Origin of the sequence: Isoptericola sp. NPDC019482 (assembly GCF_040632295.1) — a bacterium.
GTDB lineage: Bacteria > Actinomycetota > Actinomycetes > Actinomycetales > Cellulomonadaceae > Isoptericola.
On sequence record NZ_JBEYBQ010000005.1, the window covers coordinates 113,928 to 169,786 of the forward strand.

Sequence of the window (55,859 nt, forward strand, 5' to 3'; positions counted from 1 at the left end):
GGTCCTGGGCGACTCCGACGCCGTCGTGGTCGGCGACCCGGTGCTCGCCGTCGGCGCCCCGCTGGGCCTGGACTCCACGGTGACGACCGGGATCGTCAGCGCGCTGCACCGGCCGGTGCAGGCGGGGGACGAGACCGGGGGAGGGGCGGCGACGGCCTTCATCGACGCGATCCAGACGGACGCCGCGATCAACCCCGGGAACTCCGGCGGCCCGCTGATCGACTCGGGCGGCGAGGTGGTCGGCATCAACTCGGCGATCGCGCAGCCGCCGGGCGCCATGTCGGCCACCGGCAGCATCGGGCTCGGTTTCGCGATCCCCGCGTCCCAGGCGCGGCACACCGCGGAGCAGCTCATCGAGTCCGGGCACGCGACGTACCCGGTCATCGGGGCCCTGCTCGACACCACGTACGCGGGTGAGGGGGTGCAGGTCTCCGCCGCGCCGCAGCAGGGGCAGCCGGCCGTGACCCCGGACGGCCCCGCCGACCGGGCGGGCATCCGTCCCGGCGACGTCATCCTGGCGATCGACGGCAGGCCGGTGACGGTGAGCGACGCGCTGATCGTGGCGATCCGTGCCCGCCAGCCCGGCGACGCGGTGACGCTGCGCGTGCGCACCGACGGCGAGGAGCGTGACGTCCGGGTGGTGCTGCAGGAGCACCAGAGCGAATAGGCTGTCCGCGTGATCGACATCAACGGCGGTGAGCTCCTCATCATCGTGGTGCTCGCCGTCCTGCTGATCGGGCCCGAGCGCCTGCCCGGTTACGCCGCCCAGCTGGCGTCGCTCGTGAAGCGCGGCAAGCGCCTCCTGCAGGACACCAAGTCGCGCGTGGACACCGAGCTGGGGCCGGAGTTCAAGGACGTCGACTGGTCCAAGCTCGACCCGCGCCAGTACGACCCGCGCCGCATCGTGCGCGAGGCGCTGATGGACGACGACGACGCTCCCGCCCCTGCAGCCCGCGCGGCCGCGGGTGGCGCGGCGGCGGGTAGCGCGGCGGCCACCGCCACGTCCGACGAACGTCGTGCCGCGGTGCCGGCCCCGTACGACGACGAGGCCACCTGAGCCGTCGCGACGGCGCGCCGTGACGGCCCGGCGGGCCGGCCGCGGACGGGTTTCCGAGCGGTCCGGGCGACCTGCCACAATGGACGCCATGTCCGACGTCGCCACCTCACCGTCCCTCCAGCGCGGAGCGTCCGCGCCGGGACTGCCCCGCATCTTCTCCGGCATGCAGCCGACCGACGGGTCGCTGCACCTCGGGAACTACCTGGGCGCCCTGGCCCAGTGGGTGGCGCTCCAGGACGGCCACGAGGCGCTGTACTGCGTCGTCGACCTGCACGCCCTGACGGTGAACCCGGACCCGGCGGCCCTGCGCGAGCGCACCCGCCGCACCGCCGCCCAGTACCTGGCCGGCGGCATCGACCCCGAGCGGTCCATCCTCTTCGTGCAGTCGCACGTGGCCGAGCACGCGGAGCTCGCGTGGCTGCTCAGCTGTCAGACCGGCTTCGGCGAGGCCGGCCGCATGACCCAGTTCAAGGACAAGTCCGCCAAGCAGGGCTCCGAGGGCACCACGGTGGGCCTGTTCACCTACCCGGTGCTCATGGCCGCGGACATCCTGCTGTACGACACGGCGCTCGTGCCGGTCGGCGAGGACCAGCGCCAGCACCTGGAGCTCACCCGCGACCTGGCGGAGCGGCTGAACGCCCGCTTCGGCGAGGGCACCGCCGTCGTCCCCGAGGCGCACATCGTCAAGGCCGTGGCGAAGATCCAGGACCTCCAGGAGCCGACGGCGAAGATGAGCAAGTCCAACGCGGGCGGCAAGGGCGTCGTCTGGCTGCTCGAGGACCCGAAGAAGGCCGTCAAGGCGATCAAGTCGGCCGTCACGGACGCGGACGAGAGCTGCGGCGTGCGCTACGACCCGGCCTCCAAGCCGGGCATCTCCAACCTGCTCACGATCTTCTCCGCGGTGACCGGGCGCGGGGTCGACGAGATCGCGGCCGAGTACGACGGACGCGGCTACGGCTACCTCAAGGTGGACCTGGCCGACGCCGTCGTCGCGTTCCTCGAGCCGTTCCAGGCGCGGGCGCAGACCTACCTGTCCGACCCGGCGCAGCTCGACAAGGTGCTCGCCGACGGCGCCGAGCGCGCGCGCGACATCGCGCGCCCGGTGCTCGACCGGGTCTACGACAGGTTCGGTCTGCTGCCCCGGGGCGCCCGGTGAACCTCCCCGACCGCGGCCCGGCCCAGGTGCGGATCGGCGTCGCCATCGCGGTGCCCGAGCCGTTCGGCTCCCGGCTCCAGGAGGCCCGTGCGTCGCTCGGCGACCCGCTGGCCCACGCCATCCCGCCGCACATCACCGTGATCGGCCCCACCGTGGTCGACGAGTCCGTGCTGGACGCGGTGGTCGAGCACCTGGAGAAGGTCGCGTCGGAGACAGCCCCGTTCCGGGTGCACCTGCGCGGGGCCGGCACGTTCCGCCCGATCTCGCCCGTGGTGTTCGTGTCCCTCGCCGAGGGCATCGCGGAGTGCGAGCAGCTCGAGACCGCCGCCCGCTCGGGCGTGCTGGCCCAGGAGCTGCGGTTCAACTACCACCCGCACGTCACCGTCGCGCACGAGGTCTCCGAGGCCGATCTGGACCGCGCCTTCGTCGAGATGGCGGACTTCGACGGCGTGTTCGAGGTGGACCGGCTGTGGCAGTACGAGCACGGCGACGACGGGGTGTGGCGCCCGCAACGGTCGTTCCGGCTCGCGGGGGAGCACCCCGCTCCCTAGGGTCGCGGTGTGAACGACCGACTCGAGCGCGCCAGGGAGCGTTCCCTGACCGTCTACGAGTGGTTCAAGAGCCTGCGCCCCGTGCGCTCGTGGTACTGGTACGTCGACCGCCGCGGGGCGCTCCTGTGCGGCGGCATCGCCTACACGGCGATCTTCTCGCTCTTCGCGGCGCTGACCATCGGGTTCACCGTGTTCTCGCGGGTGCTGGCGGGGCGGCAGGAGCTGCAGGACGAGGTCTTCGAGCAGATCAACGACTGGCTCCCGGGCCTCATCAAGACCGCCGACAGCCCGGCCGGCGTCCTCGTCCCGAGCGAGCTCGTGCTCGACTCCGCGCTGACCTGGACGAGCGTGATCGCCTCGGTCGTCTTCCTCTGGACCGCGATCGGCTTCATGCGCGCCCTGCGCATCTCGGTGCGATCGATGTTCGACCAGCCGGTGGTGGGCGTCAGCCCCGTGCTGTCGAAGATCTGGGAGCTGCTCGGGTTCGTCATCCTCGGGGCGATGATCGTGGCCTCCGCGGGGGCGAGCATCCTCGCGCAGACGTTCAGCCGGCAGATGCAGGCGTGGTTCGGCAGCTCCTACCTGCTCGCTCAGCTGACCGCGCTCGGCACCGCCGTGGTGGGCGTGCTGCTCGACGCGCTGCTCGTCTACCTCATCGTCCGGGTCGTCGCCCGCGTGCGTCCGCGCCGGAGGCGGGACTTCGTGCTGGGCTGCCTCGGCGCCGGCGTCGTGGCCGGCGTGCTGCGCTGGCTGGGCACGTCGGTCGTGGCCGCCGGCGCGGAGCGGAACGCCCTGCTCGCGGCGTTCGCGGGCCTCGTGACGGTGCTGGTGCTGGTGAACTTCGTCGCCCGGGTGCTGCTGCTGATGTGCGCGTGGGTCTACGACCCGCCCCGGCTGGACGAGATCGCCCACGCGGAGGCGGAGGTCGCCGCGATGCGCGACGCCGCGGAGATCGAGCGCGTGGTGCGCCGCGGCCAGGGGTCTGGAAAGCCGTGGAGCCCCGTCGTCCGCGGGGTACGACGGGGCTCCTACGCCATGCGGATGTCCAGCGTGCGCCGGGTCGGCCGCGGCGGCCGGGGGGTCAGAACGCGCGCGTGATCATCGCGCGCTTGACCTCCTGGATCGCCTTGGTGACCTCGATGCCACGCGGGCAGGCCTCGGTGCAGTTGAAGGTCGTGCGGCAGCGCCACACGCCCTCCTTGTCGTTGAGGATCTCCAGGCGCTGCGTGGCGCCCTCGTCGCGGCTGTCGAAGATGAACCGGTGCGCGTTGACGATCGCGGCCGGGCCGAAGTACTGCCCGTCGGTCCAGAACACGGGGCACGACGACGTGCACGCGGCGCACAGGATGCACTTGGTGGTGTCGTCGAAGCGCTCGCGGTCCTCGGCGGACTGCAGACGCTCGCGCGTCGGCTCGTTCCCCGACGTGATGAGGAACGGCATGATCTCGCGGTAGGAGGCGAAGAACGGCTCCATGTCCACGACGAGGTCCTTGACCACGGGAAGGCCCTTGATGGGCTCGACCGTGATCGGCTTGTCCGGGTTGACGTCCTTGAGGAGCGTCTTGCAGGCGAGCCGGTTGCGGCCGTTGATCCGCATGGCGTCGGAGCCGCAGACCCCGTGCGCGCAGGAGCGGCGGAAGGTCAGCGACCCGTCCTGCTCCCACTTGATCATGTGCAGCGCGTCGAGGACGCGGTCGGTGCCGTGCACCTGGACCGTGAAGTCGTCCCAGGTCGACTCCTCGCCGTGCTCCGACTCGGGGTTGTACCGCCGGATGCGGAGCGTGACCTCGAAGCTGGGGACGGCACCGGCCTTCGGCTCGGTGGCGGGGTTCTCGAGTACAGCAGTCATCAGTACTTCCGCTCCATGGGCTCGTACCGGGTCTGGATGACGGGCTTGGACCCCAGGACGACCTTGTAGTCCCCGAAGTCCTCGACGTGGTCGAAGTAGCCCGGGACGTGGCCGTCGCCGGCGTCGGGGGCCGACGTCGGGCGGCGGTACGCCATCGTGTGCAGCATGTAGTTCGCGTCGTCGCGGTCCGGGAAGTCCTCCCGGTAGTGCCCGCCGCGCGACTCCTTGCGGTTGAGGGCGGCGACGACGGTCACCTCGGCGATGTCCAGCAGGAAGCCGAGCTCGATAGCCTCGAGCAGGTCCGTGTTGAACAGCTTGCCCTTGTCCTGGACGGAGACGTTCCGGTACCGCTTCTGCAGCTCCCGGATCTCCGCCAGCGCCTCGTTGAGGGAGTCGCCGGTGCGGAACACCTGGGCGTTCGCGTCCATGGTCTCCTGGAGGGCCTTGCGGACGTCCGCGACGCGCTCGCCGTCCGGGCGGTCGCGCATCTCGGCGAGCTGCGCCTCGACGCGGGCGGTCGGGTTCTCCGGGAGCTCCCGGTGCGGGCCCGCCGTCTTCGCGTACGCGGCGGCGGAGCGGCCGGCGCGCTTGCCGAAGACGTTGATGTCGAGCAGCGAGTTGGTGCCGAGGCGGTTGGAGCCGTGCACCGACACGCACGCGACCTCGCCGGCCGCGTAGAGGCCCTTGACGACGTTGTGGCTGTCGCGCAGCACCTCGCCCAGGATGTTGGTCGGCACGCCGCCCATCGCGTAGTGCGCCGTCGGGTAGACGGGCACCGGCTCGGTGTACGGCTCGATGCCGAGGTAGGTGCGGGCGAACTCGGTGATGTCCGGCAGCTTCGCGTCGATGTGCGCGGGCTCCAGGTGCGTCAGGTCGAGCAGCACGTAGTCCTTGTTCGGGCCGGCGCCGCGACCCTCGCGCACCTCGTTGGCCATCGACCGGGCGACGATGTCGCGCGGCGCGAGGTCCTTGATGGTGGGGGCGTAGCGCTCCATGAAGCGCTCGCCGTCGGAGTTGCGCAGGATGCCGCCCTCGCCGCGCGCCGCCTCCGACAGGAGGATGCCGAGGCCCGCGAGGCCCGTCGGGTGGAACTGGAAGAACTCCATGTCCTCCAGCGGCAGGCCGCGGCGGTACGCCAGCGCCATGCCGTCGCCCGTGAGGGTGTGCGCGTTCGACGTGGTCTTGAAGATCTTGCCCGCGCCGCCGGTGGCGAAGATGATCGCCTTCGCCTGGAAGACGTGGATCTCGCCGCTGGCCAGGTCGTAGGCGACGACGCCGGTCGCGTTGACCTCGGCCCCGTCCTCGATCTGCTCGGTGGTGAGGTCGTGGTCCGTCAGCAGGTCCAGCACGTAGAACTCGTTGTAGAACTCGACGTTCTGCTTCACGCAGTTCTGGTACAGGGTCTGCAGGATCATGTGGCCGGTGCGGTCCGCGGCGTAGCAGGCGCGGCGCACCGCGGCCTGACCGTGCTCGCGGGTGTGGCCGCCGAACCGGCGCTGGTCGATCCGGCCCTCGGGCGTGCGGTTGAACGGCAGGCCCATCTTCTCCAGGTCGAGGACCGAGTCGATGGCCTCCTTCGCGAGGATCTCCGCCGCGTCCTGGTCGACCAGGTAGTCACCGCCCTTGACGGTGTCGAACGTGTGCCACTCCCAGTTGTCCTCCTCGACGTTCGCGAGGGCCGCCGCCATGCCGCCCTGGGCGGCACCGGTGTGGGAGCGGGTGGGGTAGAGCTTCGAGATGACCGCGGTGCGGGCCTCGCCGGAGGCCTCGAGCGCCGCGCGCATGCCGGCGCCGCCTGCGCCGACGATGACGACGTCGTACTGGTGTGTCTGCATCGGGGGAGCCAGTCCTTAGTTCGCGGAGCAGAAGGAGGCGAGGAGTTCGGCCGGGGCATCCGGCGGGCAGGGGTTGAACGTGAAGATCACGAGGGTGCCCAGCACCACCACGACGGTGAACGCGAGGTAGAGCAGGCCCTTGAGCACCATGCGCGTGGTGTCGCGCTGGGCGTAGTCGTTGATGATCGTCCGCACGCCGTTGGTCCCGTGGATCATCGCGAGCCACAGCATCAGCAGGTCCCAGACCTGCCAGAACGGGCTGGCCCACTTGCCGCCGACGAAGGCGAAGTCGATCGCGTGCACGCCCTCGCCCACCATGAGGTTGACGAAGAGGTGGCCGAAGATCAGCACGACCAGCACGACGCCGGACGCCCGCATGAAGACCCAGCTGTACAGCTCGTAGTTGCCGCGGGTCGTCTTGCGGCGGGCGTAGGGGGACCGCGGGGCCGCGATGGCGGACGGGGTCTGGGTCTGAGCCATCAGTGCCCACCTCCGAAGACGTTCATCAGGTGCCGCGGCAGGAAGCCGGCCATGGTCACGACGAACAGGCCGACGACCACCCAGAGCATCGTCCTCTGGTACTTCGGGCCCTTGGCCCAGAAGTCGACGAGGATCACGCGGATGCCGTTGAACGCGTGGAAGACGATCGCGGCGACGAGGCCGGCCTCCCCGAGTCCCATGATCGGCGTCTGGTACGTCCCGATGACGGCGTTGTAGGCCTCGGGCGACACCCGGACGAGAGCCGTGTCCAGGATGTGCACGAGGAGGAAGAAGAAGATGAGCACGCCGGTCACGCGATGCGCGACCCAGGACCACATGCCTTCACGGCCGCGGTAGAGCGTGCCAGCAGGTGCTGTAGGCACGGGGGGAGCCTCCGTTGGCGGATTCTGTGGGGATTCCGTTCACGGTCACTGTAGTGACATCCGGTCGTCTCACGGCACACGAGGTCCGGCAAACCGGGACGCCTCGGGGTGTTTCGTGACCTATTCCACAGGGTTGACGTCGCCGACGGGCCGGGCGTCAGCACGCTTATGCTGCGGGGATGAGCACTGCGGCGCCCCCCTCCCGTCCGTCGGTCCCCGGGTTCTACGCCGTGGTCCCCGCCGGGGGCGCCGGCACCCGCCTGTGGCCGCTGTCCCGCGCGGGCGCGCCGAAGTTCCTGCACGACCTCACGGGTGCGGGCCGCACCCTGCTGCAGGGCACGGTCGACCGGCTGCGGCCGCTGGCCGGGGGCGGGGTCGTGCTCGTCACCGGCGAGCCGCACGTCGCGGCGGCGCGCGAGCAGCTGCCCGAGCTGGCCGACGACGCCGTGCTCGCGGAGCCGTCCCCGCGCGACTCCATGGCCGCCATCGGGCTGGCCGCGGCGGTGCTCGAGCACCGGCACGGGGACGTCGTCGTGGGATCGTTCGCCGCCGACCAGGTGGTGTCCGGCGCCGCGTCGTTCGACGCCGCGGTGCGTGAGGCGGTCGAGGCCGCGCGCGCCGGCTACGTGGCGACGATCGGCATCGCCGCCTCGCGCCCGTCGGTGGCCTTCGGCTACGTGCGCAGCGGCGACCCGCTCGGCGTCGAGGGCGCGCCGAGCGCCTTGCACGCGCGGGGTTTCACGGAGAAGCCCGACGCCGCGACGGCGCGGGAGTACGTCGCGTCCGGCGAGTACCGCTGGAACGCCGGCATCTTCGTCGCCCGCTCGTCGGTCCTGCTGGGTCACCTGGCGACGCACCGCCCCGCCCTGCACGACGGGCTGCGGGAGATCGCGGCTGCCTGGGACACGCCGGACCGCGCGGACGTCGTCGCCCGGGTCTGGCCCGGCCTCGAGAAGATCGCGATCGACCACGCCGTCGCGGAGCCCGTCGCGGCGGAGGGCGGCGTCGCCGTCGTGCCCGGCACGTTCGGGTGGGACGACGTCGGCGACTTCAACTCGCTCGCCGCGCTCCTGCCGTCGGACGACGAGGGCGGCTCCAAGGTGCTGGGCGACGTGGCCGACGTCGTGCGGGTGCAGTCCGCCGGCTCCGTCGTCGTTCCCGGCGGGAACCGGGTGATCGCCCTGCTCGGCATCGACGACGTCGTCGTGGTGGACACCCCCGACGCGCTCCTGGTGACCACCCGCGCCCGCGCGCAGCAGGTCAAGGACATGGTCGACGCGATGCGCGCCCACGGCCGAGAGGACGTCCTGTGAGCGCGCGCGACGCCGCCGGGGCTCGGCTGGACGAGATCGTCGCCGCACTCGAGGACGAGCTCGTGGCGATCCGGCGCGACGTGCACGCCCATCCCGAGCTGGGTCGGCAGGAGGTCCGCACCACCGCGCTCGTGGCCGACCGCCTGCGCGCCGCCGGCCTCGCGCCCAGGCTGCTCGAGGGCACGGGCCTCGTCTGCGACGTCGGCCCGGACCGGTCGCCCGACGGGCTCGGCCGGGTGGCGCTGCGCGCGGACATCGACGCGCTGCCCCTCGACGACTCGTGCGGCCTGCCCTTCCGCTCCGTGGTGCCGGGTGTGGCGCACGCCTGCGGCCACGACGTGCACACCACCGTCGTGCTCGGCGCGGGCCTGGCCCTCGCCGCGCTGCACGACGAGGGACTGCTCGAGCGCGGGGTGCGCCTGGTCTTCCAGCCGGCCGAGGAGATCATGCCCGGCGGCGCGCACGACGTGGTCGCGCAGGGCGCGCTCGACGGCGTGGACCGCATCGCCGCGGTGCACTGCGAGCCCAAGCTGGACGTCGGGCAGATCGGCACCCGCATCGGGCCGATCACGTCGGCCTCCGACAGCGTCACGGTCACCCTGTCCTCCTCGGGCGGGCACACCTCCCGCCCGCACCTCACGGGCGACGTCGTGTACGCGCTGGGCCAGGTGATCACGCAGGTGCCGGCCGTGCTGGGCCGCCGGCTGGACCCGCGCTCCGGCGTGAACCTCACCTGGGGCGCCGTGCACGCCGGCAACGTGCACAACGCGATCCCCGCCACGGGCACGGTGGGCGGCACGCTGCGCTGCCTCGACGTGCGGGCGTGGGAGCGGGCCGGGCAGGTGCTGCACGACGCCGTGGAGCAGGTCGTGGCCCCGTACGAGGTGGACGTGACGGTGCGGCACGCGCGCGGCGTCCCGCCGGTCGACAACGACGCGGCCGTGACCGGCGCGCTCGAGGCGGCGGGGACGGCGGTGCTCGGGCCCGAGGGCGTGGTGCTCACCGAGCAGTCGCTCGGGGGCGAGGACTTCGCGTGGTACCTCACCAAGGTGCCCGGGGCGATGGCCCGGCTCGGCACCGGGACCCCCGGCGAGCGGCGCTACGACATCCACCAGGGCGACCTCGTCGTGGACGAGCGGTCGATCGCCGTCGGTGCCCGGTTGCTGGGACGTTTCGCGCTCCAGCCGTGAGACGCCGGAAAGTGTCCGGCGTGTTGCCGCGCTCGGGCGTCGATACCGCTTCGGTAACGACTCCTGCGGGTTCGTCGCCTGCGGTTCTCGGCGGGGGCGGCGATGGCTAGGCTGCACGTCGGTGACGGGCCGGACGATCCTGGCCCGACGAACGATCGACAGGAGCGACAGGTGAAGAGAGCGATCAAGCTCACTGCCCTCGCCGGCGTCGCGGCGCTTGCGCTGGCGGCCTGTGCGGAGGCCCCCGAGGAATCCGGCAGCGACAGCAGCGCCGCCACCGCGGTGGAGGGCTTCAAGCCGTGCATCGTCTCGGACCAGGGCGGGTTCGACGACAAGAGCTTCAACCAGCTGAGCTTCGAGGGGGCGACCAAGGCCGCCGACGAGTTCGGCGTCGAGCTCACCTCCGTCCAGTCGCAGACCGAGACGGACTACCAGCCCAACATGGAGTCGCTGGTCGGGCAGAGCTGCTCGCCGATCGTCTCGGTGGGCTTCAACCTGTCGGCCGCGACCGAGGAGGCCGCCACGGCCAACCCGGACACGGAGTTCATCCTCGTCGACAACTCGGCGACGGCCGAGAACATCAAGCCGCTGCTGTACGACACCGCGCAGGCGGCCTTCCTCGCCGGCTACCTGTCTGCGGGCTACTCCGAGGCCGGCAAGGTCGGGACGTTCGGTGGCCAGGCGATCGCGACCGTGACCATCTTCATGGACGGCTTCAAGCAGGGCGTCGAGTACTACAACGAGGTCAAGGGCGAGGACGTCCAGGTCATCGGGTACTCGGGGGGCAACAAGGGCGCCTTCACGGGCAAGTTCGCGGCCGACGAGACGGCGAAGACCACCGCGCAGAACATCCTCGACCAGGGCGTCGACGTGATCCTGCCCGTGGGCGGTCCGATCTACCAGTCCGCGATCGCCGCGATCCAGGACTCGGGCAAGGACGTCGCCCTCATCGGTGTCGACGCCGACATGTTCGAGTCGGACCCGTCCACGCAGGACTACGTGCTGACGTCGATCCTCAAGAAGATGGACCTGTCCACCTACGAGGCGGTCACCGCGGCGGCCAAGGGCGAGTTCGACGCTTCGGACTACGTCGGCACCCTCGAGAACGAGGGCGTGGGCATCGCGCCGCTGCACAACTTCGAGGACAAGGTCGACCCCGCCCTCATGGACGAGGTCACCGCGCTCCAGGAGCAGATCATCTCCGGCGAGGTCGAGGTCGACACGAACATCGACGACCAGATGTGACCCTGGTCCGCTGACGGTCACCCGTCCCGGACCCACTGACGGTGGCGCGGCCCCAGGGCCGCGCCACCGTCTGCACTCTGCGGGGTGACCTGGGTCGGCACCTCCCGCGGGCGGCGACGAGGCCGCCCCGGTGAGAGGCTGGCCGCGGCGGCCCCCGAGAAGACCCGACGACGCGCGACGGACGGAAGGCAGAGCATGCGGCTCGAGCTGCGCGGCATCACGAAACGCTTCGGCGCCCTCGTGGCGAACGACCACATCGACCTGGTGGTGGAGCCGGGCGAGATCCACTGCTTGCTGGGCGAGAACGGCGCCGGCAAGTCCACCCTGATGAACGTGCTCTACGGCCTGTACCGGGCCGAGGAGGGCGAGATCCTGCTGGACGACGAGGTCCAGGCGTTCGAGGGCCCGGGCGACGCGATGGCCGCCGGTATCGGCATGGTGCACCAGCACTTCATGCTCGTGCCGGTGTTCACGGTCGCCGAGAACGTCATGCTCGGCCATGAGACCACCGGCCCCGCGGGCGTGCTGGACCTGGACAGCGCTCGGACCAAGGTCACCGAGATCGCCGACCGGTTCGGGTTCCAGGTGGACCCGGACGCCCTGGTCGAGGACCTGCCCGTGGGCGTGCAGCAGCGGGTCGAGATCATCAAGGCGCTCTCGCGCGACGCCGACGTGCTGGTCTTCGACGAGCCCACGGCCGTGCTGACCCCCCAGGAGACCGACGAGCTCATGGGCATCATGCGGCAGCTGCGCGACGAGGGCGCCGCGATCGTCTTCATCACGCACAAGCTGCGCGAGGTCCGCGCCGTCGCCGACCGGATCACCGTGGTGCGGCACGGCAAGGTCGTCGGTGAGGCCAGCCCGACGGCGACCGACGCCGAGCTGGCGTCGCTCATGGTGGGCCGCGCCGTCGAGCTCACCGTCGGCAAGGACGCGGCCCGGGTCACCGACAACGAGCTCTCCGTCACGGGTCTGCGCGTCACCGGCCCCACGGGGCAGGTGCTCGTCGACGACGTGAGCTTCACCGTGCGCGGCGGCGAGGTGCTCGTCGTGGCCGGGGTCCAGGGCAACGGCCAGACCGAGCTGACCGAGGCGCTCGTGGGCCTGCAGGAGACGGTGACCGGCAGCGTGCGGCTCGACGGCAAGGAGCTGGTGGGCCGGTCGGTGCGCAAGATCCTGCAGGCGGGGGTCGGGTTCGTGCCCGAGGACCGCAACGAGGACGGCCTGGTCGGCGAGTTCACGATCGCCGAGAACCTCGTGCTCGACCGGACGGACGGCCCGCCGTTCGTGCGGCGCGGCGCCCTCCAGCTCGCCACCCGCGACGAGTTCGCACGCGAGAAGGTCGCGGAGTACGACGTCCGCACGCAGGGCATCGAGACCCGGGTGGGCCGGCTGTCCGGCGGCAACCAGCAGAAGGTCGTCCTCGCGCGCGAGCTGTCCCGCGAGCTGCGCCTGCTGGTGGCGGCCCAGCCCACCCGCGGCGTCGACGTCGGGTCGATCGAGTTCATCCACAAGCGGATCGTCGAGACCCGCGACTCCGGGATCCCGGTGGTCGTCGTGTCGACGGAGCTCGACGAGGCCGTGGCCCTGGCCGACCGGATCATGGTGATGTACCGCGGCCGCGTCGTCGGCATCGTCCCGGCGGACACCCCGCGCGACGTCCTCGGCCTCATGATGGCCGGCGTCGCCCCCGAGCATGAAGGAGACGCGGCGTGAGCGGCGAGACGCCCCAGGACCGGGCGCAGGACCCGGCACAGGACCCGGCGCCCGACGTCGACTCCGGCTCGCGGCTGGGCGAGGCGCTCGAGCAGGTCGACGCGGCGGCGGAGCCCGGGCTGGCGGAGGAGTTGGAGCAGGAGGCGGCGCGCGAGCAGGAGGCCGTCGTCGAGGAGTCCGGCCAGCGCTGGCGCGACGCCGTGCGGCGCGCGACGTCGGGCGGCTGGGCGGTCGCCCTGGGCGCGATCGTGCTGGCCGTGCTGGCCGGGTCGATCCTCATCGTCGTCACGGACGAGAAGGTCCAGGCGGCGGCGCCGTACTTCTTCGCGCGGCCCGCGGACACGCTCGCCGCGGTCGGGCAGGCCGTGGGCGGGGCGTACTCCGCCCTGTTCCAGGGCTCGGTGTACAACTTCGGCGCGGACTCGTTCGCGCAGGGGATCAAGCCGCTGACGCAGACGCTCGCCAACGCGACGCCGCTCATCGCGGCGGGACTGGGCGTCGCCCTGGCGTTCCGCGCGGGACTGTTCAACATCGGTGGTCAGGGGCAGATGCTCATGGCGGCCACCGCGGCCGGGTGGATCGGCTTCGGCGTCACGGGGCTCCCGTTCCCGCTGCACCTGCTGGTGTGCCTGGTCGCGGGCGTCGCCGCCGGCGCCCTGTGGGCCGGCATCGCGGGCCTGCTCAAGGCCCGCACCGGGGCGCACGAGGTGATCGTCACGATCATGCTCAACTACGTGGCGTTCTACCTCCTGTCGTACCTGCTCTCGACGCCGGGGCTCATGCAGGCGCCCGGCTCCGCGTACCCGAAGACGCCGCCGATGCAGGACTCGGCCGTGCTGCCGTCGCTGCTCGGCAGCGAGTACAACCTCGACTGGGGCTTCGTGCTCGCGCTCCTCGCGGTCGTCGGGGTGTGGTGGCTGCTCAACCGCTCGAGCACCGGTTTCGCCTTCCGGGCCGTCGGTGAGAACCCCAAGGCCGCCCGGGTGGCCGGCATCGACGTGTCCCGCACCACGGTGCTCGTCATGCTCGTGGCGGGCGGTCTGGTGGGCCTCGCGGGGGCGCAGCAGGTGCTGGGCACCGTGACCTCCGGCTTCAGCACCGACATCGACGCCGGCATCGGCTTCGACGCCATCACGGTGGCGCTGCTCGGCGGGTCCTCGCCGTGGGGCGTGCTCGGCGCCGGCATCCTGTTCGGCGGCTTCAAGGCCGGCGGCTCGGCGATGCAGGCGGCCGAGGGCATCCCGATCGAGATCGTGCTGGTCGTGCAGTCGCTGATCGTGCTGTTCATCGCGGCGCCGCCGCTCGTGCGGGCGGTCTTCCGCCTGCCGCAGCCGGAGCGCGCGCCGCGCCGGCGAGATCGACGAGAAGGCCGGCGCGACCGTCGTCGTGCGGCGGGCGCGCAGGGCGCCGGGGAGGGACAGGCATGACCGCCACGACCGTCGACCAGTCGGGGGCCGCGGCCCCCTCCGCCCCGCCGCGCGTCGTCGCCCCGGTGACGTGGAAGGCCGTCATCGGCCTCGGCGTGGTCCTGGCCCTGTTCGTGCTGCTGCTGCTCCTGGCGCCGCACGAGGGCTCCGCCCGGTTCGCGCTGTCGACCAGCACGGACTTCGTCGTGCTCTCCACCCTCGTCGTCCCCGCGATGGCGACGGCGTGGACGTGCGCGGCCGTGGCGCTGGTCCTCGTGGCCTTCGCCGTGGTCCGTACCCGGTCCGGTCGCCGCGTCCCCCTGTGGGCCGTGGCCGTCTTCGCCGCCGCGCTGCTCGTCGGCTTCCTCGCCTGGGCGGGCGCGGGCAGCCCCCGCGACATCTCGGTGGTGGGCCTCCTCGGCGGCGCCATCGGCCTCTCGGTGCCGCTCATCTTCGGCGCCCTCGGCGGCGTCATCGGCGAGCGGGCGGGCGTGGTCAACATCGCCATCGAGGGGCAGCTGCTGGCCGGCGCGTTCGTGGCGGCGATCGTCGCGTCCCTCACCAAGAGCCCGTGGGCCGGTCTGGTCGCCGCCATCCTGGCGAGCGCGCTGGTGGCGCTGGTGCTCGCGCTCTTCACCATCACCTACCGGGTGAACCAGGTGATCGTCGGCGTGGTGCTCAACGTGCTGGTGATCGGCCTGACGAGCTTCTTCTACTCGGAGGTGCTGGTCCCGAACGCGGAGAGGCTCAACTCGACCGTGCGCTTCCCCCGGCTGCCGATCCCCGGGCTCGAGAGCATCCCCGTGATCGGGCCGGTGCTGTTCAACCAGACCATCGTGGTGTACCTCATGTACCTCGCGGTGCCGGCCGTGTCGTACGCCCTGTTCCGCACCAAGTGGGGCCTGCGGGTGCGCGCCGTGGGCGAGCACCCCAAGGCGGCCGACACGGTGGGCATCGACGTGCTGCGCACGCGCTACCGTGCCGTGCTGATCGGCGGCGCGGTGGTCGGGTTCGGCGGCGCCTTCTACACGGTCGTGTCCATCAACCAGTTCGGGCGCGAGATGACGGCCGGCGCGGGCTTCATCGCCCTCGCCGCGGTGATCTTCGGCAAGTGGGACCCGCTCCGCGCGGCCCTGGCGGGACTGCTGTTCGGCTTCGCGACCAACCTGCAGAACGTGCTGTCGGTGGTGGGCTCGCCGGTGCCGAGCCAGTTCATGCTCATGCTCCCGTACGTGGTGACGCTGCTGGCGGTGGCCGGGCTGGTCGGCAAGTCCAGGGCGCCGGCCGCGTCGGGGACGCCCTACACCAAGGAGTAGCCATGCCGAGCACGGAGGGCCTCACCGTCGACTGGGACGCGCTGCGCGCCGCGGCACGCGACGTCGTCGACCGGGCGTACGCGCCGTACTCCGGCTTCCCGGTGGGCGCCGCCGCGCTCGTGGACGACGGCCGCGTGGTGGTGGGCTGCAACGTGGAGAACGCCGCCTACGGGGTGACGCTCTGCGCGGAGTGCTCGCTCGTGTCCGCCCTGGTCACGGGTGGCGGCGGCCGACTCGTCGCGTTCACGTGCGTGGACGGCGCGGGGCGGACGCTCATGCCGTGCGGGCGCTGCCGCCAGCTGCTGTGGGAGCACGGCGGCCCCGGCCTGCTGGTGGAGTCCGTGCGGGGCGTCGTCCCCATGACCGAGGTGCTGCCCGACGCGTTCGGCGCACCGGACCTGGACCGCTACCACGAGGGGAGCGAGGCATGACCGTGCCGGGCAGCACGTCGGGCAACGAGTCCGGCAACGATTCGGGCAACGAGCCGTTCGACGCCGTCGACGTCATCCGGACCAAGCGGGACGGGCACCCGCTCGAGGCGGCGCAGATCGACTGGGTGGTGGACGCCTACACGCGCGGGGCCGTCGCCGAGGAGCAGATGTCGGCCCTCGCGATGGCGATCCTGCTGCGGGGGATGACCCGCCCGGAGGTCGCGCGCTGGACGGGCGCGATGATCGCGTCCGGCGAGCGGATGGACTTCTCCGGGCTGTCGCGCCCCACCGCGGACAAGCACTCGACCGGCGGCGTGGGGGACAAGATCACCCTGCCGCTCGCGCCGCTCGTCGCGTCGTTCGGGGTGGCTGTGCCGCAGCTGTCCGGGCGCGGCCTCGGGCACACGGGCGGCACGCTCGACAAGCTCGAGGCGATCCCGGGCTGGCGCGCCGCGCTGAGCAACGCCGAGCTCATGACGCAGCTCGAGGACGTGGGCGCGGTCGTGTGCGCCGCCGGGGCGGGGCTGGCCCCCGCCGACAAGAAGCTCTACGCGCTGCGGGACGTGACCGGCACGGTCGAGTCGGTGCCGCTCATCGCGAGCTCGATCATGAGCAAGAAGATCGCGGAGGGCACCGGCGCCCTGGTGCTGGACGTCAAGGTGGGCTCCGGCGCCTTCATGAAGGACCTGGACTCCGCGCGGGAGCTCGCCCGCACCATGGTCGACCTCGGCACCGACGCGGGGGTGCGCACGGTCGCGCTGCTCACCGACATGGCCGTGCCGCTCGGCCGCACCGCGGGCAACGCGCTCGAGGTGCGCGAGTCGGTCGAGGTGCTCGACGGCGGCGGCCCGGCCGACGTCGTCGACCTCACCGTGGCGCTGGCCGTCGAGATGCTCGCGGGCGCGGGGCGGCCCGTGCCCGAGGCCGACGTGCGTGCGGCGCTGGCCGACGGCCGCGCCAAGGAGGTCTGGCGCCGGATGATCGCCGCGCAGGGCGGCGACCCCGACGCGGAGCTGCCCCTCGCGCGGGAGCGGCAGGACGTGCTCGCGGACCGGTCCGGGGTGCTCACCCGGCTCGACGCGTACGCCGTGGGCATCGCGGCCTGGCGGCTCGGCGCGGGGCGCTCCCGCCGTGAGGACCCGGTGCAGGCCGGGGCGGGTGTCGAGCTGCACGCGAAGCCGGGGGACGAGGTCGTCGCCGGCCAGCCGCTGCTCACCCTGCACACCGACACCCCGGAACGGTTCGACCGCGCCCGGGCGGCGCTCGAGGGGCGGTGGGCGGTCGACGACGCGGTGAGCGGCGACGCGGCCCGACCGCTCCTGCTGGACCGGATCGGCTGACCGGGCCGGGCGATCGGGAGGTTCCGGCGATGGCGGTGCGGGCGCTGCGGGCGACGGACGTCCTCGCGCTGCTGGGCGCGTTCGGCGGGCGGCCGCCGGAGCCGCCGCCCTCCGGACGGTTCGCCCGCCCGGAGGTGCCCGACGACCTCGTCCCGGCGCTCGGTGCGCTCGCCCCGACGGTGCGGGCACGGGTGCTCGACCCGCTCGGCCGGCTCGGTCCCCAGCCCGCCCCGGGTCGCCCGCGCACGCTGACGCTCCCCGCGGCGGACGGCGTGGTCGCCCCGGCCGTGCAGGTCGACGAGCGCACGTGTGGCGCGGCGGTGCTGGCCCTGCTCGCGCTCGCGGGCGACCCGCGCCGGGCGCTCGAGCTGAGTCGCCGGCCGCCGGGCGCCGCCGAGATCTTCGCCGGGTTCCAGCGAACGTTGCACGCCCGCGCCACGCGGGGGCCGGGCGGCCTGCCGGCGTGGCCCGTCGCGCTCGGCACGCCGCCGTGGGGAGCGGCCCGCGTGGCCCGGTACGGGCCGGTCCGCTACACCCATCGCGTGGTCGGCGGACGGTCGGGCGCGCGCGTGCTGGCCGCCGCGGTGGAGGCTGCGGCCGCGGGCGTGCCCGTCCCGCTCTACACCGGCGGCGACCTCGCCGGTGGCGTGTCGGCGGCCGTGCCGCGGCACGTCGTCCTGCTGACGACGGTGCGCGACGGCGTCGCGACGCTCTACGAGCCGTCGTCGGGCCGCCTGCACGCGGTGCCGAGCGCCTCGCTCGTGGCAGGGCGGAGAACCGGGGACCGGTCGCTCGCGCCGGCGCTCGGCGGCTGGCAGCACGTGGTGTGGGCGCTGCTGCCGCGGGACGCGCGGGGCTGACGTTCCCCTGGCGCGCCGCGGGGGCCGGGGCCACCATGGGGAGCGCACCGCCGTCGAGCGAAGGGACAGTCCCATGAGCACAGCCCCGGACGACGCCTGGCGGGACGCCGGGCTGGAGAACCCCGACGACACCACGAGCCTGGTCGAGGACGCCCTGACGGACGACGCGGAAACGGGCGACGTCGCGGAGGCGGGTGACCGCGTCGAGGAGTACAAGCCGCGCCACGCCCGGCCCGACCTGGACGGCGAGGCCGCGGAGGCGGACGTCGTCGAGCAGAGCCAGGAGGTCCCCGGGCTCGACGATCCCGAGGCCTCCGCCGGCGCGTGATCGCCGGTAGGTTGGCCCCATGACGCAAGCCCTCGTCGACCTGATCCCTGCCCTGCCCAAGGTGCTGCTGCACGACCATCTCGACGGAGGCCTGCGACCGCAGACCGTCCTCGAGCTCGCCGCCGAGGTGGGCCACGAGCTCCCGGCGTCGGACGCCGAGTCGCTCGGCACGTGGTTCGTCGAGGCCGCCGACTCCGGCTCGCTGGTGCGGTACCTGGAGACGTTCGACCACACCATCGCCGTCATGCAGACGGCCGACGCCCTGGCGCGCGTGGCGCGCGAGGCCGTGCTGGACCTTGCCGCCGACGGCGTCGTGTACGCCGAGCAGCGTTGGGCGCCGGAGCAGCACCTGGCCCGCGGGCTGACGCTGCCGGAGACGGTCGAGGCCGTGCAGGCGGGCATCGACGAGGGCATCCGGGAGGCGGCGTCGCGCGGGCAGATCATCCGCGTCGGGCAGCTCGTGACCGCGATGCGGCACACCGACCGCTGGCAGGAGATCGCGGAGCTCGCCGTGGCGTACCGCGACCGCGGCGTCGTGGGCTTCGACATCGCCGGACCGGAGGACGGGTTCCCGCCGTCGCGGCACGCGGAGATCTGGCGCTACCTGGCCGAGCAGGACTTCCCGACCACGATCCACGCGGGGGAGGCGGCCGGCCCCGCGTCGATCGCCGAGGCCGTGCACCTCGGCCAGGCGGACCGCATCGGCCACGGCGTGCGGATCGTCGAGGACATCACGTTCCACGAGGGCTTCGACGACGACGGCGAGCGGCGCGCCGAGCTCGGGCGCCTCGCGCACTGGGTGCGCGACCACCAGATCGCGCTCGAGGTGGCACCCGTGTCGAACCTGCAGACGGGCGCCACGTCGGCGACGTCGGTGGCCGACCACCCGATCACGCGGCTCAAGGAGCTGGACTTCGCGGTCACGCTCAACACGGACAACCGGCTCATGTCCCGCACGTCCATGTCGAACGAGATGACGCGGCTGGTCACCGAGGCCGGCTGGACGATCGACGACCTGGCCGACGTGACGCTGACCGCCGCGTGGAGCGCCTTCATGCACCACGACGAGCGCCGCGCGCTGGTCGACGACGTCATCCTGCCGGGGTACCAGCGGCTCGAGGGAGCGCAGCGATGAACGACGCGGCCCAGCCCGGGCAGGCCGGCCTGCCCACCGACGCCCTCGCGCTCGCGCGGTTCGTCGACCACACGCTCCTGAAGCCGGAGGCGACCACGGCGGACGTCACCGCGCTGGTCGAGGAGGGCGTCCGCCTGGGCGTGTTCTCGGTCTGCATCTCGCCGACGTTCGTCGCGCACGCCGCGCGCGTCGCGGCCGGCCGGATCGCGGTGGCGACCGTGTGCGGCTTCCCGTCGGGCAAGCACGTCAGCGCGGTGAAGGCGGCCGAGGCCGCCCGGTCCGTGGCCGACGGCGCCGACGAGGTGGACATGGTGATCGACGTCGGCGCGGCGAAGGAGGGCGCGTTCGACGCCGTCCGGGCCGACATCGCCGCGGTGCGCGCCGCGGTGCCCGCCGAGCACCTGCTGAAGGTGATCATCGAGGCGGCCGCGCTCACGGACGACGAGATCGTCGCCGTGTGCCGGGCCGCGCAGGACGCGGGGGCCGACTTCGTGAAGACCTCGACGGGCTTCCACCCCGCCGGCGGCGCGTCCGTGCACGCCGTGTCGCTCATGGCGCAGACCGTCGGAGGCGCCCTGGGGGTCAAGGCCTCGGGCGGGGTCCGGACCCTGGACGACGCGCTCGCCATGATCGGCGCCGGTGCCACGCGCCTCGGGCTGTCCGGCACCGCGGGCGTGGTCGCGGGCTTCGCGGGCCAGGCGGCGCCCGCCGACGGCAGCGGCTACTGAGGACCGCCGGGTGGCCGCTGAGCCGCTCGAGCCGCTCGTCGACGTCCGGGCCGCGACGCGCACGCACGGCACCGTCCAGGTCCTGGCGCCGACGTCGCTGATGCTGGGCCCGGGCGAGGCGGCGGCCGTCGTCGGGCCCAACGGCAGCGGCAAGTCGACGCTGCTGCGCCTGGTGGCGGGCAAGGACGAGCCCACCTCGGGAGAGGTCCGCGTGCTGGGCCTCCCCGCGGGGCGGGCCCGGCTGCGGCGGCGCGAGGATGTCGCGCTGCTGCTGGGCGGGCTGTCCGCGTACCCCGACCTCACGGTCGCCGAGCACCTGCGGCTCGTCGCGTCGGCGTGGGCGGGCCGGCACCCGGGCCCCGACGTCGAGACGGCGCTCGCGGCGGCCGAGCTCGACCGGGTGCGCGACCAGCTCCCCGGCGAGCTGTCGTCGGGGGAGGGGCAGATGTTCGCCCTCGCCACGACGCTCTACCGACCCGCCCGCCTCGTCCTGCTCGACGAGCCCGAGCAGCGCCTCGACGCGCGCTGGCGGGCGGTCGCGCGCCGCCTCGTCGCCACCGCGCTGGACGCCGGCGCCGCGATGCTCGTCGCGACCCACGACCCCGACCTGCGTGCCGACCTGGCCCGCCGCGGCCGGGAGGTCGAGCTCGCGGCCCCGGGTCCTCGATGAGGGCACGGTGAGCGTGACGGCGCACGTCGACGACGGCGCCCGCGTCCCGTACCCGCGCTGGCGGCGGTGGGCCGCGTCGCTGCGGCGCCGGACGCTGGTCGTGCGGGCGGCGGAGTCCGGCGGGGACCCGCACGACCGCGTCTACCTCGGGTACGGCGTGGTGCTGCTCGCGCTGGTGTACGGGCCGATCCTGTGGAGCGCCCTCGCCCAGGCGGCCGCGGCCGTGCCGGTGCCCGACGAGGCCGACGGGCGGGCGGCGCTGCTCGTCGCCGGGTCGGCGCTGGCGCTCGGCCTCGCCGGTCTCGCCGGGTTGGCCGCGTCCCGTGCGGGCGGCCCGCTGTGGACGAGCCCGGCGGAGGCGACCTTCGCGCTGTCCGGCCAGTTCCGCCCCCGCGACGTCCTCCGTCGCCGCGCGCTGCTGCTCACCCTCGGCGCCGCGGCCGTCGGCGCCTTCGCCGCGACCGCGGGCGCCGCGGGCCTCGCGGGCGGGCCGGGGTTCGCCGAGCCCGGGGTGCTCCTCGGCGCGGGGGTGGGGGCCGCGCTGCTGGCGCAGATCCCGCTGGCGGTCGGCGCGGCGGCGCAGGCGCCGGGACGACGACGCGCCGCCGTCGGGGTCACCCTCCTCCTGCTGGTGCTCGGGCTGGTCGCGGCTTTGGGGGCGGCGACGCTCCTGGCGCCGCCTGCCCTCGCCCCGGCACCGTCGCCCGCGACCCGGGCCGGCGTCCTCGTGGGCGGCGCGCTGGTCGTCGCCGTCGGGCTGGCGTCGGCGTGGCTGGTGGTGCGGGTGCTGCCGGACGAGCTCGACGTCGACCGCGCGGCCGCCGCGCAGTCCCGCGCCGTGACCGCCGCGCGCGGCCTGGTCGGCGGCGAGTCGGGCGCGGTGGGGGACGTGCTCGGCCCCCGTGCGTACGCGGGGCGCGCGGCTAGCCTGCCACGGTGGCTGCTGGCCAGGGTGCCGCTGCCGGCGCGCGACCTGCTCGGCCTGCGCCGTCGTCCCGGTGCGCTCGCGCTGTCGCTCGTGGCGGGGTGCGCGGGGGCGCTCCTCGTGCGGCTCGGCGCCGCCGACGGCCCGGCGCTCGTGGCGGTGGCGGGCGCGCTGCTGCTCTACGGTGCGGCGCGGACGTGGGCGGACGGGCTGCACGCGTTCGCCGCCCAGCCGCAGCCGGGCGCGCTCCTGCCCGGGACGACGACGAGCGCCGTCGCCGGGCACACGGTCGTCCCGGCCGCCGCGGGCGTGCTCGCCGTGGTCGTGGGCGCCGCGGGGGCGCCGTGGCCGGTCGCCGCGGCGACGGCGGGCATCGTCGTCCTGGTGCTGGGGGTGCGGGTCTGGGTGGCTGGCGCGACGGCGGCACCGCCCGGGCTCTTCACACCGATGATGACGCCGAACGGCGACATGTCGATGCTGGTGCTGGGCGCCTGGTACCTGCGCGGGTGGCTCGTGGTGGCGGGCGCGGCCTGGCTGCTCCAGCGGGCCGGTCCCGGCGCGACGACGACGGTGCTCGCCCTGGCCCTCGCCGCCGGCCTCGCGGCGGCCGGGGTGCACCGGTTCGCGCGGGCGTGAGCCGTCCTGAGCCGCCGTGGGCCGACGTGGTGAGCGACGTCACACGCGGAGTGGCGACCCGGAGAAGTTAGGCTCGCCTCACCATGTCTGACACGCAGCCCCAGGCCCTCGCCGGCCCGCCCGCCCGCAAGCGCACCCCTCGGCACGCGACGGTCACGGCCGTCCGCCGGGTGACCCCGCACCTGGTGCGGGTCACGATCGCGGGCCCCGAGCTCGCGGCCGTCGAGGCGACCGGCCACACGGACACGTACGTCAAGCTCGTGCTGGGCGAGCTGACGGACGGCCGTCCCCTGCTGCGCGCGTACACGGTGCGGTCCCGGCGCGACGCGGACGTCGCCGCGTCGGGCGAGGCCGAGTGGGACCTCGACCTCGTGGTGCACGGGGACGAGGGCGTGGGTGGCCCGTGGGCGGTGCGGGCGCAGCCGGGGGAGGCGGTGACGTTCCTCGGCCCGGGCGCCGGGTACGCGCCCGACCCGGAGGCGCCGTGGCACCTGCTCGTCGGGGACGACGCCGCGCTGCCCGCCATCGCCGCGGCGCTCGAGGCGCTCCCCGCCGGCGCCGTCGCGCACGCCGTCGTCGAGGTCCCCGGGCCCGAGGACGAGCAGGAGCTGGTCAGCGCCGCCGACCTCACGCTCACCTGGGTGCACCGCGGCTCCCGCGACCTCGCCGGCACCGTGCGCGCCGCGCACGCGGCCGGAGACCTCCCCGCGGGCGCGCCGCACGTCTTCCTGCACGGCGAGGCGGGCATGGTGCGCGACCTGCGCCGCTGGGTCCGCACCGAGCTCGGCGTGCCGCGCGAGCTGCTGTCGGCGTCGGGCTACTGGCGTCGTGGCAGCGACGACGAGGACTGGCGGGCCCGCAAGGGCGAGTGGAAGGCCGCCGTCGACCAGGACGACGCCGCCATGGTCGGGCCGGTCGGCTGAACCGGTCGGCTGAACCGGTCGGCTGAACCGGTCGGCTGAACCGGTCGGCTGGGGGCGAGAGTCAGAGGCCGAGCGCCGTCCGGAGGTCGGCCTTGATCCGGTCGAGCTTCTTGTGCGCCGCGACGCGCAGGCGGCCGACGTCGATCGCCGACGCGTCCGGGGCCACGGGCTCCACGACCTCCAGGTAGCACTTCACCTTCGGCTCGGTGCCGCTGGGCCGCACCACGACGCGCGTGTCGTCGGCCCCGAGCAGCACGATGCCGTCCGTGGGCGGCAGGCCGTCGATGCCGTCGGAGAGGTCGAGCACCTCGGCGACGCCCGCCCCGGCGAGCGTGCGCGGCGGCGAGGTGCGCAGCCGCGCCATCGTGTCGGGGATGCGGGACAGGTCGTCGAACCGGACGGAGAGCTGGTCGGTGACGAAGAGTCCGTTCTCGCGGGCGACGTCGTCCAGCGCGTCCACGAGCGTACGGCCGGCGGCCTTCTCCCGGGCGGCGAGCAGCGCCACGAGCACGGCGGTGCTGAGCCCGTCCTTGTCGCGCACGTGGGCCGGGTCCACGCAGTAGCCCAGCGCCTCCTCGTACCCGAAGACCAGCCCGGGGGTGCGCGCGATCCACTTGAAGCCCGTGAGGGTCGTCGCGTGCCCGACCCCGTAGCGGACGGCGATCGAGGACAGCACCCGCGACGACACGACAGAGGAGGCCACGACCGGGCCCACGTCGGAGCCGTCCGGCGCGGGCACGTCGCCGCGGGCGATGCGGCGCACCGCCTCCCGCCCGAGCAGGGCGCCCACCTCGTCGCCGTGCAGCATCCGCCAGCCGTGCGAACGGGCCGTCTCGGCGCCCTGGTGCGTGCCGTGGCTCGGGTCGTACACGGCGACCGCGCACCGGTCGGCGTCGGGGTCGTTGGCGATGACCACGTCGGCGTGCGCCTCCGCGAGCGCGACCGCCATGTCGATGGCGCCGGGCTCCTCCGGGTTGGGGAATCGCACCGTGGGGAACGCCGGGTCCGGGTCGAGCTGCTCCTCGACCGGCAGCACGCGCGTGAAGCCCGCGTCGGCCAGCACCCGCCCGAGGATGCGGCCGCCGACGCCGTGCAGCGACGTCGTGACGACGCGCAGCGCCGCCCGCTCCGTCGGGCCGGTGGACGTGCCGGCGCGCTCGGCCAGGTCGTGCACGGACGCGACGTACGCGTCGACCACCTCGCGGCCGAGGACGTGCCAGCCCGACTCCACCCGGGGGACGCCCGACGGCGGCCCCGCGGCGGCGATGGCCTCGGCGATGCGGACGTCGTGGGGCGGCACGATCTGCGCCCCCTGCCCGGCGTCCGTGACGACGCGGCCGCCCAGGTACACCTTGTAGCCGTTGTCCTGGGCCGGGTTGTGGCTCGCGGTGACCATGACGCCCGCGTCGGCGTCGAGGTGGCGCACGGCGAAGGCCAGCACCGGCGTGGGCAGGGCGGAGGGAAGCAGCAGCACCTCGTGGCCGGCGGCGGTGAGCACCGCGGCGGTGTCCGTGGCGAACGTCGACGACCGGTCGCGGGCGTCGTAGCCGACCACCACGCGCGCGGCCACGCCCCGGCCCAGCACCGAGGTGAGGTACGTGCCGAGGCCCGACGCGGCGGTCGTGACGACCGCGCGGTTCATCCGGTTCGGGCCGGGTGCCATCGCGCCGCGCAGCCCCGCCGTGCCGAACTGGAGCGAGCCCGCGAACCGGTCGCGCAGCAGCGCGACGGCGTGCTCGCGGGTGCTCGGCCGCTCGGACGACGTCTGCTGGGCGAGCCGGGACAGCTCGGCCTTGTCGTCGTCGTCGACGTCGTAGCGGATCCAGCGCTCCACCGCGTCGAGCAGGGTGGGCAGGTCGGTCGCCGTCGCGGCCGGCTCGAAGGCCGGGTCGTCGGTGTCGAGGCTCATGGCGGGGTCCCCTCCGTCGGGTGCTCGGCTCGGTGCGCGCTTACAGGGCGGTGACGATGCGGGCGAGGAGCTCGCTGATGCGCGGGCCGGCGGCCTGGCCGGCCTCCAGCACCTCCTCGTGCGACAGCGGCTGGGGGCTGATGCCCGCGGCGAGGTTGGTCACGAGAGAGATGCCGAGCACCTCCATGCCGGCGTGGCGGGCCGCGATGGCCTCGAGCGTGGTCGACATGCCGACGAGGTCCGCGCCCATGAGGCCGGCCATCTTGACCTCCGCGGGCGTCTCGTAGTGCGGCCCGCGGAACTGCGCGTAGACGCCCTCCGGCAGGTCGGCGTCGACGGTCCGGGCGATCTCGCGGAGGCGGGGCGAGTACAGGTCGGTGAGGTCGACGAACGTCGCCCCCTCGAGCGGGGAGGCCGCCGTGAGGTTGATGTGGTCGCGGATGAGCACCGGCTGGCCCGGCCGCCACGCGATGTGCAGGCCGCCGCAGCCGTTGGTGAGCACGACCGTCTCGCAGCCCGTGGCGGCCGCGGTGCGCACCCCGTGGGCGACGCGGCGCACGCCCTTGCCCTCGTACAGGTGCGTGCGCCCGCCGATGACGAGCGCGTGGCGCACCGAGCCGTCCGGCCGCTCGACGCGGACCGACCGCGTGGTCGCGACGTGACCGACGACCGACGGCTTCGCGAACCCCGGGATCTCGTGGGTCGGGATCTCCGCGACGACGTCGCCGACCAGCTCGGCGGCACCGCCCCAGCCGGAGCCCAGCACGAGGGCGACGTCGTGACCGGGCACCCCGGTCGCCTCGGCGATGTGGTCGGCCGCGGCGCGGGCGACGTCGAACGGGTCGGTGGTCGGGTCGTCGAGGTCCCCGACGCTGCGGCTCGTGGTGCTCATGGTCCCGAGGGTAGTCCGGGCGGGGGACCGCCGCCGCGTCGGCGCAGGCACCCGCCCGGGCTGACACAATGGCCCCCGTGCCCTCCGTGAACACCCCTTCCCCGGACACCTCGCCGGCGCCCACCCCCGACAGCCCGGCCTCCACCGTCGCCGCCACCCCCGGCGTCCCCGAGGCCGACCCGCGCCTGCCGCACGTCGTCGTCGTCGGCGGCGGCCCGGGCGGCTACGAGGCCGCCCTCGTGGCCCGCCGGCTCGGCGCCCGCGTCACCGTCGTCGAGCGCCACGGCCTCGGCGGCGCGGCGGTGCTCACCGACGTCGTGCCCTCCAAGACCCTCATCGCCACGGCCGAGTGGTTCACCACGGCCGAGCAGGGGCCCGAGCTCGGCGTCCGCGGGGAGGCACCCGCGGGCGAGCGTCGCGACCTGGTCGACCTCGAGGCCGTGAACGCCCGGGTGCTCGCGCTCGCCGACGCGCAGTCGCGCGACATCCACTCCAGGCTCGAGCGCGAGGGCGTGGACATCGTCGTCGGCGCGGGCCGGCTCGACGGCCCGTCGCGGGTCGTCGTGGACACCGCGTCGGGCACGACGACGCTCGACGCCGACACCGTGCTGGTCGCCGTGGGCGCCACGCCGCGCACGCTGCCCACCGCAGTCCCGGACGGCGAGCGCATCCTCACGTGGACGCAGCTGTACGGCCTCGACAAGCTGCCGGAGAAGCTGATCGTCGTCGGGTCGGGCGTCACCGGCGCGGAGTTCGCCGGCGCCTACCAGGCCCTCGGGTCGCAGGTCGTGCTCGTCTCCTCCCGCGACCGGGTGCTGCCCGGCGAGGACATGGACGCGGCCGAGCTGCTGGAGGGCGTCTTCCGTGCCCGCGGCATGACCGTCATGTCCCGCTCGCGCGCCGCGTCCGCCGTGCGTACCGAGGACGGCGTCGCCGTCACGCTGACCGACGGCCGCGTCGTCGAGGGCTCGCACGTGCTCATCGCCGTCGGCGGGGTGCCCTCCACGGCGGGCATCGGCCTCGAGGAGGCGGGCGTGCGCCTCTCGGCGAGCGGCCACGTCGAGGTGGATCGCGTGTCGCGCACCTCCGTGCCCGGGGTGTACGCCGCGGGCGACTGCACCGGCGTGCTGCCGCTCGCGTCCGTCGCGGCCATGCAGGGCCGCATCGCGATGTCGCACGCCCTGGGCGACGCCGTCGCGCCGCTCAAGCCGGGCCGCGTCGCCGCCAACATCTTCACCGCGCCGGAGATCGCCACGGTCGGCCTCAGCGAGTCGACGCTCCGCGAGCGCGGCTACCGGTACGTCACCACGACGCTGCCGCTGGCGCGCAACCCGCGCGCCAAGATGCTGGGCATGCGCGACGGCTTCGTGAAGCTCTTCGCGCACCCGGACGCCGGCGTCGTGCTCGGCGGCGTCGTCGTCGCGCCGCGCGCCAGCGAGCTGATCTTCCCGATCACCCTCGCCGTCGCGCACCGCCTCACCGTGGACGACGTCGCCGACTCCTTCACGGTCTACCCGTCGCTGTCCGGGTCGATCGCCGAGGCCGCCCGCGTGCTGCACGGGCAGTCGGGCGAGGGCCTCAGCGCCTGACGTCGTCCAACCGGGCGCGCAGCACCGGCCAGGCGGCCGCGAACGCGGGCAGCAGCGGGAGGGTCTGCACCTCGTCGACCGCGACCCATCGCACCTCGAGGCTCTCGGGGTCGGCCGCCCCGGGCGTCACGCGGGCGCCCGGCATCACGTCCGCCAGCACCGTCGTGTAGGCCCACGGACCGTGGTCGAGGACGTGCGTGCCGAGCACGTGCACCGTCCGGGGCTCCACGGCCGCCTCCTCGAGGCTCTCCCGGAGGGCGCCCTCCACGGGCGTCTCGTCCGGGGCCAGCGCGCCGCCCGGCACGCCCCACGTGCCGCCCTGGTCCGACCAGACCGCGCGGTGCTGCAGCACGACGTCGGTCACCGGGCCGATCGGGCCTCGGATGCCCGGTCCGCGCCGAGCGAGCAGCAGGCCTGCCGCGCCGTAGAGGCCCCAGTGCCGGTGGTCGCCGCAGGCCACCCAGCCGTCCCCGGGGTGCCGGTGGAGGGTCTCGCGCGGGGGAAATCGGCTGGGCACGCGGTCAGGCTACAGGCGACGATGGGACGGTGAGCGCGCACGGCACCGATGAGTTCCCCGACCCCGCACCGTCCTTCAGCACCATGAACGTCGAGACACCCGACACCCACGACGAGATGCCCGGCTGGAAGCGGAACGTCGCGATCTTCCTCACCGGCCAGACGGTCTCGCTGCTCGGGTCGATGCTCGTGCAGTTCGCGGTCATGTGGCACCTGACGATCGTCACGCAGTCCGGGTCGGTGCTGATGCTCAGCATCGTGTTCGGCATGCTGCCGCAGGCGTTCATGTCGATCTTCGGCGGGGTGTGGGCCGACCGGCACTCCCGCAAGCTGCTGATCATCGGCGCGGACAGCGCCATCGCGACGATCACGCTGGCGCTCGCGCTGCTCATGCTGTCGGGCGTCGACGACCTGTGGCTGATCTACGTGGCGCTCGCCGTCCGTTCCACCTTCGCGGGGATCCAGACGCCCGCGGTGAACGCGATGGTGCCGCAGATCGTGCCGGCGTCGCAGCTCATCCGCATCAACGGGATCAACCAGTCCATCCAGTCCGGCATGATGCTGCTCGCCCCCGTGGTCGCCGCGGCGATCTACGCGAGCTTCGACATCGTCGCGGTGTTCTTCGTCGACGTCGTCACCGCCGTGCTCGGCATCGGCATGCTCCTGCTGGTCACCGTGCCGCGACTGGTCCGGCACGACGACGCCGCCCCCGCGGGCGGCGCGGCCCCGGAGAAGCCCAGCTACTTCGGCGACCTGGCCGCGGGCGTCCGCTACATCCGCGGGCACGGCGCCGTGAAGTGGCTGATGACGATCTTCGCCACGACCATGGTGCTCATCGGGGCGCCGTCCTACCTCACACCTCTCATGGTGACCCGGACGTTCGGCGACGAGGTCTGGAAGCTCACCACCAACGAGGTGTTCTGGGCCGCCGGGATGCTCGCGGGGGGCCTCGCGATGGCGGTGCTCGGCACCCGGGTGAAGAACCGTGTCGCACTGATCGTGCTCGCCACCCTCGGGGCGGGCGTGTTCACCCTCGGCCTGGGGCTGTCGACCAACCTGTGGGTGTTCTACGTGCTCGGCCTGTTCGTCGGCGTCACGTTCACGCTGATGTCCGCCCCCAGCATGGCGATCCTCCAGGAGACCGTGGAGCCCGAGATGCAGGGCCGCGTCTTCGGCTTCGTCGGCATCGTCATGACCGTCGCCATGCCGCTGAGCATGGTGGTCTTCGGTCCGCTCGCCGACCGCTACTCCGTGCAGGTGCTGCTCGTCGTCGCCGGCGCGCTGCTCGTCGCCTTCATCACGGCCGTGCTGTCCGTCCCGTCCGCGCGCCGGTCGCTGGCCGCCATCGCCCGCCCGGCCGAGCCCGCCGAGGTAGTACGAGACCCCGTGAGGTAGTACGGACTCGTACTACCTCACGGGGTCTCGTACTACCTCGGGTCAGTCGACGATCTCGCAGATGGCGGCGCCGGCGGTGACGCCGTCGCCGGGGGCGGCGGACAGCGACCGCACGGTGCCGGCCTTGTGCGCCAGCAGCGGCTGCTCCATCTTCATGGCCTCGAGCACGACGACGAGGTCGCCCTCGGCCACCTGGGCGCCGTCCTCGACGGCGACCTTGACGATCGTGCCCTGCATGGGCGAGGCGAGGGTCGCGCCGCTCGCGGCGGAGGACGTGCGGCCGTTGCCGCGGCGTGCGGGGCGGCGGGCGGCGCTCGCGCGCCGGGCGCGACCGGCGGCCACGCCGAGGCCCGCGGGGAGCACGACCTCGAGGCGACGGCCGCCGACCTCGACGACGACGCGCTCGGCCAGCTCCTCGGCCGGCTCCTCGGCGTCGGGCACCGGGGCGGGCGCGGCCGGGGCGAGCCGGCTCAGCTCGTCCGCGAAGTCGGTCTCGATCCAGCGCGTGTGCACGCGGAACGCCGAGCCGTCGGTGGGGACGAAGTCCTCGGCCTCCATCACCGCGCGGTGGAACGGGACGACGGTGGGGATGCCCGCGACCTCGAGCTCGCGCAGCGCGCGGCGGGCGCGCTGGGCCGCCTGCTCGCGGGTGGCGCCCGTGACGATCATCTTGGCGATCATCGAGTCGAACGCGCCGGAGACCGTGTCGCCCTCGACGACGCCGGTGTCGACGCGCACGCCCGGGCCGGACGGCCAGCGCAGCGTGGAGACCGTGCCGGGGGAGGGCAGGAAGCCCGCGGCCGGGTCCTCGCCGTTGATGCGGAACTCGAACGAGTGGCCCCGCACGGTGGTGGAGTCGTAGCCCAGCGGCTCGCCGGCGGCGATGCGCAGCTGCTCGCGCACCAGGTCGATGCCGGTGACCTCCTCGGTGACCGGGTGCTCCACCTGCAGGCGCGTGTTGACCTCGAGGAACGACAGGGTGCCGTCCGTCCCGACGAGGAACTCGCAGGTGCCGGCGCCCACGTACCCGGCCTCGGCGAGGATGGCCCGCGACGCGCGGTCGAGCTCGGCCTCCTGCTCCGGCGTGAGGTACGGCGCGGGCGCCTCCTCGACGAGCTTCTGGTGGCGGCGCTGCAGCGAGCAGTCGCGGGTGGAGACCACCACGACGTTCCCGTGCGCGTCGGCCAGGCACTGCGTCTCGACGTGCCGGGGCCGGTCGAGGTACCGCTCCACGAAGCACTCGCCGCGGCCGAACGCGGCGACGGCCTCGCGCACCGCGGACTCGTACAGCTCGTCGATCTCGTCCGCGCTACGGGCGACCTTCAGGCCGCGGCCGCCGCCGCCGAACGCCGCCTTGATCGCGATCGGCAGCCCGTGCTCGGCGGCGAAGGCGTGCACCTCGTCCGCGCCCTGCACGGGGTCGGCGGTGCCGGGCACGAGCGGGGCGCCGGCGGCCTGCGCGATGTGCCGCGCGCTGACCTTGTCGCCGAGGGACTCGATGGCCGCGGGCGGCGGGCCGATCCACACGAGGCCGGCGTCGAGCACGGCCTGCGCGAACTGCGCGTTCTCCGACAGGAACCCGTAGCCGGGGTGCACCGCGTCCGCGCCCGAGCGGCGCGCGACGTCGAGCAGCTTCTCGACGTCGAGGTAGGTGTCGGCCGCGCGCTGGCCCTGCAGCGCGAACGCCTCGTCCGCGAGCCGGACGTGCAGCGCGTCCCGGTCGGAGTCGGCGTAGACGGCGACGGAGGCGATCCCGGCGTCGGTGCAGGCACGGGCGATGCGGACGGCGATCTCGCCGCGGTTCGCGACGAGGACCTTGCTGATGGTGGGCACGGCTCACGGTAACGCGTGCGCCGCCGTCCTCCGGCACCCGCGCGACGCCCGGGGAGAAGTCTGTGCCGGGTACCAACGACGATCCGGGCCGTTTGGAGGGATCCCACATGGACCCGGCGGTCAGGGGGTGTCCGGCGCGCCTGGAGTTGGTGGTTTCGACAGTGGCCCCGGTGAGGTGTCGGCAGCGCTCAGCGGGGGTCGCGGAGCGAGCGCCAGGGGATGTCGAGCTCGCCGAGCAGCTCCCGCAGCAGCGGCAGGCTGAGGCCGACGACGCCGTGGTGGTCGCCCTCGATCCGGTCCACGTACGGGCCGCCGAGGCCGTCGATCGTGAACGCGCCGGCCACGTGCAGGGGCTCGCCGGTCGCGACGTAGGCGTCGATCTCCTCGTCGTCGACGTCGGCGAAGTGCACGGTGGTCGACGACGACGCGCCGAGCGTGCCGCCGGTGCCGCCGTCGTCGGGGTCGCGGGCGTCCACGAGCCAGTGGCCCGTGTGCAGCACCGCCGCGCGGCCGCGCATCGCGCGCCAGCGGCGGCGGGCGTCCTCGGCGTCCGCGGGCTTGCCGAGGATCTCCCCGTCCAGCTCGAGCATCGAGTCGCAGCCGAGCACGAGGGCGGACGCCTCGAACTCCCGGCTGTCCGCGGAGTCGTCCTCGAGACGGGCGCTCACCTCCTCCGCCTTGGCCTGGGCCAGCACGAGGACGGCGTCGGCGGGCTCGAGGTCGCCGCCGAACCCGGCGCGCGCGGCGTCGAGCACGGCAGGCTCGTCGACGGACGAGACGACGACCCGCGGCGTGACGCCGGCTGCTGCCAGCGTGGCCAGACGGGCGGGGGACTGCGAGGCGAGGACGAGGCGGACGGGCGCGGTGGAGGCAGGCACGTGCGCACCCTAACCAGTCAGCCGGTGTGCAGCAGCAGCGACGACACCAGCAGGACGACGGGCGACGCGACGGTCGTGACCAGGATGGTGTCCCGGGCGAGCAGCTCCCCGGTACGGAACCGCGCCGCGTAGTTGTACACGTTCTGCGCCACGGGGAGCGCGGCGAGGGTCACGGCTGTCGCCACCTGCGCGGGGTCCAGCCCGAACGCGTACCGCGCGAGCACGAAGGCGACCGCCGGCATGACCGCGGCCTTGAGCACCGACGCCACCACGACGGCCGTCCGCCCGCCCGGCTGCTGGAACGGGCGCGACCCGTGCAGGGACATCCCGAAGGCGAGGAGGATCATCGGCACGGCCGCGCCTCCCAGGATCTCCAGCGGCGCGAGCACGGGGGCCGGGACGCTCCACCCCGTCAGCGACACCACCGCGCCCGCCAGCGAGCCCAGGATGATCGGGTTGCGCACCGGCTGCGCCAGCACGAACCCCACCGACACCCGCCCCGACGTCTGGGCGTCGAGCACCAGCAGCGTCACGGGCGCGAGGATCAGCAGCTGCAGCAGGATCACCGGCACGACGGCGGCAGGGTCGCCCAGCACGTACACGGCGACGGGCAGGCCGATGTTGTTGGCGTTCACGTAGCCGGCCGAGACGGCGCCGATCGTCGCCTCCGTGGCCGGGCGGCGCAGCCACAGCAGGTTGACGACGACGAACACCGCGGCCACAGCCACCGCGGCGATCGCCTGCACGAGCAGCGGCGCCTGGAAGAGGTCGCCGACGTCGGCATCCGCGATGACCGTGAACAGCAGCGCGGGGCTGGCGACGAAGAACCCGATGCGGTTCAGCGCGGTCCGGGCGTCGGGCCCGCCGAGGCGCAGGCGCGCCGCGACGTACCCGACGGCGATGACCACGCCGATGATCGCGAAGCCGGTGAGGATGCCTTCCATGCCGGACCAGATGCGGGGCGGGGGTGCGCGCCGCGTCAGCGGGCGTCGCGCAGGGCGCCGGTCAGCACGTCCAGGCCCACCGACCCGAGACTGAGTGCGTGGGCGTGGAACGCCCGCAGGTCGAACGCTTCGCCGCGCGCCTGCGCCGCCGTCCGGGCGTCGTCGCGCGCCTGCTCCCACAGCCGCTGGCCCACCTTGTACGACGGCGCCTGGCCGGGCCAGCCCAGGTAGCGGTTGAGCTCGAAGCGTACGAACGACTCCGGCATGTTGACGTTGGCCTTGAGGAACGGCCACGCCTTCTCCGCGTCCCACACCCCGCCGCCCCACTGCTCGGGGGCCGGCTTGCCGAGGTGCACGCCGATGTCGAGCACCACGCGGGCGGCGCGCATGCGCTGCGCGTCGAGCATGCCGAACCGGTCGCCCGGGTCGTCGAGGTGGCCGAGGTCGGCCATGAGCCGCTCGGCGTACAGGGCCCAACCCTCGCCGTGCCCGGAGACCCAGCACATGAGGCGGCGCCACGAGTTGAGCGTGTCCCGGGCGACGACGGCGGCCGCGCACTGCAGGTGGTGGCCCGGCACGCCCTCGTGGTAGACGGTGGTCTTCTCGCGCCAGGTGTTGAACTCGGTGACGTCGGCGGGCACGGACCACCACATGCGCCCGGGGCGGGAGAAGTCGTCGCTCGGTGGCGTGTAGTAGATGCCGCCCGTCTGGGTCGGCGCGATGCGGCACTCGATGGTGCGCACCGGGCCCTCGATGTCGAAGTGCGTGCCGGCGAGGTCCTCGATGGCGGCGTCCGCGGTCTCCTGCATCCAACGCCGCAGCGCGTCGGTGCCGTGCAGCGTGCGAGCCGGGTCGGCGTCCAGCGCGGCGACGGCGTCCTCGACGCTCGCGCCGGGACCGGCGATCTCGCGGGCCACGGACTCCTGCTCGGCGACGATCCGGGCCAGCTCGTCCAGGCCCCACTCGTACGTCTCGTCGAGGTCCACCTCGGCGCCGAGGAACTCGCGGGAGAAGCGCGCGTAGCGGTCGCGGCCCACGGCGTCGCGCTCCGGCGCCTGCGGCGCGAGGTCGCGCTCGAGGAACTCGGCGAGGCGTGCGTAGGCGTCGCGGGCGGCGTGCGCGCCGCGCTCCAGCTCGGCGCGCACGAGGCTGCACGCGCCCGACTCGTCCAGCACGGCGTCGGCGTCGTCGCTGCGCACGAGGCCGTCGAAGAACGAGTCGTGCCCGTCGAGGCCCGCGAGCTCGCGCGACTGGGACACGCCCTCGCGCACCTGGCGGATCGCGGCGACCTGGCCGCGCCGCGCGGCCTCGGTGAGCGACGCGACGTAGCCGTCGATCGCGTCGGGCACGGCATTGAGGCGCGCGGCGACGTTCTCCCACGCCTCCACCGAGCCGGTGGGCATGAGGTCGAAGACGTCGCGCAGCTGCTGCACCGGCGACTCGATGTTGTTGAGGCTCGCCAGCGGCTCGCCGGCGTCGTGCAGCTCGAGCGCCAGGCCCACCCGCTCGCGCATCGCGGCCAGGGTGACCCGGTCGACGGTGTCCAACGGGCCGCCGTCGCGCTCGGCCGCGTCCAGCTCGCGCAGGACGGCGCGGTCCGACTCGGCGCGCGCCTCGTGCCCGGCGGGGGACAGGTCGGTCATGCGGTGGTCGTGACCCGGCAGCCCGATCGCGGTGGCGAGCAGCGGGTCGAGCTCGGCGGACCGGGCGACGTACGCGTCGGCGACGGCGTCGACCGCGGAGGGGGTGCGGGGCGAGGAGGGGGTGCTCGAGGTCACAGCACGCACCCTATCGACCCGGCCCGAGACGGCGCGCCGTCATTCCGGCCTTACGGGTACGGTCTGTGCCCGTGCACGATGCCGTGAAGAACGAAGACGTGAATGCCACCGCCCGTCCGCCCCTCCGCGTCGTGGTCGCCCCCGACTCGTTCAAGGGCAGCGCCACCGCGACCGAGGTGGCCCGGGCGCTCGCGGCCGGGGCCCGCGCCGCCCTGGGCGACGACGCCGACGTGCGCGCCGTGCCGTTCGCGGACGGCGGAGAGGGCACGCTCGACGCGATCCTCGGGGCGTGGGGCACCGAGCCGCGCACCTGTGCCACCACCGACGCCCTCGGGCGCCCGACCACGGCGCGCTACGGCGTCTCGCCCGACGGCCGCACCCTCGCGGTCGAGGCGGCGGAGGCGTACGGGCTGCCGAAGGTGTCCGACGTCGCGCTGCGCCCGCTCGACGCGACCAGCCACGGCGTCGGGTCGGTCGTCCTCGCCGCGCTCGACGCCGCCGCGGACGCCGAGGAGGTCGTGCTGTTCGTCGGCGGGTCGGCCTCGACCGACGGCGGGGCGGGGCTCCTGTCCGACCTCGGCGCCCGGTTCCACGACGCGGCCGGCGCCCCCGTCCCTCCGGGCGGTGGCGGCCTGCGCGCCCTGGCCGCCGTCGACCTGTCCGGCCTCGACCCTCGCGCCCGCGCCCTGCGGTGGCGCATCGCGTGCGACGTCGACAACCCGCTGCTCGGGCCGCGCGGCGCCGCCGCCGTCTTCGGTCCGCAGAAGGGCGCGACGCCGGAGGACGTCGTGGTGCTCGACGACGGGCTCGCGCACCTCGCCGACGCCCTCGCCGCCGCGACCGGTCACGACGCGCGCGATCTGCCGGGCGCCGGGGCGTCCGGCGGGCTGCCGGTGGGCCTGTCGGCCGCGCTCGGCGCCGAGCTGGTGCCCGGCGGGGAGCTGGTCGCCGAGGCGGTGGGGCTCTCGGGGGCGCTCGAGGGCGCCGACCTCGTGCTCACCGGGGAGGGCCGCCTCGACGAGCAGTCGCTGCACGGCAAGGTCGTGGACACCGTGGTGCGGCTCGTGGCCGGCCGCGCGGCGGTCGTCGTCGTGGCGGGCGGCGTGGAGCTCACGGCCGCCCAGGTCGCGGAGGCCGGGATCGCCGCGGCGTTCTCCCTCGCGCCCGGGCCGCGCACGCTCGCCGAGCTCTCCCGCGATGCCGTGGTCGAGCTGGAGCGCACCGCCGCGCACGCGTGCCGGCTCTTCGCGGCGGGGCGCGCCTCGCGCTGACGCGTCAGCGCTTGCGGGTGCGGCGGCGGACGGCGTCGGCCCAAGCGCGGTGGTACCGCACCACGACGGTCTCGGTGCCGGGCGCCCACCACACGGCGACCGGGTCGCCGTCGCGCGGCGGGGGGAGCCGCTCCTCGTCGTCCGGGCGCACCAGGTGCGAGAACGCGCGGTCGGCCGTGCCGTCGTCCGTCGGGTAGGACACCAGGCCGCTGAGCAGCAGGCCGGAGCTCGTGCGGCGCTCGTTCACGGAGACCGACCCGGTGGCCGACCGCGTGTCCGCGCCGAACGCCGCGGCGTCGCGCCCCTCGCCGGCCTGCCGCTGGTCGTCCCGGTAGCGCACCAGGGCGGCGACGGCCGTGACCATGAGGCCCGCGAGCATGGCCATGAACAGCCAGAGCTCGAGCTCGCCGGACGGGTTCTCGATCGTGCGCCGCAGCACGTAGAGGGCGGCCGTCACGACCAGCGCGGGCGCCCACAGCCACCGTCGCAGCCAGCCCGGGCGCGGGGGAGCGGGTAGCTCCTCCAGCGGCGCGTCGACCTCGTCGGCGGAGGCGACCTGCTGCCAGACGACGCTCACGAGTGCAGGCTCCAGCGCCACGCGTCGGCGTTGTGGCGGCCCCAGCGGCCGCCGAAGCTCTTCGCCGTGACGCCCGCGCCGTTGCCGCGCACCGTGCGGGCGCGGTTGGTCCACTCCTCGACGGGGGCCTCGTCGTCGGGCAGGCCGGTCGCCGACGCGACCGCCGCGAGCCCCGCCACCAGGGCGGCGACCTCGACGTCGTCGGGCCGCCCGCGCACGACGTGCACGCTGTTCGTCGTGTCGTCGGTCATCGCGCACCCCCGAGCGGGTCGTCGCCGTCCTCGTCGTCCAGCTCGTCGTCCAGCTCGTCGTCGAGGTCGTCGTCGCCGAACTCCACCGCCGCGCCGCGCGACGTCGCCCACTCCGCGACCTCGTAGCCGCCGTCGAACAGGCGCTGCGCGACGTCGCCGCCGGCCTCGTCGAGCAGCTCGACGACGCCGTCCAGGGTGCCGGGCGAGCCGGGCGCCGGGTCGGCCACGACGAAGCCGAGGTAGAACACCTCCGCCGGCACGGCGCCCTCCGGGGCGTCGTGGGTGTGCTCGTCCTCCTCGTCGTCGCCCTCCCACACCGAGCTGGTGAGGTCGGGGTGCATGCCGAGCCCGTCGTGCAGCGCGTCGAAGACGGCGGCGTTGAGCTGGCCCACCCGGTTCTCCAGCGCGAGCACGCGCGGGTCCTCGTCCGCCTCGGAGGCGCCGAACTCGGCGCGTACGCCGACCGCGGTCTGCACGTACTCGTGCAGGGCGGCTGCCAGCGCGTCGACGGCGCGGTGCATCGGCTCGGGGTCGACCGACCCCAGCGGGGCGGGTCCGTGCGTGGCGTCCTCGTGGCTCATCTGCTCATTCTTCCCGGTTTCGACGGCGCTCAACCACCGACGGTGTCACAGGGGGATGTTGCCGTGCTTCTTGGGCGGCAGGCTGGCGCGCTTCGTGCGGAGGGCGCGCAGCGCGCGCACCACCTGCACGCGCGTCTCCGACGGGCGGATGACGGCGTCCACGTAGCCGCGCTCGGCGGCGTCCCACGGGTTGACGATCGCCTCGGTGTACTCGTCCGTGAGGCGCTGGCGCTCCGCCTCGACGTCGCCGCCGGACTCCGCGACCTCCTTGAGCGCCGAGCGCTGCAGGATGTTCACCGCGCCGGACGCGCCCATCACCGCGACCTGCGCCGTCGGCCAGGCGAGGTTGACGTCCGCGCCGAGCTGCTTGGAACCCATGACGATGTACGCGCCGCCGTACGCCTTGCGCGTGATGACGGTGACCAGCGGCACGGTCGCCTCGGCGTACGCGTAGATGAGCTTGGCGCCGCGGCGGATGATGCCCTGGTGCTCCTGGCCGACGCCGGGCAGGAAGCCGGGGACGTCGACGAAGGTCAGCACGGGCAGGTTGAACGCGTCGCACGTGCGCACGAACCGGGCGGCCTTCTCCGCGGCGTCGATGTCGAGCGTGCCGGCCATGGACAGCGGCTGGTTGGCGATGATGCCGACCGACTGGCCCTCGACGTGGCCGAACCCGATCAGCACGTTCTGCGCGAACAGCGGCTGCACCTCGAGGAACGACTCGGGGTCGAGGACCGTCTCGACGACGGCGCGCATGTCGTAGGGCTGGTTGTCGCTGTCGGGGACGATGACGTCGAGCGCCTCGTCGTCCTCCGTGACCTCCAGCGGCGTCTCGTCCTCGGGCGGGAACGACGGTGCGTCGCCCAGGTTGTTCTGCGGCAGGTAGCCCACGAGGTGGCGCACGTAGTCGATCGCGTCGTCCTCGTCCGCGCCCAGGTAGTGCGCCACGCCCGACGTCGCGTTGTGGGTGCGGGCGCCGCCGAGGGTCTCGAAGTCGACGTCCTCGCCCGTCACCGTGCGGATCACGTCCGGGCCGGTGATGAACATGTTCGACGTGCCGTCGGCCATGACGATGAAGTCGGTCAGGGCGGGGGAGTAGACGGCGCCGCCCGCGCTGGGGCCGAGGATGAGCGAGATCTGCGGGATCACGCCCGACGCCGCCACGTTGCGCCGGAACATCTCCGCGAACTGCGTCAGCGCGGCCACGCCCTCCTGGATGCGCGCGCCGCCGCCGTCCGAGATGCCGATGATCGGCACGCCCGTGCGCAGCGCGAGGTCCTGCACCTTGGCGATCTTCTGGCCGTGCACCTCGCCCAGCGAGCCGCCGAAGACCGTGAAGTCCTGGCTGAACACGCACACCTGGCGACCGTCGATCGTGCCGTGCCCGGTCACGACGCCGTCGCCCGCGACGCGGCGCTTGTCCAGGCCGAAGTTGCGGCTGCGGTGCTTGGCCAGCGCGTCCAGCTCGACGAAGCTGCCCTCGTCGAGCAGCGACTCGATGCGCTCGCGAGCCGTCTTCTTGCCGCGCGGGTGCTGCCGGGCCTTCGCGTTCTCCTCCGCGGCGGTCACGGCCTCGGCCCGACGGCGCTCCAGGTCGGCGAGCTTGGCGGCGGTGCCGGCAGGGGCGGTCGGCTCGGCGCTGGTCGAGGGGCCGGTCGAGGGGGTGGCGTCGTTCACCCGACCGACCCTAGTTGGTGGGTTGCCACGCATCGATGCGCGACAGGCTGCGACCCGCCCGGATTCTTTGGAGGGACCCCACAATCGTCGGCCGCTCCCTGCATCGGGAAGGATCGGACCATGCATCGGCCCCCGCTCGACGTCCCCGCCCTGCGCCGCGACCTGGTCGTCCCCGCCGGCCCCCTCGCGCGCCTCGACGTCGTCGACGTCTCCGCCTCGACCAACACCGAGCTGGTCGGGGCCGTCCGCGCCGCGCCCGAGGAGTGGCCCGCGCCCGCGGCCCTCGTCGCCGAGCACCAGGTCTCCGGGCGCGGCCGGGCGGGGCGCGCGTGGGCGACACCGCCGCGGGCCGCGCTCACGGTCTCGGTGCTGCTGCGGCCCCGGGTGGCGCCGGACCGGCTCGGCTGGCTGCCCCTGCTCGCGGGGCTCGCCGTCGCGCGCGCGGTCGACGCCGCCGGCGTGCCCGGGGCCGCAGTGAAGTGGCCCAACGACGTGCTGCTGCCGGCCGCCGACGACGCGGCCGGGTTGGGGCCGTTCCGCAAGGTGGCGGGCGTGCTGGCCGAGGTGGTGCCCGCCCCGGCCGGTCAGGGGCCCGCCGCCGTCGTGGTCGGCGTCGGGCTGAACGTGGACCAGGCGTCGGACGAGCTGCCCGTACCGACCGCGACGTCGTTGGCCCTGGCCGGTGCCGACGCGGACCGCGGCGCCCTGCTCGGCGCGCTGGTGCGCGAGCTCGCCGCCGTCGTGGCGGACCTGGAGGCCGCCGGCGGGGACGCCGCCGCGGCCGGGCTCGCCACGGCGTACGCGGCGCGATCGGCCACGCTCGGACACTCGGTGCGGGCCGAGCTCGCCGGGGGCGCCGACGTGGTCGAGGGCGAGGCGCTCCGGGTCGACGGCGACGGCGCCCTGGTCCTGCGGACGGCCGGGGGCGAGCGGGCCGTCACCGCCGGCGACGTGCACCACCTGCGCCGCTCCCAGCCGGGGCACAGCGGGCGCTGACTACAGTGGGGGCGTGACGAGCGACACCACGACGGGACCCGGACTGCCGACGGACGACGACGCCCGGCGGGCGGGGGACACCGCGGCCCGGCTGGACGAGGCGATCCTCGGCGGCCCGCGCCGGTACACGCTGTCGGACCTCGTGAAGGGCACCGGGCTGTCGCAGGAGTTCATCGAGAACTACTGGCGCTGGCTGGGGCTTCCCGTCACCCACCCCACCGAGGTGGGCTTCACCGACGCGGACATGCAGGCGCTGCGCGAGATCGGCGAGCTCGTGGACGCCGAGCGGCTCGACGAGCAGGCCCAGATGACGCTCATCCGCTCCCTCGGGCACACCACCGACCGGCTCGCCCTGTGGCAGGTGGAGGCGTTCGTCGAGCACCTCAGCCGCCGCGACGGCCTGGACGACGTGAGCGCGCGGCTGGCCGCCATCGATCGCATGCCGGACCTCACCTCGCAGCTCTCCCGCCAGCTCGAGCACGCCTGGCGACGCCAGCTCGCCGCGCTCACCGGGCGCCTCGCCACCGAGTTCGGCGGCGCGCGCCGCGGCACCCAGGAGGCCCACGGCGACGAGCTGCCGCTGCCGCGCGCGGTCGGCTTCGCGGACATCGTGTCGTTCACCAAGCGCACCGCGGGCCTCGGGTCGCAGGAGCTGTCGGAGTTCGTGCAGCTCTTCGAGTCCCGCGCCCGCGACGTCATCACCGAGGCCGGCGGGCGCGTCGTCAAGACCATCGGCGACGCGGTGCTGTTCGTGGCCGACGACGTGACCACGGGCGCCGAGGTGGCGCTCGGCCTGGCGGCACCGCACGCGACCGACACGGAGATCCCCGTGCGCGTCGGGTTCGTGTGGGGGCGGGTGCTGTCGCGGTTCGGCGACGTGTTCGGCTCGGACGTCAACCTCGCCTCGCGCATCACGGAGCTCGCCGAGCCCGCCACCGTGCTGGTGGACCCGCACACCGCGTCCCTGCTCGCGTCGTCGTCGCGCTACGCCCTCACGGCGCAGCCGCCGCAGGAGGTGCAGGGCATCGGCGAGATCACGCCGGTGCGGCTGCAGCGCGCGTACACCGGGGCCTGACCGGGGCTCCTCAGTCGCGGCCCGCGGCGACCACGTCGGGGTCCCGCGGGTCGGGGTCGACGTCGATGAGCGACGGCCGGTTGTTCCGCACGGACCCCACGGCGTCGCCCACCGGCCGCGTGGCCATGCCGACCTGCGGGCCCGTGACGATCCCCATCGCCTGCTCGGCCCCGACGGCCGGGTCCAGCCACGCGTCCCACGACGCCCGGGGCAGCACGACGGGCATGCGGTCGTGGATGCGCTCCAGGTCCTGCGACGCCGCCGTGGTGATGACCGTCGCGGAGACGAGCCAGCGGTCGGGGTCGTCGTCCGCCCTGGTCCGGTCGCGCCAGAACTCGTAGAGCCCGGCGAGCGCCGCGACGCCGCCGTCGTCCGGGTGGATCCAGTACGGCTGCTTCGGCACCTTGCCCTTCGACGCGCCCTTCGCGGGGGTCCCGGGCGGCAGCTCGAGCTTGCGCCACTCGTAGTAGCCGTCGGCCGGCAGCAGGCAGCGCCGGACGCCGAGGGGCTTCGCGAACGCGGACTTGTCGAGGAGGGTCTCGGTGCGCGCGTTGATCATGCGCGCGCCGATCGACGGGTCCTTGGCCCACGACGGCACGAGCCCCCAGCGCGCCAGGCGCAGCGAGCGGGTGATCTCGCCGGTCTGGCCGCCCTCGAGCCGCTGCGGGCGCTCGACGACGATGCGCACGGGGTCGGTGGGGGCGACGTTCCACGACGGGGGCAGGAGGCGCGCGTCCTCCGCGATCTCGGCGACGGCGAGGTCGTCGGCGATGTCCTGGGCGTCGCGGAAGGACGCGTAGCGGCCGCACATGGGTCCATCGTGACGCATCCCACCGACAGCCGTCCGGGCTGCCGGTCGAATCGGCCTGGGCGCGGTCGTAACGATTCGATACGATGGCGACCATGCCCGACGACTCCGCGAGACTTCCGCGCGCCCGCTCTCCGTACCGTTGGGTCATCATGCTCGGCGCCCTCGCGGCGCTGCCCGCGTTCACCGTCGACATGTACCTGCCGTCGCTGCCCGAGGTGGCGACCGACCTGGGGTCCTCCGCCTCGTTCGCGCAGCTCTCCGTCTCCGTGATGCTCATCGGCGGCGCCCTGGGCCAGCTCACCATCGGGCCGCTGTCCGACCGGTTCGGGCGGCGCGCGCCGCTCATGTGGGGCCTGGCGCTGCACGTGGTCACGTCGATCCTGTGCGCCTTCGCGCCGAACATGACGATCCTCGTGGCCCTGCGCCTGATGCAGGGCTTCTTCAACGCGGCGTGCGGCGTGGCCGCGATGGCGGTGGTGCGCGACCGGTTCGTCGGCGCCGAGGCCGCGCGCATCCTGTCCCGCCTCATGCTCGTCATCGGCGTCGCGCCGATGCTGGCGCCGACCTTCGGCTCCGCGGTGGCCGCCGCGGCCGGCTGGCGCTGGGTCTTCGGCTTCCTGGCGCTCGCGGGCGTCGCGATGGGGGTCGTCGTGTGGCGGTTCATGCCGGAGACGCTGCCGGCCGCGCGCCGGCAGACCGGCGGCGCCCGGAGCGTGTTCGCGGGCTACCGGACGCTGGTCAAGGACAAGCAGTTCATGGCGCTCGCCGTCATCCCGGGCCTCGGGCAGGCGGTGCTGATGAGCTACGTCGTCGGCTCGCCGTTCATCTTCCAGGAGGGCTACGGCCTGAGCCACGGTCAGTTCTCCGTGCTGTTCGCCGTCAACGGCCTCGGGCTGGTGCTGTCCGCGCAGGTGAACGCGGCCCTCGTGCGGCGCGTCGCGCCCATCCGGCTGCTGCGCACCGCGCTCGCGATCCAGGGCGTGGTCGCGGTCGGGCTGCTGGCGGTGGCCCTCACCGGCGCCGGCGGGCTGATCGGCCTCCTCGCGATGCTGTGGGTCGTGCTCGCCTTCCAGGGGCTGATCCCCGCCAACGCGTCGGCCATCGCGCTGTCCCGGCACGGCGAGCGCGCCGGCACCGCCGCCGCCGTCATCGGCGCCGTGCAGTCCGGCGTCGCCGGCCTCGTCTCGCCGCTCGTGGGCGTCCTCGGCGGCGACGCCGTCGCGATGTCGTGGGTGATGCTCGTCGCGCTCGCCTGTGCGATCGCCGTGCTCGCGTTCGCGACGCCCGCCTACCGCAAGGACGGCTGGGTCAAGCTGGCCTGACGGGCGCGGGGCCGACGGCGTCCTAGGCGAAGCCGAAGACCGGTCCGAAGGTCACCACCACGACGAGCGCCCACACCGCGTAGACCGGCAGGAAGCGCGTCTGCCACCGGACCAGCGCGCCGAACGGCCGCCGGTCGCGCAGGAAGTCGAGCAGCAGCAGCCCGGACCGGGCCAGGTGCACCAGGAGCAGCAGGTTCAGGCCGAGCGCGGCCACCTTGTTGGGGCTGAAGCCGAACTCGGCGATGCGGGTGAGCATCGCGGTGAGCGCGACGGCGTCGACGGCGAGGGCCGACGCGACCAGCACGAGCTGCAGCCCGTCGAACCAGCCCGGCCGGGCCAGCGAGTCGCGCGCCGAGACGGAGTACAGCAGCAGGCACAGCACCAGCACGAGGATCGCGTCCATGAGGATGAGCAGCTCGCGCTCGACGTCGGCCAGGCCGCCGGCGCCGAGCAGGACGACGAGCGTCACCAGCAGCATCACCGTCGTCAGCGGCGTGAAGACGCGGGTGAGCACGGGGGCGATGTTCTCGACGACGTCCTGCTTCGCCTCGACGAGCCACGCCCCGACGACGACGGCCCCCGGCACCGCGAACGGCATGATCCAGCTCTCCATCGCGGGCTCGATGTCCACGCCGACGAGGCTCAGCGTCGCGGCCGTGAGGCCCAGCAGCACCCCGCCGCCGATCGCGAGCAGCGTGACATAGACGACGAGCTCGCCGGTGAAGCGCGCGAAGTCCATCCGCGGGTCCTGGTCCCGCCAGCGGCCGCCCACGTAGACCACGCCGACCAGTGCCCACAGCACGACGGGGGCGTGGATCGCGGCGAGGACGACGGTCGACCCCGTGTCGACGTACGGGTAGACGTTGAGCACGACGGCGAGCAGCGCGTACGGGACCAGCAGGGCCGCGACCACGCGCCACGCGACGCGGCGCTTCCACACGAAGTACGCGGCCAGGAACGGCGCCGTCATGAGCGGCACGTTGCGCAGCAGCGCGGAGTCCGTGTCGAACGCGGCGAGCGCCACCTTCACCGCGATCCCCGCGCCGACGGCGAGGGCGAGGACGACGGCGAGCTCGCGCCAGGCGGGCGCCGACTCCTGCGGGGGGCCGTCGGGGACGAGGACGAGCTGCTTCCAGAGGCGCTCGGAGTGCTCGCGGGCGAACTCGTGCGAGACGGCGTCGAGGTTGCCCATGCGGCGCACCGCGACGAGGAACGCCTCGTCGTCGTCGAGCCCGGTCGCGGTGAGGTCGTCGACCCGGCCGCGCAGGTGGTCCTCCATCTCGTCCACGTCGGCGGGCGCGATGGCGCGGTGGCGCTGCACGTACGAGCGCCACTGGTCGATCTGCGCCTCGAGGCGCTCGCGGGAGGCCATCAGGCCCAGCCCTCCGCGACGGCGGGGCGGGCCATGGGCTGCAAGGGCTGTGTGGCCTGTGCCGCCTGCTGGGCAGACCGCCAGACCTGGTGCAGCACGTCGGCGACGACGGTCCACTGCTCCTGGCGCTCGACGAGCGCGTCGCGCCCGGCCGCGGTGAGGGCGTAGTGCTTGCGGCGGCGACCGGCCTCTGAGGTGCCCCACGTCGCGACGACCAGGCCCAGGCGCTCGAGCCGGTGCAGCAGGGGGTAGAGCATCCCGTCGGTCCACTGCATGCGGCCGCCGGAGAGCTCGGTGACCCGCTTGAGGATGGCGTACCCGTACGACTCGCCCTCCGCGAGGATGCCGAGCACCAGCGGGGTGGCGGACGCCGCCACCAGGTCCTTGTCGAAGCGCACCTAGGGCTCCTATGTCTAGATCTGCTAGGGATGCTGAACCTAGCAGATCTAGGCATCGCTCGGGAGGGGGTGCACCGTCCGGGCGGCACGGGAACGTCATCCAGCGGACGGTCAGGGTTCATCCGGGGTTGGGCGGGCCGTCGTGGGGCGCCGCTGGGATCGGGCCATGAGTCGATCACTGCTGCTCCGCGCCGCCGCGGTCGGGACCGCCGCCGCCGTCGCCCTCACCACCGCGAGCACCGCCGCCGTCGCGGGCGGCCGCCACGACGACCGACCGTCCGGGCCCGACCGGCACGGCCGGGTCACGACCCACCTCGTACCGACCCTCGAGGGCCGCGCGACGCTGTCCGCGGACTTCCTCGCCGAGGGGCCGGCGTCCGGGGCCCAGGCATCAGCCGCCAACGGCCGGCAGGGCCCCTGGGACGGTCAGGTGATCCCGGGCTTCTCGGCGATGGTGGACAACGGCGACGGGACCTTCTGGGCGCAGCCGGACAACGGCTTCGGCAGCCAGGGCAACTCCGCTGACTTCCTGCTGCGCAGCTACCTCGTCGAGCCCCACTGGGACACGGGGCGCGACGGCTCCGGCTCGGGCGACATCGAGGTGCTCGACCACATCTCCTACAACGACGAGAACCACGTGCTGGACTTCGACATCGTCCGCGGCGACACCGAGGAGCGGCTGCTCACCGGCGCCGACTTCGACGTCGAGTCCGTCGTGCGGGCCGACGACGGCACGCTCTGGGTGGGCGAGGAGTTCGGCCCGTTCCTGCTGCACTTCGACGCGGACGGCACGCTCCTGGAGAAGCCGTACGAGCTGCCGGGCGGCCTGAGGTCGCCGCAGAACCCGTACCTCGCCGACGGCGAGGAGCCCACGGTGCGCGCCAGCCGCGGCTTCGAGGCGATGGCCGGGGTCAAGGGCGGGCGCTACCTGTACCCGGTGCTCGAGGGCGCCCTCGCCGACGACGCCGACCAGCGCCGCCGCGTCGTCCACGAGTTCGACACCCGCCGCGGCGCGTACACCGGCCGCACCTGGGACTACCAGGCCGACCAGGAGGCCAACGTGCTCGGCGACGCGTTCGCCGTCGGCAAGGACTCGTTCTGGGTCGTGGAGCGGGACGACTTCGAGGGGCCCGCCTCGGTCACCAAGCGCGTGTACGAGATCGACCTGAGCGAGACGGACCGGGACGGCGCGGACGGTAGGGGATACCTGCGCAAGGAGCTCGTCCTCGACGCGCTGCGGGTGGAGAACCCCGACGGCATCGACGCGGGGGAGGGCTACGGCCTGGGCGACACGTACGCGCTGCCCGTGCAGTCGTTCGAGACCGTGCTGCGGCTGCGCGACGGCCGCGTCCTCATCGGCAACGACAACAACTACCCCGGCAACGCTGCCCGCAACCCCGGGACGCCGGACGACACCGAGATGGTCGTGATCGACCTGGAGAAGCAGCGCACCCGGGACGACGGCGTGACCGTCGTCGGGCACCGCGGCGCCTCCGGCGACCGGCCCGAGCACACGCTCGCCGCCTACGAGCAGGCCATCGTCCAGTGCGCGGACGTCATCGAGCCGGACGTCGTGCCCACCAAGGACGGCGTGCTCGTGGCCCGGCACGAGAACGAGATCGGCGGCACCACCGACGTCGCCGAGCACCCCGAGTTCGCCGACCGTCGCACCACGAAGACGATCGACGGCACGCCGGTCACGGGCTGGTTCACCGAGGACTTCACGCTCGCGGAGCTGCGCACGCTGCGCGCCGTCGAGCGGCTGCCCGAGCTGCGCCCCGCCAACACGGCCTACGACGGGCTGTACCAGGTGCCCACCCTCGACGAGGTGCTCGACCTCGCCCGGCACTCGGAGACGTGCGACGGGCAGCCGGTCGGCGTGGCGCCGGAGACCAAGCACCCCAGCTACTTCGCGTCGATCGGGCTGCCGCTGACCGACCCCCTGGTGGACGAGCTCGCCGCGAACGGCCTCGACTCGCGGCGCGCGCCCGTCGTCGTGCAGTCGTTCGAGACGACGAACCTGCGCGAGCTGGACCGGCGCACCGACGTACGCCTCGCGCTCAACGTGTCCGCCAGCGGGGCCCCGTACGACCTGGTGGCCGCCGGCGACCCGCGCACCTACGCGGACCTCGTCACCCCGCGCGGCCTGCGCGACCTGGCCCGCTACCTCGACATCGTGAGCCTCGAGAAGAACGTGGTCGTGCCGCGCGCCGCGGACGGCACGCTCGGGCGGCCCACCTCGGTGGTCCGCGACGCGCACCGTGCCGGGCTCGAGGCCTACGCCTGGACGTTCCGCGCCGAGAACCAGTTCCTGCCGGCCGAATACCGCTCCTCGGCGGACCCCGCCGAGCGCGGCGACCTCGCCGGCGAGCTCGACGCGTTCCTCGACACCGGGTTGGACGGCGTGTTCTCGGACCAGCCGGGCCTCGCCGCCGACGCCGTCGCAGCCCGGGGCTGACCCGTCGCGCGAGGGGTGAACCCGCCGCCCGCCGGGGCCACCCCTCGCGCGAACGTGCTGCTCAGGCCCTATGATCGCGCTTGTGCGGACCCTGCCACGGCACGCGTCAAGCCTCGCCTCGCACCGGGTCGCCCGCACGATCGCCCTCGTCGTCACCGCGGTGGTGGCGTTCGTGGCGGCGACCGCGGTCGCGTCGTTCGTCGACCTGCGCTCCCAGATCGGCGTGTCCGACGTCGACGACCTGCTCGCCGGCGACGACCGCCCGCCCGAGGTGCCGGTCGAGCAGGACCCCAGCGACCCGTTCGCGGGCAAGGACCTCAACATCCTGGTGATGGGCACGGACTTCCGGGACGAGGCCAACGCCAAGATCGCGGGGTCCGGCGACGAGTTCCACTCGGACACGACGCTGCTGGTGCACCTGTCCGGCGACCGCAGCCGCATCGAGGCCGTGTCCGTCCCGCGCGACTCCCTCGTCGACATCCCCGCCTGCAAGCTTCCCGGCGGCGGCGAGACCGCGCCGCAGTCGGGGGCCATGTTCAACACCTCGTTCGCGCTGGGCGGCGGGCCGGACAAGGACGTCACCGGCGCTGCTGCCTGCACCATCCGCACCGTCGAGAAGCTCACCGGGGTGCGCGTCTCGGACCACGTCGTCGTGCAGATGACCGGCGTGATCGGCGTCGTCGACGCCATCGGCGGGGTCACGATGTGCCTCCCCGAGCCGGTCAAGGGCCGGCGCGTGGACCTCGACCTGCCCGAGGGGAAGCAGAAGCTCGACGGGTACACCGCGATCAACTTCCTGCGTGCCCGCAAGGGCGAGGGCATGGGCCTGGAGATCGGCAGCGACCTCAAGCGCATCGAGCGGCAGCAGGCGTTCTTCGACGCCGCGATGCGCGAGATCCTGTCGCAGAACATCATCACCGACTCGCCCCGCCTGTACCGGATGGTGCGCGAGATCCTCGGCTCCATCTCCACGGACCCCGACCTCGCGAGCCCGACGGCGCTCGCGGGTCTGGCGTGGAGCATCCGCGACATCGACCCGTCGCGCATCGTCTTCACCTCGGTGCCCGTCGTCGACTCGGTGAGCCAGCCCGGCCGGGTCGAGTGGACCTCGGAGGCCGACGCGATCTGGGAGCGGATCCGCGCCGACAAGGCACCGCCGGGGACGTCCGAGCCGGACCAGGACGCGGGCAGCGCGTCGCCGTCGGACGCCACCGCCGTCGACGACGACGTCCCGTCGCCCGACGGGCAGGACGACGGGCAGGACGACGGGCAGGACGACAGCGAGGGCAAGGACAGCGACGACGACTCGCCCGACCCGTCGCCCAGCCCGTCCCTCCTGCCGGGCGTCTGCGCCTGACCGCCGCGGAACGGCCCTCCACCTAGTGATCTCTCGCGGCATGCACGCGCATGCCGCGAGAGATCGCTTGGTCGAAGTTCGGTCAGGTCAGGTCAGGACTGTGGCAGGGCGCGGCGCGCCTCGAGCCGCAGGGCCTCGGTGACCCGGTCCAGCACCGTGGAGCGCAGCTTCCACTGCTGCAGGTAGAGCGGGACGTCGACGACGGCGTCGTCCGCCAGCAGCCGCACGGCCGCTCCACCGTGCTCGCGCCGGGTGTCGCGTCCGCCGACCGGGCCGTCGTCGAGAACCCCGAAATGCGCGTCGGGGGCCGGCAGCGGGCCCCACATGCCCCAACCGAGGCCGCGACGGATCGCGTCCATGTACTCGGACGTGCTCGGCACGTGGTGGCGTGGCGGGCTCGGGACGGCGGTGCCGGCCGCGGCGGCCTGTCGCCGCAGCCAGGCGTCCTGCAGGTCGTCGGCGCGGTTGAACACGATCATCGGGGCGCGGCCCAGGGCCTCGATGGTGGGGCCGTCGGGGAACCAGCGCGCGATCACCGACCCCGCGGCGGCCGGGCGGTAGCGGGTGATGCCGAGGGGCTCGGACGTGCATCCCTGCACAGGCTCGCGCTGCGAGGTGATCGCGGCCATGACGACGCCGGCCGGAAGCAGGTCGACCGTGCGGTCCTGGTCCTCGCGGTAGAGGTCGAAGCAGACGCCGTCCACGCGGGCCAGAGCCGGCATCACCCAGGTGGCCAGCGAGTCTCCGTTGACCGCCAGCGGCACGCTGACCGGCCGCGGCGGGGCGCCGGTGCCGTCGTCGTCGGCGTCCCTCGGCCCGAGCTCGCGGCTCGCCTCCGCGCCGAGCAGCTCGACCTGGCGCGCCAGGCGCAGCAGCGTGCGCCCTGGTTCGGTCGGCGCGACCGGGCGCGTGCGGCGCACCAGCACGGAGCCCGCGGCGTTCTCGAGCGCGCGGACACGCTGGCTGACCGCCGACGGCGTGACGTGCAGCGCACGGGCCGCGGCCTCGAACGATCCCTCGGTGACGACGGCGGCGAGCGCCTCGAGCTGGCGGGAGTCCCATCGCATGCCCCCACGGTAGATGAAGAAATGCTTGATCGGATGAAGAAACCGTAGATGGACTTCATGTCTCCGCGGACCTAGCGTCGAGGGGTGCTCACCCTCCTCGCCGGCTTCGGCTTCGGTCTGTCCCTCATCGTCGCCATCGGCGCGCAGAACGCCTTCGTGCTGCGCCAGGGCGTGCGCCGCGAGCACGTGGGCCTCGTCGTCGCCGTGTGCGCGGCGTCCGACGTCGTGCTCTACCTGGCCGGGACCGCCGGGCTCGGGGCGCTCGTCGTGAGCCACCCCGCCGTCGTCGAGGTCGCGCGGTGGGCCGGCGCCGCCGTCGTGCTCGGGTACGGAGCCCTCGCGGCGCGGCGGGCGTTCCGTGGCGACGAGGCGGGGCTGGCCGCCGCGTCGGACGGCGCGGTCGCCGACGCCGGACGGCGCGCGCGGCCCGTGCTGCTCACGGCGCTCGCGCTCACCTGGCTCAACCCGCACGTGTACCTGGACACCGTGGTGCTGCAGGGGTCGCTCGCGGCGTCGTACGGCGACGCGCGCTGGTTGTTCACCGCCGGCGCGGTCGTCTCCAGCATCCTGTGGTTCATCGGCCTCGGCTACGGCGCGCGGCTGCTCGCCCCGGTGCTCGCCCGGCCCGGTGCGTGGCGCGTCGTCGACGGCGTCGTCGCCGGCATCATGCTGGTCGTCGCCGTGAGCCTGGTGCTGCCGGCGCTCGCGGCGTAGAGCCCGTCACTTCGGCACCTCCTCCGTCTGTTCGGCATGGCCTCGTGCCGAACAGACGGACGCGCTGCCGAACAGATCGGGGCCGGCGCGGCGGGAGCAGGGTCAGAGGCGGTGCAGGCGGTCGACGGCGTCGCGCAGCACGTCCTCCCGCTTGACGAACGTGAACCGCACGCGCGACGCGAGCGCCTGCGCCGTCGTCGAGCCGGCGCGGCAGAACGCGGAGACGGGGACGCCGACGACGCCGGCGAGCTCGGGGAGCCGACGGCACAGCTCGTGCCCGTCGGCGGCGCCGAGCCGCTCCAGCAGGTGCGCGCCGTCCGCGACGACGAAGTACGTGCCCTCGGGGACGACGACGTCGAACCCGGCGGCGGTCAGGCCGTCGCACAGCAGGTCCCGGCGGGAGGCGAGCGACGCGGCCAGCGCACGCGGTGCGTCGTCGTCCGCGAGCGCCTGCGCGATGGCGGGCTGGAAGGGCGCGCCGGACGTGTAGGTGAGGAACTGCTTGACCGTCCGCACGGCCGTGACGAGCTGGGCCGGGCCGTGCACCCAGCCGACCTTCCAACCCGTGAGGCTGAACGTCTTGCCGCTGGAGGAGACGGTGAGGGTGCGCTCCGCCATGCCCGGCAGGGTCGCGATCGGCACGTGCACGGCGTCGTCGAAGGTGAGGTGCTCGTAGACCTCGTCGGTGAGGACGACGGTGTCCGCCTCGCGCGCGACGGCGGCCACCTGCTCCAGCTCGGCCCGCGTGAGCACCGTGCCCGTGGGGTTGTGCGGGGTGTTGAGCACGATGAGCCGGGTGCGCGGGGTGACCGCGGCGCGCAGGGCGGCGGCGTCGAGCCGGAAGCCGTCGGCGGTGAGCGGCACGGGCACGTGCGTGGCCCCGGCGAGCGCGATGCTCGCGGCGTGCGAGTCGTAGTAGGGCTCGAGCGTGACCACCTCGTCGCCGGGACCGGCGAGGGCGAGGATCGACGCGGCCAGGGCCTCCGTGGCGCCGGTGGTGACCAGCACCTCGCCGTCGGGGTCGACGTCGAGCCCGTAGCGGCGCCGCTGGTGGTCGGCGATCGCGCGCCGCAGCTCCGGGACGCCGTCGCCGGGCGGGTACTGGTTGCGTCCCGCGTCGATGGCGTCCTTCGCGGCGTCCCGGATGAACGCAGGCCCGTCGACGTCGGGGAAGCCCTGGCCCAGGTTGATCGCGCCGGTGCGGGCGGCGAGCGCCGTCATCTCCGCGAAGATCGTCTGCGCGACGGCGCCGTCCGCCCCGAGCAGTCCCGTCGCGCGGGCGACGTCGTTCCAGCGTCCGGACGGGGGAGAGGTCGGCATGGGCCGACCCTAGCCCGACGGCCGGTCGTCCCCCTGAACGAGGGGTCGCGACGACGGGGACGGAGCCCCGGGGCGAGCTCACCGCCGGCGGCCTGCCCACGATCCGAGATGCCGGCCGACCGGGCGGCGGGGCGTCTTGTCGGTGTGACGCCGCAGGTCAGAGGGCATTTCTAGGGGAGACTCCCCGGCCTGCCGGCCGCCCCGGAAGGCCGGTCTGCCGGACTTGTCCACAGGCGGCTCCCAGCCGATTGCTCGGGCCCCCTATCCTGGTCCCGCCTTGCCGCCGCCAGCGTCCCCGCTGGGCACGACGAGAGGACAGATCAGTGTCGATCGACACGACGGCGCCCACCGACGCCGCCGCACTGCTCGAGCACGAGGTGCGCGAGCTCGTGCGCCGTCGCGCCCTCGACCCGGTCCGCGACCGGCCGGGGCTGGAGCGCCTCGTCGCGGAGGCCTCCGCCGACTACACCGAGCGCGCCACGCGCGGCGTCGTGCCCGCGCTCGTGGACCCGCAGGGCACAGCACGGGCCGTGGTCGACGCGCTCGGCGGGCTCGGCCCCCTGCAGCGCTACCTCGACGACCCCGAGGTGGAGGAGATCTGGATCAACTCTCCCCGGCCTAACATCGGTGCTGGTCAGGGTGTTCTCATGCCTGGACAGTCCGCATAGCGTCCGCAGGAATCGCCTCAGAGACCATCGCGGCCGTGGCTGCGCGAGTCTTGTCCTCGGCCGTGGGCCACAGGTGCGAGTACGTGTTGAGCGTGACCGTGGCGCTCGAGTGCCCGAGCGCCCGCTGCACCGTGACGACATCGCACCCAGCGGCGATAAGGCCCGAGGCAAAGAAGTGCCTGAGGTCGTGATGCCGGATGTCCTGTACGCCGGCCATGCGCGTGGTCGACGTCCACCAGGCGTGCGCCGTCGTCGGGGGGAGTGGGCCGCTGGAGTTGCCCGCCATAACGAGCCACCCGTCCTGGGGTGTGCCGAACACCTCAAGGTGCTGGGCGAGCATCTGCACGATCGCGTCGGGCAGATAGACGTCGCGCTCTGAGCCGTACTTCGGAGCTCGTTCGACCAGGCCCCCGCCCTTCAGGCGCTGTACCTGGCGTGCGACGTGTAGACGCCGCCGCAGGAAGTCGACGTCGTCCGCCTTCACCGCGGTTACCTCACCGAGCCGCAGACCGGCGAACGCCGACAGGTAGACCAGAGGGCGACGGTACGGATCGGACGCCTGGAGGATCGCGCCCACCTGCTCTGGGGTCGGGATAGTCATGGCAGCTTCCCGGCGACGCTGGCGGGGGAGCGCGATGCCCACTGACGGGTCGACGACGATCAGTCGGTCGCGGATCGCAGCCTTGAATGCCGCGCGAACGCCGTTCATCCTCGAGGCGACCGTCGTGGGGGCGAGGCCCTTCGATGACATCACCTTCACCCAGCCCTCGAGATGCGAGGGCCGGATGTCCTTGAGCGGCACGTCTCCGAACGTGACTGACCGGCGTGTGAGATCCATGGCCGTCTGCGTGGTGTTCTCCCAAACCTGGCGGCTCGACCACTCACGCCACCACGCATCGAACGTCCTGCGCCCCGCCCTCGGGTCCGCGTAGGTGCCCGTGACGATGGTTGCGGTGACCTCGTCAAGCCACCTCTGAGCATCGACCTTCCGCTGGAAGTGCTTGGCGTGCTCCTTGCCCGCAGCGTCGCGGTAGCGAGCCCGCCAGACCCCGTCAGGGCGCTTCTTGATCGAAGTCATTCAGATACGCCTCGACTCCACGCTCCGTGATGTCCGCTGCGTCTATCGCCCACTGCAGCGTGCTCGACTCCAGCGTCCCTTGTAGCCGCTCACGAACGCCCGCGGACACGTCTTCGCTTTCCAGTGCCGTGACGACGAGCCGCCGAGCCTTCTCGAGCTGCCCGATGTCCTGCGTGAGTTTGAGCCAGACCCCAGTCAGCGCGTCTCCTGCCGTCATCGCGGTCTGGTCAGCTGGCGAGTGCGACACCAGCAGGTTCTCAAGTATGTACGGCTCCCACCCGAGCGCATCGCCGATCGAAACCAACTCGTCGACTGTCACCCCGCGGGTACCCGCCTCGATCTTCGCGATCGACGTCGGATGTGTCTTCATCCCGTAGTCGGCCAAGTGCTGGGCGAGCTCGGCCTGGGTCATGCCCTTGCTCTTGCGCGCGTCGCTCACGTACGTCCCCAGCACCTTCCGGTGGCGCGGGATCTCCTTCTCGCGGGCTTGCTCCATGCGGCAAACGGTACTTGCTTGCGCTCTGCCCCGTCAACGGGTAGCGTTGCCACCAACGGCAAGTGAAGAATGGCGGAAGGGGCAAGATGGCAGTCAGGACACTCCTCCGGACGAAGGACGTTTCGGAGATGACGGGGATCCCTGAGCCGACGCTCAGGTGGTTCAGGCACACAGGCCAGGGCCCAGTGAGCTTCACCCTCGGAGCGCGACGGGTCGTCTACGACCTGGCCGACGTCGAGAAGTGGATCTCGGACAGTCGAGCCGCCGCGATGAAGGAGTCGGCTTGATCTCAGAAAGGCCGAAGGGCCCGGCGGCAACCGGGCCCCTCAACATCCAGAGCCGCGGCAACGGCTCCAGAAGCACTCGCACCCAGAAGGAGTACGCAATGTCCCTCCACATTACAACCCAGGACAACTTCACCCCCACCTTCCCCGCTCCGAACGTCGAGCCGCCCTCGTGGGCCCTGGCGCGCGAGTGGGAATGGGAGCAGGCCGCTCAGGCCTGGCACCGCGTCGTCACCAGCGAGGCGAACTACATCGCCGACGTCGGCGACGGGGGTATCCGCCTCGTGGCACTCCAGACCGCGCGGGCCGACGGCTCGGTGTTCACGTCGAGGCTCTCCTTCGACGGCGACATGTTCGGTCGGGAGCTCACCAACCCGCGCCTGTCCCTCGCCCAGCTCATCGAGTGGGCGGCGTTCGTGTCCGCCGTCCTGCCCAGCAACCTGCTGCCCGAGAGCGACGACGACAACTGAGACCGAGCGGCCCCGCCTGACAGAGCCGGCAGGTGGGGCCGCTCCTGAGCCCCGGAAAGGGGGCAGGATGGGCGATCCACTGGAGGTCGATGGCAGCCGGCCCGCTGTGGCCGCTGTAGCGGCACTGCCACGCTCCTTTCGCCTGACCGACGCCGAGTGGCGAGTACTCATGGTGCTTGCCTGCGACTCGTATGACGGCAAGACCTCGGCGCCCGGCATGGACAACCTCGCGGAGTGGTCTGGCCTCCTGCGGTCATCTGCCGCACGAGCAGTCGCCCGACTCCTCGAGCCTACGGAGCATCGGCCTGCACTCTTGGCGAAGCCGGACGCGAGTCGCGGGCGCCGTCGGACCGAGTACGCCCTGGCGTTCAACCGTCCGGTCACGCCGGACGGTTCAACCGTCCGGCCA

The 55,859-nt window shown here is 73.8% G+C and carries 54 protein-coding genes (1 of these 54 only partly in view); 32 read left to right on the plus strand and 22 right to left on the minus strand.

The annotated features are described in order from the left end of the window. The 5 genes from ABZ493_RS05890 to ABZ493_RS05910 form a co-directional block, all read left to right on the plus strand. Positions 1-667, plus strand: partial view of a trypsin-like peptidase domain-containing protein gene (locus ABZ493_RS05890; protein ID WP_430581246.1) — the end only. It extends 716 nt beyond the left edge of the window; the window shows 667 of its 1,383 coding nt (coding positions 717-1,383); its start codon lies beyond the left edge, outside the window; the stop codon is at positions 665-667. Between the two features lie 9 nt (positions 668-676). After that, positions 677-1,057, plus strand: a complete 381-nt coding sequence (locus ABZ493_RS05895) for a Sec-independent protein translocase TatB (protein ID WP_430581247.1) — start codon at positions 677-679, stop codon at positions 1,055-1,057. A gap of 88 nt (positions 1,058-1,145) precedes the next feature. Beyond that, complete coding sequence (gene trpS, locus ABZ493_RS05900) at positions 1,146-2,213, plus strand: tryptophan--tRNA ligase (protein ID WP_430581248.1); 1,068 nt, start codon at positions 1,146-1,148, stop codon at positions 2,211-2,213. Then, the gene (locus tag ABZ493_RS05905; protein WP_430581249.1) at positions 2,210-2,764 is read left to right on the plus strand and encodes a 2'-5' RNA ligase family protein; all 555 of its coding nucleotides are present in this window, start codon (positions 2,210-2,212) and stop codon (positions 2,762-2,764) included. Before trpS ends, ABZ493_RS05905 begins: the two co-directional genes overlap by 4 nt. Before the next feature lie 9 nt (positions 2,765-2,773). Further along, positions 2,774-3,862, plus strand: coding sequence for a YihY/virulence factor BrkB family protein (locus ABZ493_RS05910; protein ID WP_430581250.1), 1,089 nt, complete (start codon positions 2,774-2,776; stop codon positions 3,860-3,862). On the opposite strand, the gene ABZ493_RS05915 is transcribed toward ABZ493_RS05910, so the two are convergent. Genes ABZ493_RS05915 through sdhC form a run of 4 tightly spaced genes read right to left on the minus strand, consistent with a single transcriptional unit; the run spans position 3,846 to position 7,311 of the window. Next, a complete protein-coding gene (locus ABZ493_RS05915; RefSeq protein WP_429762508.1) occupies positions 3,846-4,613 on the minus strand; it encodes a succinate dehydrogenase iron-sulfur subunit in 768 nt (255 codons plus the stop codon). The two genes, ABZ493_RS05910 and ABZ493_RS05915, sit on opposite strands and share 17 nt — an antisense overlap. Beyond that, a complete protein-coding gene (gene sdhA, locus ABZ493_RS05920; protein WP_430581251.1) occupies positions 4,613-6,448 on the minus strand; it encodes a succinate dehydrogenase flavoprotein subunit in 1,836 nt (611 codons plus the stop codon). The genes ABZ493_RS05915 and sdhA overlap by 1 nt, the downstream gene beginning before the upstream one ends. A gap of 15 nt (positions 6,449-6,463) precedes the next feature. Then, positions 6,464-6,928 (minus strand): succinate dehydrogenase hydrophobic membrane anchor subunit, encoded by a 465-nt coding sequence (locus ABZ493_RS05925; protein ID WP_430581252.1) that lies wholly within the window; start codon positions 6,926-6,928, stop codon positions 6,464-6,466. Then, positions 6,928-7,311 carry a succinate dehydrogenase, cytochrome b556 subunit gene (gene sdhC / locus ABZ493_RS05930; protein WP_429762505.1) on the minus strand — a complete coding sequence of 128 codons (384 nt, stop codon included), beginning with the start codon at positions 7,309-7,311 and terminating at the stop codon, positions 6,928-6,930. The genes ABZ493_RS05925 and sdhC overlap by 1 nt, the downstream gene beginning before the upstream one ends. Positions 7,312-7,490: 179 nt before the next feature. Here sdhC and ABZ493_RS05935 point away from each other — a divergent pair, with 179 nt between their 5' ends. The 15 genes from ABZ493_RS05935 to ABZ493_RS06005 all read left to right on the plus strand — a co-directional run bounded on the left by ABZ493_RS05935 (position 7,491) and on the right by ABZ493_RS06005 (position 23,473). After that, entirely contained in the window at positions 7,491-8,624 is a 1,134-nt protein-coding gene (locus ABZ493_RS05935; protein WP_430581253.1) for a mannose-1-phosphate guanylyltransferase, read from the plus strand. Continuing rightward, positions 8,621-9,814: an amidohydrolase gene (locus ABZ493_RS05940; RefSeq protein WP_430581254.1), complete on the plus strand. Its 1,194-nt coding sequence runs from the start codon at positions 8,621-8,623 to the stop codon at positions 9,812-9,814. The genes ABZ493_RS05935 and ABZ493_RS05940 overlap by 4 nt, the downstream gene beginning before the upstream one ends. 171 nt (positions 9,815-9,985) lie before the next feature. Further along, positions 9,986-11,059 carry a BMP family ABC transporter substrate-binding protein gene (locus ABZ493_RS05945; protein WP_430581255.1) on the plus strand — a complete coding sequence of 358 codons (1,074 nt, stop codon included), beginning with the start codon at positions 9,986-9,988 and terminating at the stop codon, positions 11,057-11,059. A 195-nt stretch (positions 11,060-11,254) separates the two neighbouring features. Further along, positions 11,255-12,775, plus strand: a complete 1,521-nt coding sequence (locus ABZ493_RS05950; RefSeq protein ID WP_430581256.1) for an ABC transporter ATP-binding protein — start codon at positions 11,255-11,257, stop codon at positions 12,773-12,775. A gap of 200 nt (positions 12,776-12,975) precedes the next feature. Then, positions 12,976-14,202, plus strand: coding sequence for an ABC transporter permease (locus tag ABZ493_RS05955; RefSeq protein WP_430581336.1), 1,227 nt, complete (start codon positions 12,976-12,978; stop codon positions 14,200-14,202). After that, the gene (locus tag ABZ493_RS05960; protein WP_430581257.1) at positions 14,199-15,497 is read left to right on the plus strand and encodes an ABC transporter permease; all 1,299 of its coding nucleotides are present in this window, start codon (positions 14,199-14,201) and stop codon (positions 15,495-15,497) included. Before ABZ493_RS05955 ends, ABZ493_RS05960 begins: the two co-directional genes overlap by 4 nt. A 2-nt stretch (positions 15,498-15,499) precedes the next feature. Beyond that, positions 15,500-15,928 (plus strand): cytidine deaminase, encoded by a 429-nt coding sequence (locus tag ABZ493_RS05965; protein WP_430581258.1) that lies wholly within the window; start codon positions 15,500-15,502, stop codon positions 15,926-15,928. Next, the gene (locus ABZ493_RS05970; protein WP_430581259.1) at positions 15,925-17,268 is read left to right on the plus strand and encodes a thymidine phosphorylase; all 1,344 of its coding nucleotides are present in this window, start codon (positions 15,925-15,927) and stop codon (positions 17,266-17,268) included. Before ABZ493_RS05965 ends, ABZ493_RS05970 begins: the two co-directional genes overlap by 4 nt. 29 nt (positions 17,269-17,297) lie before the next feature. Then, positions 17,298-18,128: a hypothetical protein gene (locus ABZ493_RS05975; protein WP_430581260.1), complete on the plus strand. Its 831-nt coding sequence runs from the start codon at positions 17,298-17,300 to the stop codon at positions 18,126-18,128. Between the two features lie 73 nt (positions 18,129-18,201). Continuing rightward, positions 18,202-18,456: a hypothetical protein gene (locus ABZ493_RS05980; protein ID WP_430581261.1), complete on the plus strand. Its 255-nt coding sequence runs from the start codon at positions 18,202-18,204 to the stop codon at positions 18,454-18,456. Positions 18,457-18,475: 19 nt separating this feature from the next. Beyond that, on the plus strand, positions 18,476-19,591 hold the full coding sequence (locus ABZ493_RS05985; RefSeq protein WP_430581262.1) for an adenosine deaminase: 1,116 nt from the start codon (positions 18,476-18,478) through the stop codon (positions 19,589-19,591). After that, on the plus strand, positions 19,588-20,319 hold the full coding sequence (deoC, locus tag ABZ493_RS05990) for a deoxyribose-phosphate aldolase (RefSeq protein WP_430581263.1): 732 nt from the start codon (positions 19,588-19,590) through the stop codon (positions 20,317-20,319). The genes ABZ493_RS05985 and deoC overlap by 4 nt, the downstream gene beginning before the upstream one ends. A 10-nt stretch (positions 20,320-20,329) precedes the next feature. After that, entirely contained in the window at positions 20,330-20,989 is a 660-nt protein-coding gene (locus ABZ493_RS05995) for an ATP-binding cassette domain-containing protein (RefSeq protein ID WP_430581264.1), read from the plus strand. 13 nt (positions 20,990-21,002) lie between these two features. After that, on the plus strand, positions 21,003-22,550 hold the full coding sequence (locus tag ABZ493_RS06000; RefSeq protein WP_430581265.1) for a hypothetical protein: 1,548 nt from the start codon (positions 21,003-21,005) through the stop codon (positions 22,548-22,550). 83 nt (positions 22,551-22,633) lie between these two features. Next, positions 22,634-23,473, plus strand: a complete 840-nt coding sequence (locus ABZ493_RS06005; RefSeq protein WP_430581266.1) for an SIP domain-containing protein — start codon at positions 22,634-22,636, stop codon at positions 23,471-23,473. A gap of 61 nt (positions 23,474-23,534) precedes the next feature. On the opposite strand, the gene ABZ493_RS06010 is transcribed toward ABZ493_RS06005, so the two are convergent. Together ABZ493_RS06010 and ABZ493_RS06015 are read right to left on the minus strand one after the other, a co-directional pair. Further along, on the minus strand, positions 23,535-25,382 hold the full coding sequence (locus ABZ493_RS06010; protein WP_430581267.1) for a phospho-sugar mutase: 1,848 nt from the start codon (positions 25,380-25,382) through the stop codon (positions 23,535-23,537). Between the two features lie 40 nt (positions 25,383-25,422). Further along, positions 25,423-26,274 carry a purine-nucleoside phosphorylase gene (locus ABZ493_RS06015; protein ID WP_430581268.1) on the minus strand — a complete coding sequence of 284 codons (852 nt, stop codon included), beginning with the start codon at positions 26,272-26,274 and terminating at the stop codon, positions 25,423-25,425. A 185-nt stretch (positions 26,275-26,459) separates the two neighbouring features. Between ABZ493_RS06015 and ABZ493_RS06020 the strand changes: the two genes are divergently transcribed. Next, positions 26,460-27,863, plus strand: a complete 1,404-nt coding sequence (locus ABZ493_RS06020) for an NAD(P)H-quinone dehydrogenase (protein WP_430581337.1) — start codon at positions 26,460-26,462, stop codon at positions 27,861-27,863. On the opposite strand, the gene ABZ493_RS06025 is transcribed toward ABZ493_RS06020, so the two are convergent. Continuing rightward, a complete protein-coding gene (locus ABZ493_RS06025) occupies positions 27,853-28,380 on the minus strand; it encodes an NUDIX hydrolase (RefSeq protein ID WP_430581269.1) in 528 nt (175 codons plus the stop codon). The two genes, ABZ493_RS06020 and ABZ493_RS06025, sit on opposite strands and share 11 nt — an antisense overlap. 29 nt (positions 28,381-28,409) lie before the next feature. Between ABZ493_RS06025 and ABZ493_RS06030 the strand changes: the two genes are divergently transcribed. Beyond that, positions 28,410-29,774, plus strand: coding sequence for an MFS transporter (locus ABZ493_RS06030; RefSeq protein WP_430581270.1), 1,365 nt, complete (start codon positions 28,410-28,412; stop codon positions 29,772-29,774). A 42-nt stretch (positions 29,775-29,816) separates the two neighbouring features. Here ABZ493_RS06030 and ABZ493_RS06035 read toward each other — a convergent pair whose 3' ends face one another. From ABZ493_RS06035 to ABZ493_RS06050, 4 genes are all read right to left on the minus strand, one after another. Then, positions 29,817-31,607, minus strand: coding sequence for a biotin carboxylase N-terminal domain-containing protein (locus ABZ493_RS06035; protein ID WP_430581271.1), 1,791 nt, complete (start codon positions 31,605-31,607; stop codon positions 29,817-29,819). Positions 31,608-31,795: 188 nt separating this feature from the next. Continuing rightward, entirely contained in the window at positions 31,796-32,485 is a 690-nt protein-coding gene (locus tag ABZ493_RS06040; RefSeq protein ID WP_430581272.1) for a nucleoside triphosphate pyrophosphatase, read from the minus strand. Between the two features lie 17 nt (positions 32,486-32,502). Further along, positions 32,503-33,429, minus strand: a complete 927-nt coding sequence (locus ABZ493_RS06045; protein WP_430581273.1) for an AEC family transporter — start codon at positions 33,427-33,429, stop codon at positions 32,503-32,505. 35 nt (positions 33,430-33,464) lie between these two features. Then, positions 33,465-35,207, minus strand: a complete 1,743-nt coding sequence (locus ABZ493_RS06050; protein WP_430581274.1) for a DUF885 domain-containing protein — start codon at positions 35,205-35,207, stop codon at positions 33,465-33,467. 98 nt (positions 35,208-35,305) lie between these two features. On the opposite strand from ABZ493_RS06050, the gene ABZ493_RS06055 reads away from it, so the two are divergent. Further along, positions 35,306-36,478, plus strand: a complete 1,173-nt coding sequence (locus ABZ493_RS06055; RefSeq protein WP_430581275.1) for a glycerate kinase — start codon at positions 35,306-35,308, stop codon at positions 36,476-36,478. 4 nt (positions 36,479-36,482) lie between these two features. On the opposite strand, the gene ABZ493_RS06060 is transcribed toward ABZ493_RS06055, so the two are convergent. Genes ABZ493_RS06060 through ABZ493_RS06075 form a run of 4 tightly spaced genes read right to left on the minus strand, consistent with a single transcriptional unit; the run spans position 36,483 to position 39,480 of the window. After that, positions 36,483-37,055 carry a hypothetical protein gene (locus tag ABZ493_RS06060; protein ID WP_430581276.1) on the minus strand — a complete coding sequence of 191 codons (573 nt, stop codon included), beginning with the start codon at positions 37,053-37,055 and terminating at the stop codon, positions 36,483-36,485. After that, positions 37,052-37,306 carry an acyl-CoA carboxylase epsilon subunit gene (locus ABZ493_RS06065; protein WP_430581277.1) on the minus strand — a complete coding sequence of 85 codons (255 nt, stop codon included), beginning with the start codon at positions 37,304-37,306 and terminating at the stop codon, positions 37,052-37,054. Before ABZ493_RS06065 ends, ABZ493_RS06060 begins: the two co-directional genes overlap by 4 nt. Beyond that, positions 37,303-37,887 (minus strand): hypothetical protein, encoded by a 585-nt coding sequence (locus tag ABZ493_RS06070; protein WP_430581278.1) that lies wholly within the window; start codon positions 37,885-37,887, stop codon positions 37,303-37,305. Before ABZ493_RS06070 ends, ABZ493_RS06065 begins: the two co-directional genes overlap by 4 nt. A 45-nt stretch (positions 37,888-37,932) precedes the next feature. Beyond that, the gene (locus ABZ493_RS06075) at positions 37,933-39,480 is read right to left on the minus strand and encodes an acyl-CoA carboxylase subunit beta (protein WP_430581338.1); all 1,548 of its coding nucleotides are present in this window, start codon (positions 39,478-39,480) and stop codon (positions 37,933-37,935) included. A 204-nt stretch (positions 39,481-39,684) separates the two neighbouring features. On the opposite strand from ABZ493_RS06075, the gene ABZ493_RS06080 reads away from it, so the two are divergent. Together ABZ493_RS06080 and ABZ493_RS06085 are read left to right on the plus strand one after the other, a co-directional pair. Then, a complete protein-coding gene (locus ABZ493_RS06080; protein ID WP_430581279.1) occupies positions 39,685-40,560 on the plus strand; it encodes a biotin--[acetyl-CoA-carboxylase] ligase in 876 nt (291 codons plus the stop codon). A gap of 13 nt (positions 40,561-40,573) precedes the next feature. After that, complete coding sequence (locus ABZ493_RS06085) at positions 40,574-41,635, plus strand: adenylate/guanylate cyclase domain-containing protein (RefSeq protein ID WP_430581280.1); 1,062 nt, start codon at positions 40,574-40,576, stop codon at positions 41,633-41,635. 10 nt (positions 41,636-41,645) lie between these two features. Here ABZ493_RS06085 and ABZ493_RS06090 read toward each other — a convergent pair whose 3' ends face one another. Next, a complete protein-coding gene (locus ABZ493_RS06090; protein ID WP_430581281.1) occupies positions 41,646-42,446 on the minus strand; it encodes an SOS response-associated peptidase in 801 nt (266 codons plus the stop codon). A 92-nt stretch (positions 42,447-42,538) separates the two neighbouring features. Here ABZ493_RS06090 and ABZ493_RS06095 point away from each other — a divergent pair, with 92 nt between their 5' ends. Next, positions 42,539-43,768 carry a multidrug effflux MFS transporter gene (locus tag ABZ493_RS06095; protein ID WP_430581282.1) on the plus strand — a complete coding sequence of 410 codons (1,230 nt, stop codon included), beginning with the start codon at positions 42,539-42,541 and terminating at the stop codon, positions 43,766-43,768. A gap of 22 nt (positions 43,769-43,790) precedes the next feature. Here the strand turns inward: ABZ493_RS06095 and ABZ493_RS06100 are convergent, their stop codons facing one another. Then, positions 43,791-45,140, minus strand: coding sequence for a permease prefix domain 1-containing protein (locus ABZ493_RS06100; RefSeq protein WP_430581283.1), 1,350 nt, complete (start codon positions 45,138-45,140; stop codon positions 43,791-43,793). Continuing rightward, positions 45,140-45,538: a helix-turn-helix transcriptional regulator gene (locus tag ABZ493_RS06105; RefSeq protein WP_430581284.1), complete on the minus strand. Its 399-nt coding sequence runs from the start codon at positions 45,536-45,538 to the stop codon at positions 45,140-45,142. The genes ABZ493_RS06100 and ABZ493_RS06105 overlap by 1 nt, the downstream gene beginning before the upstream one ends. A gap of 166 nt (positions 45,539-45,704) precedes the next feature. Between ABZ493_RS06105 and ABZ493_RS06110 the strand changes: the two genes are divergently transcribed. Both ABZ493_RS06110 and ABZ493_RS06115 read left to right on the plus strand, forming a co-directional pair. Then, positions 45,705-47,996, plus strand: a complete 2,292-nt coding sequence (locus ABZ493_RS06110; RefSeq protein ID WP_430581285.1) for an esterase-like activity of phytase family protein — start codon at positions 45,705-45,707, stop codon at positions 47,994-47,996. Positions 47,997-48,078: 82 nt separating this feature from the next. Further along, entirely contained in the window at positions 48,079-49,353 is a 1,275-nt protein-coding gene (locus ABZ493_RS06115; protein ID WP_430581286.1) for an LCP family protein, read from the plus strand. 92 nt (positions 49,354-49,445) lie between these two features. Here the strand turns inward: ABZ493_RS06115 and ABZ493_RS06120 are convergent, their stop codons facing one another. Next, positions 49,446-50,420, minus strand: coding sequence for a LysR family transcriptional regulator ArgP (locus ABZ493_RS06120; RefSeq protein ID WP_430581287.1), 975 nt, complete (start codon positions 50,418-50,420; stop codon positions 49,446-49,448). Between the two features lie 84 nt (positions 50,421-50,504). Here ABZ493_RS06120 and ABZ493_RS06125 point away from each other — a divergent pair, with 84 nt between their 5' ends. Next, positions 50,505-51,134 (plus strand): LysE/ArgO family amino acid transporter, encoded by a 630-nt coding sequence (locus ABZ493_RS06125; RefSeq protein ID WP_430581288.1) that lies wholly within the window; start codon positions 50,505-50,507, stop codon positions 51,132-51,134. Positions 51,135-51,236: 102 nt separating this feature from the next. On the opposite strand, the gene ABZ493_RS06130 is transcribed toward ABZ493_RS06125, so the two are convergent. After that, positions 51,237-52,454, minus strand: coding sequence for a pyridoxal phosphate-dependent aminotransferase (locus ABZ493_RS06130; protein ID WP_430581289.1), 1,218 nt, complete (start codon positions 52,452-52,454; stop codon positions 51,237-51,239). Between the two features lie 323 nt (positions 52,455-52,777). Between ABZ493_RS06130 and ABZ493_RS06135 the strand changes: the two genes are divergently transcribed. After that, positions 52,778-53,122: a hypothetical protein gene (locus ABZ493_RS06135; protein WP_430581290.1), complete on the plus strand. Its 345-nt coding sequence runs from the start codon at positions 52,778-52,780 to the stop codon at positions 53,120-53,122. Here the strand turns inward: ABZ493_RS06135 and ABZ493_RS06140 are convergent. Both ABZ493_RS06140 and ABZ493_RS06145 read right to left on the minus strand, forming a co-directional pair. Then, positions 53,100-54,200, minus strand: a complete 1,101-nt coding sequence (locus ABZ493_RS06140; RefSeq protein WP_430581291.1) for a tyrosine-type recombinase/integrase — start codon at positions 54,198-54,200, stop codon at positions 53,100-53,102. The genes ABZ493_RS06135 and ABZ493_RS06140 overlap by 23 nt on opposite strands. Then, positions 54,175-54,696 (minus strand): helix-turn-helix transcriptional regulator, encoded by a 522-nt coding sequence (locus ABZ493_RS06145; protein ID WP_430581292.1) that lies wholly within the window; start codon positions 54,694-54,696, stop codon positions 54,175-54,177. The genes ABZ493_RS06140 and ABZ493_RS06145 overlap by 26 nt, the downstream gene beginning before the upstream one ends. An 86-nt stretch (positions 54,697-54,782) precedes the next feature. Here ABZ493_RS06145 and ABZ493_RS06150 point away from each other — a divergent pair, with 86 nt between their 5' ends. Then, positions 54,783-54,983, plus strand: coding sequence for a helix-turn-helix domain-containing protein (locus ABZ493_RS06150; RefSeq protein WP_430581293.1), 201 nt, complete (start codon positions 54,783-54,785; stop codon positions 54,981-54,983). Between the two features lie 98 nt (positions 54,984-55,081). After that, a complete protein-coding gene (locus tag ABZ493_RS06155; RefSeq protein ID WP_430581294.1) occupies positions 55,082-55,450 on the plus strand; it encodes a hypothetical protein in 369 nt (122 codons plus the stop codon). Positions 55,451-55,859: the final 409 nt, after the last annotated feature.

What these genes read in the sequence shown, in the direction of transcription:
- trpS (WP_430581248.1), top strand. Translation starts at nt 1,146, where the DNA reads ATGTCCGACGTCGCCACCTCACCGTCCCTCCAGCGCGGAGCGTCCGCG.
- ABZ493_RS05915 (WP_429762508.1), bottom strand. Translation starts at nt 4,613, where the DNA reads ATGACTGCTGTACTCGAGAACCCCGCCACCGAGCCGAAGGCCGGTGCC.
- sdhA (WP_430581251.1), bottom strand. Translation starts at nt 6,448, where the DNA reads ATGCAGACACACCAGTACGACGTCGTCATCGTCGGCGCAGGCGGCGCC.
- ABZ493_RS05925 (WP_430581252.1), bottom strand. Translation starts at nt 6,928, where the DNA reads ATGGCTCAGACCCAGACCCCGTCCGCCATCGCGGCCCCGCGGTCCCCC.
- ABZ493_RS05935 (WP_430581253.1), top strand. Translation starts at nt 7,491, where the DNA reads ATGAGCACTGCGGCGCCCCCCTCCCGTCCGTCGGTCCCCGGGTTCTAC.
- ABZ493_RS05950 (WP_430581256.1), top strand. Translation starts at nt 11,255, where the DNA reads ATGCGGCTCGAGCTGCGCGGCATCACGAAACGCTTCGGCGCCCTCGTG.
- ABZ493_RS05960 (WP_430581257.1), top strand. Translation starts at nt 14,199, where the DNA reads ATGACCGCCACGACCGTCGACCAGTCGGGGGCCGCGGCCCCCTCCGCC.
- ABZ493_RS05965 (WP_430581258.1), top strand. Translation starts at nt 15,500, where the DNA reads ATGCCGAGCACGGAGGGCCTCACCGTCGACTGGGACGCGCTGCGCGCC.
- ABZ493_RS05970 (WP_430581259.1), top strand. Translation starts at nt 15,925, where the DNA reads ATGACCGTGCCGGGCAGCACGTCGGGCAACGAGTCCGGCAACGATTCG.
- ABZ493_RS05975 (WP_430581260.1), top strand. Translation starts at nt 17,298, where the DNA reads ATGGCGGTGCGGGCGCTGCGGGCGACGGACGTCCTCGCGCTGCTGGGC.
- ABZ493_RS05980 (WP_430581261.1), top strand. Translation starts at nt 18,202, where the DNA reads ATGAGCACAGCCCCGGACGACGCCTGGCGGGACGCCGGGCTGGAGAAC.
- ABZ493_RS05985 (WP_430581262.1), top strand. Translation starts at nt 18,476, where the DNA reads ATGACGCAAGCCCTCGTCGACCTGATCCCTGCCCTGCCCAAGGTGCTG.
- deoC (WP_430581263.1), top strand. Translation starts at nt 19,588, where the DNA reads ATGAACGACGCGGCCCAGCCCGGGCAGGCCGGCCTGCCCACCGACGCC.
- ABZ493_RS06005 (WP_430581266.1), top strand. Translation starts at nt 22,634, where the DNA reads ATGTCTGACACGCAGCCCCAGGCCCTCGCCGGCCCGCCCGCCCGCAAG.
- ABZ493_RS06010 (WP_430581267.1), bottom strand. Translation starts at nt 25,382, where the DNA reads ATGAGCCTCGACACCGACGACCCGGCCTTCGAGCCGGCCGCGACGGCG.
- ABZ493_RS06015 (WP_430581268.1), bottom strand. Translation starts at nt 26,274, where the DNA reads ATGAGCACCACGAGCCGCAGCGTCGGGGACCTCGACGACCCGACCACC.
- ABZ493_RS06045 (WP_430581273.1), bottom strand. Translation starts at nt 33,429, where the DNA reads ATGGAAGGCATCCTCACCGGCTTCGCGATCATCGGCGTGGTCATCGCC.
- ABZ493_RS06065 (WP_430581277.1), bottom strand. Translation starts at nt 37,306, where the DNA reads ATGACCGACGACACGACGAACAGCGTGCACGTCGTGCGCGGGCGGCCC.
- ABZ493_RS06070 (WP_430581278.1), bottom strand. Translation starts at nt 37,887, where the DNA reads ATGAGCCACGAGGACGCCACGCACGGACCCGCCCCGCTGGGGTCGGTC.
- ABZ493_RS06080 (WP_430581279.1), top strand. Translation starts at nt 39,685, where the DNA reads ATGCATCGGCCCCCGCTCGACGTCCCCGCCCTGCGCCGCGACCTGGTC.
- ABZ493_RS06090 (WP_430581281.1), bottom strand. Translation starts at nt 42,446, where the DNA reads ATGTGCGGCCGCTACGCGTCCTTCCGCGACGCCCAGGACATCGCCGAC.
- ABZ493_RS06095 (WP_430581282.1), top strand. Translation starts at nt 42,539, where the DNA reads ATGCCCGACGACTCCGCGAGACTTCCGCGCGCCCGCTCTCCGTACCGT.
- ABZ493_RS06100 (WP_430581283.1), bottom strand. Translation starts at nt 45,140, where the DNA reads ATGGCCTCCCGCGAGCGCCTCGAGGCGCAGATCGACCAGTGGCGCTCG.
- ABZ493_RS06110 (WP_430581285.1), top strand. Translation starts at nt 45,705, where the DNA reads ATGAGTCGATCACTGCTGCTCCGCGCCGCCGCGGTCGGGACCGCCGCC.
- ABZ493_RS06120 (WP_430581287.1), bottom strand. Translation starts at nt 50,420, where the DNA reads ATGCGATGGGACTCCCGCCAGCTCGAGGCGCTCGCCGCCGTCGTCACC.
- ABZ493_RS06130 (WP_430581289.1), bottom strand. Translation starts at nt 52,454, where the DNA reads ATGCCGACCTCTCCCCCGTCCGGACGCTGGAACGACGTCGCCCGCGCG.
- ABZ493_RS06140 (WP_430581291.1), bottom strand. Translation starts at nt 54,200, where the DNA reads ATGACTTCGATCAAGAAGCGCCCTGACGGGGTCTGGCGGGCTCGCTAC.
- ABZ493_RS06145 (WP_430581292.1), bottom strand. Translation starts at nt 54,696, where the DNA reads ATGGAGCAAGCCCGCGAGAAGGAGATCCCGCGCCACCGGAAGGTGCTG.
- ABZ493_RS06150 (WP_430581293.1), top strand. Translation starts at nt 54,783, where the DNA reads ATGGCAGTCAGGACACTCCTCCGGACGAAGGACGTTTCGGAGATGACG.
- ABZ493_RS06155 (WP_430581294.1), top strand. Translation starts at nt 55,082, where the DNA reads ATGTCCCTCCACATTACAACCCAGGACAACTTCACCCCCACCTTCCCC.